General features: G+C 74.5%; 44 protein-coding genes and 2 pseudogenes (2 of these 46 cut by a window edge). 24 read left to right on the top strand and 22 right to left on the bottom strand.

From position 1 onward, the window contains the following. The 4 genes in view from ABEB06_RS09895 to ABEB06_RS09880 are tightly spaced (at most 60 nt apart) and all read left to right on the top strand, a layout consistent with a single transcriptional unit that may run on beyond the window. Positions 1–2,162, top strand: the 3' portion of a protein-coding gene (locus ABEB06_RS09895) for an ATP-binding cassette domain-containing protein (RefSeq protein WP_345696444.1). It extends 67 nt beyond the left edge of the window; only the last 2,162 of its 2,229 coding nucleotides appear in the window; the start codon falls outside the window, past its left edge; the stop codon is at positions 2,160–2,162. A gap of 1 nt (position 2,163) precedes the next feature. Continuing rightward, positions 2,164–5,418, top strand: a complete 3,255-nt coding sequence (locus ABEB06_RS09890) for a DUF4135 domain-containing protein (protein WP_345696443.1) — start codon at positions 2,164–2,166, stop codon at positions 5,416–5,418. Positions 5,419–5,452: 34 nt separating this feature from the next. Then, positions 5,453–7,723, top strand: coding sequence for a TOMM precursor leader peptide-binding protein (locus tag ABEB06_RS09885; protein WP_345696442.1), 2,271 nt, complete (start codon positions 5,453–5,455; stop codon positions 7,721–7,723). Between the two features lie 60 nt (positions 7,724–7,783). Then, a complete protein-coding gene (locus ABEB06_RS09880) occupies positions 7,784–9,277 on the top strand; it encodes a SagB family peptide dehydrogenase (RefSeq protein WP_345696441.1) in 1,494 nt (497 codons plus the stop codon). Positions 9,278–9,337: 60 nt separating this feature from the next. On the opposite strand, the gene ABEB06_RS09875 is transcribed toward ABEB06_RS09880, so the two are convergent. From ABEB06_RS09875 to ABEB06_RS09865, 3 genes are all read right to left on the bottom strand, one after another. Then, positions 9,338–10,033: a response regulator transcription factor gene (locus ABEB06_RS09875; RefSeq protein ID WP_345696440.1), complete on the bottom strand. Its 696-nt coding sequence runs from the start codon at positions 10,031–10,033 to the stop codon at positions 9,338–9,340. Between the two features lie 52 nt (positions 10,034–10,085). Then, positions 10,086–10,340, bottom strand: coding sequence for a hypothetical protein (locus tag ABEB06_RS09870; RefSeq protein WP_345696439.1), 255 nt, complete (start codon positions 10,338–10,340; stop codon positions 10,086–10,088). A gap of 288 nt (positions 10,341–10,628) precedes the next feature. Beyond that, entirely contained in the window at positions 10,629–10,949 is a 321-nt protein-coding gene (locus tag ABEB06_RS09865; RefSeq protein ID WP_345696438.1) for a hypothetical protein, read from the bottom strand. A gap of 272 nt (positions 10,950–11,221) precedes the next feature. On the opposite strand from ABEB06_RS09865, the gene ABEB06_RS09860 reads away from it, so the two are divergent. From ABEB06_RS09860 to ABEB06_RS09850, 3 genes are all read left to right on the top strand, one after another. Beyond that, complete coding sequence (locus ABEB06_RS09860) at positions 11,222–12,232, top strand: LuxR C-terminal-related transcriptional regulator (RefSeq protein ID WP_345696437.1); 1,011 nt, start codon at positions 11,222–11,224, stop codon at positions 12,230–12,232. Positions 12,233–12,547: 315 nt separating this feature from the next. Further along, on the top strand, positions 12,548–14,014 hold the full coding sequence (locus ABEB06_RS09855) for a hypothetical protein (RefSeq protein WP_345696436.1): 1,467 nt from the start codon (positions 12,548–12,550) through the stop codon (positions 14,012–14,014). Continuing rightward, positions 14,011–15,156, top strand: a complete 1,146-nt coding sequence (locus ABEB06_RS09850; RefSeq protein WP_345696435.1) for an ARPP-2 domain-containing protein — start codon at positions 14,011–14,013, stop codon at positions 15,154–15,156. The genes ABEB06_RS09855 and ABEB06_RS09850 overlap by 4 nt, the downstream gene beginning before the upstream one ends. Here the strand turns inward: ABEB06_RS09850 and ABEB06_RS09845 are convergent. The 4 genes from ABEB06_RS09845 to ABEB06_RS09830 form a co-directional block, all read right to left on the bottom strand. After that, the gene (locus ABEB06_RS09845; RefSeq protein ID WP_345696434.1) at positions 15,126–15,374 is read right to left on the bottom strand and encodes a hypothetical protein; all 249 of its coding nucleotides are present in this window, start codon (positions 15,372–15,374) and stop codon (positions 15,126–15,128) included. The two genes, ABEB06_RS09850 and ABEB06_RS09845, sit on opposite strands and share 31 nt — an antisense overlap. Positions 15,375–15,528: 154 nt before the next feature. Next, positions 15,529–16,569 (bottom strand): agmatine deiminase family protein, encoded by a 1,041-nt coding sequence (locus tag ABEB06_RS09840; RefSeq protein ID WP_345696433.1) that lies wholly within the window; start codon positions 16,567–16,569, stop codon positions 15,529–15,531. 33 nt (positions 16,570–16,602) lie between these two features. Beyond that, positions 16,603–18,324, bottom strand: a complete 1,722-nt coding sequence (locus tag ABEB06_RS09835; RefSeq protein WP_425559600.1) for an urease subunit alpha — start codon at positions 18,322–18,324, stop codon at positions 16,603–16,605. Next, the gene (locus ABEB06_RS09830; RefSeq protein ID WP_345696432.1) at positions 18,321–19,031 is read right to left on the bottom strand and encodes an urease subunit gamma; all 711 of its coding nucleotides are present in this window, start codon (positions 19,029–19,031) and stop codon (positions 18,321–18,323) included. The genes ABEB06_RS09835 and ABEB06_RS09830 overlap by 4 nt, the downstream gene beginning before the upstream one ends. Before the next feature lie 165 nt (positions 19,032–19,196). Between ABEB06_RS09830 and ABEB06_RS09825 the strand changes: the two genes are divergently transcribed. Both ABEB06_RS09825 and ABEB06_RS09820 read left to right on the top strand, forming a co-directional pair. Further along, positions 19,197–20,174, top strand: coding sequence for a quinone oxidoreductase family protein (locus ABEB06_RS09825; protein ID WP_345696431.1), 978 nt, complete (start codon positions 19,197–19,199; stop codon positions 20,172–20,174). A 27-nt stretch (positions 20,175–20,201) separates the two neighbouring features. After that, positions 20,202–20,672, top strand: a complete 471-nt coding sequence (locus tag ABEB06_RS09820) for a MarR family winged helix-turn-helix transcriptional regulator (protein ID WP_345696430.1) — start codon at positions 20,202–20,204, stop codon at positions 20,670–20,672. On the opposite strand, the gene ABEB06_RS09815 is transcribed toward ABEB06_RS09820, so the two are convergent. Continuing rightward, positions 20,669–21,247, bottom strand: a complete 579-nt coding sequence (locus ABEB06_RS09815) for a TetR/AcrR family transcriptional regulator (protein ID WP_345696429.1) — start codon at positions 21,245–21,247, stop codon at positions 20,669–20,671. The two genes, ABEB06_RS09820 and ABEB06_RS09815, sit on opposite strands and share 4 nt — an antisense overlap. A 99-nt stretch (positions 21,248–21,346) precedes the next feature. Between ABEB06_RS09815 and ABEB06_RS09810 the strand changes: the two genes are divergently transcribed. The 4 genes from ABEB06_RS09810 (at position 21,347) to ABEB06_RS09795 (ending at position 25,893) form a co-directional block, all read left to right on the top strand. Continuing rightward, positions 21,347–21,727 (top strand): nuclear transport factor 2 family protein, encoded by a 381-nt coding sequence (locus ABEB06_RS09810; RefSeq protein WP_345696428.1) that lies wholly within the window; start codon positions 21,347–21,349, stop codon positions 21,725–21,727. Next, positions 21,724–22,755, top strand: coding sequence for a zinc-dependent alcohol dehydrogenase family protein (locus tag ABEB06_RS09805; RefSeq protein ID WP_345696427.1), 1,032 nt, complete (start codon positions 21,724–21,726; stop codon positions 22,753–22,755). The genes ABEB06_RS09810 and ABEB06_RS09805 overlap by 4 nt, the downstream gene beginning before the upstream one ends. Positions 22,756–22,970: 215 nt before the next feature. Further along, entirely contained in the window at positions 22,971–23,462 is a 492-nt protein-coding gene (locus tag ABEB06_RS09800; protein WP_345696426.1) for an ATP-binding protein, read from the top strand. Positions 23,463–23,700: 238 nt separating this feature from the next. Continuing rightward, positions 23,701–25,893 carry a SpoIIE family protein phosphatase gene (locus ABEB06_RS09795; protein ID WP_345696425.1) on the top strand — a complete coding sequence of 731 codons (2,193 nt, stop codon included), beginning with the start codon at positions 23,701–23,703 and terminating at the stop codon, positions 25,891–25,893. Positions 25,894–25,902: 9 nt separating this feature from the next. Here the strand turns inward: ABEB06_RS09795 and ABEB06_RS09790 are convergent, their stop codons facing one another. The 5 genes from ABEB06_RS09790 to ABEB06_RS09770 form a co-directional block, all read right to left on the bottom strand. Further along, positions 25,903–26,922: a DUF2637 domain-containing protein gene (locus tag ABEB06_RS09790; protein ID WP_345696424.1), complete on the bottom strand. Its 1,020-nt coding sequence runs from the start codon at positions 26,920–26,922 to the stop codon at positions 25,903–25,905. A 159-nt stretch (positions 26,923–27,081) separates the two neighbouring features. Then, positions 27,082–27,885, bottom strand: coding sequence for a (2Fe-2S)-binding protein (locus tag ABEB06_RS09785; protein WP_345696423.1), 804 nt, complete (start codon positions 27,883–27,885; stop codon positions 27,082–27,084). Between the two features lie 98 nt (positions 27,886–27,983). Next, the gene (locus ABEB06_RS09780; protein WP_345696422.1) at positions 27,984–28,763 is read right to left on the bottom strand and encodes a hypothetical protein; all 780 of its coding nucleotides are present in this window, start codon (positions 28,761–28,763) and stop codon (positions 27,984–27,986) included. A gap of 159 nt (positions 28,764–28,922) precedes the next feature. After that, positions 28,923–29,729, bottom strand: a complete 807-nt coding sequence (locus ABEB06_RS09775; protein ID WP_345696421.1) for a hypothetical protein — start codon at positions 29,727–29,729, stop codon at positions 28,923–28,925. Between the two features lie 101 nt (positions 29,730–29,830). Further along, positions 29,831–30,439 carry a nucleotidyltransferase family protein gene (locus ABEB06_RS09770; protein WP_345696420.1) on the bottom strand — a complete coding sequence of 203 codons (609 nt, stop codon included), beginning with the start codon at positions 30,437–30,439 and terminating at the stop codon, positions 29,831–29,833. A 129-nt stretch (positions 30,440–30,568) separates the two neighbouring features. On the opposite strand from ABEB06_RS09770, the gene moaA reads away from it, so the two are divergent. Both moaA and ABEB06_RS09760 read left to right on the top strand, forming a co-directional pair. Continuing rightward, complete coding sequence (moaA, locus tag ABEB06_RS09765) at positions 30,569–31,585, top strand: GTP 3',8-cyclase MoaA (RefSeq protein ID WP_345696419.1); 1,017 nt, start codon at positions 30,569–30,571, stop codon at positions 31,583–31,585. A 90-nt stretch (positions 31,586–31,675) separates the two neighbouring features. Then, a complete protein-coding gene (locus ABEB06_RS09760) occupies positions 31,676–32,419 on the top strand; it encodes an HNH endonuclease family protein (protein WP_345696418.1) in 744 nt (247 codons plus the stop codon). A 9-nt stretch (positions 32,420–32,428) separates the two neighbouring features. Here ABEB06_RS09760 and ABEB06_RS09755 read toward each other — a convergent pair whose 3' ends face one another. Then, on the bottom strand, positions 32,429–33,412 hold the full coding sequence (locus ABEB06_RS09755; protein WP_345696417.1) for a quinone oxidoreductase family protein: 984 nt from the start codon (positions 33,410–33,412) through the stop codon (positions 32,429–32,431). A gap of 87 nt (positions 33,413–33,499) precedes the next feature. On the opposite strand from ABEB06_RS09755, the gene ABEB06_RS09750 reads away from it, so the two are divergent. After that, the gene (locus tag ABEB06_RS09750) at positions 33,500–33,832 is read left to right on the top strand and encodes an ArsR/SmtB family transcription factor (RefSeq protein WP_345696416.1); all 333 of its coding nucleotides are present in this window, start codon (positions 33,500–33,502) and stop codon (positions 33,830–33,832) included. 49 nt (positions 33,833–33,881) lie between these two features. On the opposite strand, the gene ABEB06_RS09745 is transcribed toward ABEB06_RS09750, so the two are convergent. From ABEB06_RS09745 to ABEB06_RS09725, 5 genes are all read right to left on the bottom strand, one after another. Further along, positions 33,882–36,245 carry a glycosyltransferase family 39 protein gene (locus tag ABEB06_RS09745; RefSeq protein WP_345696415.1) on the bottom strand — a complete coding sequence of 788 codons (2,364 nt, stop codon included), beginning with the start codon at positions 36,243–36,245 and terminating at the stop codon, positions 33,882–33,884. Positions 36,246–36,330: 85 nt separating this feature from the next. After that, positions 36,331–37,464, bottom strand: coding sequence for an alpha/beta hydrolase (locus tag ABEB06_RS09740; protein WP_345696414.1), 1,134 nt, complete (start codon positions 37,462–37,464; stop codon positions 36,331–36,333). 81 nt (positions 37,465–37,545) lie between these two features. Next, positions 37,546–38,901 (bottom strand): MFS transporter, encoded by a 1,356-nt coding sequence (locus tag ABEB06_RS09735; RefSeq protein ID WP_345696413.1) that lies wholly within the window; start codon positions 38,899–38,901, stop codon positions 37,546–37,548. After that, entirely contained in the window at positions 38,898–39,479 is a 582-nt protein-coding gene (locus tag ABEB06_RS09730; protein WP_345696412.1) for a TetR/AcrR family transcriptional regulator, read from the bottom strand. Before ABEB06_RS09730 ends, ABEB06_RS09735 begins: the two co-directional genes overlap by 4 nt. A gap of 65 nt (positions 39,480–39,544) precedes the next feature. After that, positions 39,545–39,988: a GNAT family N-acetyltransferase gene (locus ABEB06_RS09725; protein ID WP_345696411.1), complete on the bottom strand. Its 444-nt coding sequence runs from the start codon at positions 39,986–39,988 to the stop codon at positions 39,545–39,547. 376 nt (positions 39,989–40,364) lie between these two features. Here ABEB06_RS09725 and ABEB06_RS09720 point away from each other — a divergent pair, with 376 nt between their 5' ends. From ABEB06_RS09720 to ABEB06_RS09700, 6 genes and pseudogenes are all read left to right on the top strand, one after another. Continuing rightward, on the top strand, positions 40,365–43,820 hold the full coding sequence (locus ABEB06_RS09720; RefSeq protein ID WP_345696410.1) for a discoidin domain-containing protein: 3,456 nt from the start codon (positions 40,365–40,367) through the stop codon (positions 43,818–43,820). 110 nt (positions 43,821–43,930) lie between these two features. Further along, positions 43,931–44,359 (top strand): annotated as a pseudogene (locus ABEB06_RS39325) (discoidin domain-containing protein); the annotation flags it as partial. A gap of 16 nt (positions 44,360–44,375) precedes the next feature. Then, positions 44,376–45,331 (top strand): annotated as a pseudogene (locus tag ABEB06_RS09715) (DUF1996 domain-containing protein); the annotation flags it as partial. A 71-nt stretch (positions 45,332–45,402) separates the two neighbouring features. After that, positions 45,403–45,945 carry a hypothetical protein gene (locus tag ABEB06_RS09710; RefSeq protein ID WP_345696408.1) on the top strand — a complete coding sequence of 181 codons (543 nt, stop codon included), beginning with the start codon at positions 45,403–45,405 and terminating at the stop codon, positions 45,943–45,945. Positions 45,946–46,013: 68 nt separating this feature from the next. Then, on the top strand, positions 46,014–47,084 hold the full coding sequence (locus ABEB06_RS09705) for a LacI family DNA-binding transcriptional regulator (protein ID WP_345696407.1): 1,071 nt from the start codon (positions 46,014–46,016) through the stop codon (positions 47,082–47,084). Between the two features lie 9 nt (positions 47,085–47,093). Next, positions 47,094–47,690 (top strand): HD domain-containing protein, encoded by a 597-nt coding sequence (locus ABEB06_RS09700; RefSeq protein ID WP_345696406.1) that lies wholly within the window; start codon positions 47,094–47,096, stop codon positions 47,688–47,690. Positions 47,691–47,757: 67 nt separating this feature from the next. Here ABEB06_RS09700 and ABEB06_RS09695 read toward each other — a convergent pair whose 3' ends face one another. The 3 genes from ABEB06_RS09695 to ABEB06_RS09685 form a co-directional block, all read right to left on the bottom strand. Beyond that, the gene (locus ABEB06_RS09695; RefSeq protein WP_345696405.1) at positions 47,758–50,067 is read right to left on the bottom strand and encodes a glycosyl hydrolase family 18 protein; all 2,310 of its coding nucleotides are present in this window, start codon (positions 50,065–50,067) and stop codon (positions 47,758–47,760) included. 169 nt (positions 50,068–50,236) lie between these two features. Further along, on the bottom strand, positions 50,237–52,747 hold the full coding sequence (locus tag ABEB06_RS09690; protein WP_345701792.1) for a discoidin domain-containing protein: 2,511 nt from the start codon (positions 52,745–52,747) through the stop codon (positions 50,237–50,239). A gap of 291 nt (positions 52,748–53,038) precedes the next feature. Beyond that, a complete protein-coding gene (locus ABEB06_RS09685) occupies positions 53,039–55,066 on the bottom strand; it encodes a CocE/NonD family hydrolase (protein WP_345696404.1) in 2,028 nt (675 codons plus the stop codon). Positions 55,067–55,261: 195 nt separating this feature from the next. On the opposite strand from ABEB06_RS09685, the gene nicT reads away from it, so the two are divergent. Then, the gene (gene nicT / locus ABEB06_RS09680) at positions 55,262–56,371 is read left to right on the top strand and encodes a Nickel transporter NicT (RefSeq protein WP_345696403.1); all 1,110 of its coding nucleotides are present in this window, start codon (positions 55,262–55,264) and stop codon (positions 56,369–56,371) included. A 201-nt stretch (positions 56,372–56,572) separates the two neighbouring features. Then, positions 56,573–57,122, top strand: the 5' portion of a protein-coding gene (locus ABEB06_RS09675) for an endonuclease/exonuclease/phosphatase family protein (protein ID WP_425559599.1). The gene runs 1,907 nt beyond the window's last position; 550 of the gene's 2,457 nt are visible here — the first part of the coding sequence; the start codon lies at positions 56,573–56,575; the stop codon falls past the right edge of the window.

Here is a 57,122-nt window from a genome sequence, read left to right as displayed (position 1 = left end):
GCACCGCCGCCGCGAACCGGGCCGCGCTGGCCTCGGCGCTGGGGGGTCTGCAGCCCGGCGGTCGTCCGCCGACAGCGCCGCGCGACCGCGCGGACCAGGCGCAGGCCGTCCTGCGGGCGCTCGGCTTCCAGGGCCCGGCGGAACTCCCGGGCGCGATACGGAAGGCGGCCGATCCGCTGGCCGCGCTGCTGCGGCTGCTGGGCGTCCGCTGGCGCCCGGTGACCCTGCCGGCCGGCCCGGACGGGCACGGCGACCCGAGCGGCACGGACGGCCCGATGGTCGGCTTCGCGGCCGACGACGGCCGCCCGGTCGCCCTGGTCCCGCGTCCGAACGGCCGCCACCGCCGGCACGACCCGGCCGCGCCGGCCGGCCGGCGCGGCGGGCCCGCGCTGGTGCGGCAGGCGCTGCTGCTGCACCGGCCGCTGCCGGCCGGGGCGCCGGGGCCGGGCGGGCTGCTGCGGTTCGCCCTGGCGGTGCCCGGGGCCAAGCGCGACCTGGGGGTGCTGTGCGCGGCGGGTCTGGCGTCGGCGCTGCTGGGTCTTCTGGTTCCCCTCAGCACCGGTGTGCTGCTGCCCGGCCTGCTGCTGGCCGAGCGTCATCCGGTGCGGTGGTTGGCGGTGCTGCTGGGTTCGGCGGTGGTGGCCTCGTGGCTGCTGGTGCTGGTCCGCAACACCGCCGCGGTCCGGCTCACCGGCCGGGTGCAGCACGCGCTCGAACCCGCTGTCTGGGACCGGCTGCTGGCCCAGGACGCACGGTTCTTCCGCGACTGGACCACGGGTGACCTGGTGCACCGGGCCAATGCGGTCGCCCAGGCCCGGCAGGCGCTCTCCGAGGTGTTGGTGGGCGCGGTGCTGGGCGCGGTGTTCGCGTGCACGGGGCTTTCGGTACTGCTGCTGATCGACTGGCGGCTCGGCGGGCTGCTGCTGCTCGCCGTGCTGGCGGTGATCGCCGGGCTGCTGCTGCTCGGCCGTCGGCGCCAGCGGTACGAGTCCGAGGTGTACGCGGCGCACGGGCGGCTGCACGGCACCCTGTACGGGCTGCTGCTGGGCATCGACAAGATCCAGACCGCCGGACGGGAGATCCAGGCCTTCGCCCGATGGGCCGTCCCGTTCGCCGCGCAGAAACGCGCGGACGCGGCCGCGATGCACGTCGATGCCGCCGCCGGGGCGCTCACCTCGGCCCTGCAGCCGCTGCTGCTCACGGTGCTGCTCGCCGGGGCGACGTTCGGTTCGGGCGCGGAGACCGCCCATCTGATGGCCGCGGGTGTCGCGGCCGGACAGGTGGCCCTCGCGCTCGGCCAGGTCACCCACGCGGCGGCGAGCGCGTACGGGGTGGCGCCGGTGCTGGACCGGCTCCGGCCGATCCTCGCCGAGCCCGCCACCGCCGTGGCCGGCGCCGGGTCCGGGGCCGCGACGGTGGCCGAGGACCCGGGCCGGCTCGGCGGGGCGGTCGCCCTGGACGGGGTGACCTTCCGCTACCCGGGGACGGCCCTGCCCGCCCTCGACGGGGTGTCGCTGCACGCCGCGCCGGGGGAGTTCGTGGCGGTGGTCGGCCCGTCCGGGGCGGGCAAGTCCACCCTGATCCGGCTGCTGCTGGGCTTCGAGCAGCCGGAGGCGGGCGCCGTCCGCTACGACGGGCGGGACCTCGCCGGGCTGGACGCCCGGCTGGTCCGCCGCCAGGTCGGCTCGGTCCTCCAGCACGGCCGCATGCTCCGCGGCTCCCTGCTGGAGAACCTGGCCGGCGCCGATCCGGACGTCGAGGAGGACCGGATCTGGCGGGCCGCCGAACTGGCCGGCATCGCCGCCGACCTGCGCGCCCTGCCGATGGGCCTGGGCACCAGGGTCGGCGAGGACGCCCAGGGCTTCTCCGGCGGCCAGGTGCAACGCCTGCTGCTGGCCCGGGCGCTGGTGCGGGAGCCGTCCGTCCTGCTGCTGGACGAGGCGACCTCCGCGCTCGACAACGCCACCCAGGCCAGGGTCGCCGAGGCCGTCGCGGGCCTCGACCGCACCCGGATCGTCATCGCCCACCGACTGAGCACCATCCGCACCGCCGACCGCATCTTCGTGCTGGACGGGGGACGGGTGTCCGCCGAGGGCACCTACCGCGAACTGCTCGGCGCCGACCCGCTGTTCACCCGCCTCGCCCGATTCCAGGAGATGTGAGATGTCGCTCGACCTGCAGACCTGGCTCCGCACCACCGGGAGTCCGGCCCCCACCGGCACCGCCGGACCCGTCCTGCTGCCCGACGTGCCAGGCGGCGACGAGCGGCTGCGCGCCGTGGTGTCCGCCGCCGCGTCCTTCGAGGAACGGGCCGCCGCCCGGGCGGACGGCGAGGCGCTGTTCGAACCCGACCCGGGGGAGGACCGGCGCTCCCGGGCCGCCGCCGTGGAGACCTGGCTGAGCCGGGCGGCCGGCGAGCAGCGCGCCGCGGGCGTGCTGCTGGACCACCTGGCCGAGACCGGGCGCCCGCTCGGCGAGGGCCTGCGCCGGGTGCGCCTGGCCGACCCGGCCCGGCTGCCGGCCTGGGCGCACGCCCTGGCCGTCTTCCTGCGCGCCCAGCCGACCGACCGGGCCCCGGGCCCCGGCGCCCTGGTCGAGGGCTTCGTCCGGGCCGCGGCCGCCCTGCTGCCGAGCGCCGCGGGCGGGATCCTGGGCGTCCCGGTCACCGAGGAGGCCCGCGCCGACCTGGCGAAGACCCTGACCGGGCGGCTCACCGAGGCGTGCAACCTGTCCTTCTGCCACGAGTTCCAGCTCTCCACCGGCCGCCCCCGGGCCACCGGGTGGGACGCCGAGGGCGGCCTCGACTCCTCGCAGGACGGCTGGCTGGCCCGGCTGGAGCGGCTGCCCGGCCTGGCGTTCCTGGTGGGCACGGTCTGCCTGCAGTGGCAGCACGTGTACACCGAGATGTTCGCCCGGCTCGCCGCCGACCGGCACCTGCTGGTCGGGCGGATGTGGCAGGGCACCGACCCGGGCGCGCTGCACTCCGTCCGGGGCGACGCGGGCGACCGGCACGCCGGCGGCCGCTCGGTGGCGCTGCTGCGCTTCGCCGACGGGCAGGGCGTGGTCTACAAGCCGAAGGACATGCGGCACGCCACCGCCTTCCTCGCGCTGGCCGCGCGGCTCAACAAGGAGCTGAGCCTCGACCTGCCGCTGCGCACCGTGCTGGTGCGCAGCGACCGGGGCGACGACGGCCACGGCGCCTCGCTGGACACCGGCTGCGAGAGCGACTACGGCTGGGAGGAGCTGGTGCCCAGCCGCCCGTGCGCGGACCGCTCCGGCTTCGCCCGGTTCTACACCCGCCTCGGCATGACGATCCGCCTGGTGCAGCTGCTGGAAGGCCGCGACCTGTGGGCGGACAACCTGCTCGCGGACGGCGAGCACCCGGTGCTGATCGACCTGGAGTGCCTGCTCTACCCCCGGGTCCAGGCCCCGCCGGTGCTCTCCGCCGCCCAGCACGGGCTGCTGGACGAGCTGGAGACCACCGTGGTCCGCACCGCGATGGCCTTCCAGGCGTGGACCCCGGCCGGCCGGACCGACGCCCTGGACATCGGCTGCCTCTCCCGGGTCGGCGGCCTGGAGGTCGCGCCCGGCGTGCCCGCGCTGCCGCTGCCGCCGTACCGGCCGGTGGCCGACGGCGAGCCGGCCGACCCGTGGGAGTACACCGAGCAGGTGGTCGAGGGCTACCGCGAGATGCACCGGACGCTGTACCGGCTGCGCGAGGAACTCGCCGACCCCGAGGGCCCGTTGAGCGGCTTCCGGGGGGTCTGGGTGCGCTACATCTGGCGCCACACCTGGGACGGCTACAAGATCCTGCGGGCCTCCACCAGCCCGCTGGCGCTGGACGACGGCGCCACCCGGGAGACGGTGATCGCCGGCGCGCTGCGCGGCGCCGTGGTCGCCCGGGCGGGCGACCCGGACCGCGGCGACCTGCTGGAGGTGGTCCTCTCCGAGCTGGACTCCTTCCGGATCTTCGACATCCCGTTCTTCCGCTCGCTGACCACCTCGTCCTCGGTGTTCACCGCGGACGGCCGGGAGATCCCCGGCCACTTCCAGTCGACCGGCTGGAAGCGCCTGCAGCAGCGGGTCGCCGAACTGGAGGGCTTCGACCTGGAGGCGCACGTCGGCGTGCTGTCCGGCTGCGTGGACGCCGCCCGCCTGGGCACCGAGCTGTCCCGCCCGGCGCCGTCCCCGGTCCGCCGCCGCGCGGTGCCCGGCCCCGGCGAACTGCTGGAGCGGGCCGCCGCGATCGGCGACCGGATCCTGACCGACCGCCGCCGGACCGGCTGGCTCGGCCAGAGCTGGTACCCGGGCACCGGCCTGCGCCAGGTCGAGGTGCTCGGCCCGGACCTGGTCTCCGGCACCCTGGGCATCGCCCTGCTGTTCGCCGAACTCTGGTCCGCCACCGGCGAACCGCGCTTCCACCGGGCCTCGCACCGGCTGCTCACCGAGGCCGCCTCCCTGGTCGACCCCGACGAGCCGCGCGCCTTCTCCTTCGCCGGCGACTCCCGGCTGGCCTCCGGCGCCCCGGTGCCCGGCGGCTTCGCTGGACCGGGCGCGCTGATCCACGGCCTGGCCCGCGGCGGCCTGCTGCTCGGCGAGCCCGGCTTCCTGAGCGCCGCCCAGGCCCTGGTGCCCGGCGCGCTCACCGTCGCCCGCTCGGCCTCCGACCGGCCCGGCCGCCCGGCCAAGGTGCCGCACGCCGACCTGCCGCTGGGCACCGCCGGCCTGCTGCTCAACCTGCTGCGGCTGCGCCGCGCGTCCGGCGCCGGGCACGCCCCGACGGACGAGGCGATCCGCACCCTGGCCGCCACCGCCGTCGCCGACCTGGGCGATCCCGACGCGCGGATCCCCGAGTTCGACTTCCTCGACCTGGTGCCGGGCGGCGCCGACTCGGTCGCCGCCGCGCTGGCCCGCACGCTGGCCGAGGCGCCCGCCCTGCTGGCCGACCCGGCCGCCGCCCGGGAGCGGCTCGCCGCGCACCGCTTCGCCACCGGCACCCGCAGCGGCCGCCTGGCCTGCCTGGACACCGCGGTCTCGCTCGGCGCGGACGCCGTCGACCAGGCCGACCTGGGCAGCCTCACCCCGCCGGTCACCGGCCCGGCACTGGCCTCGCTGACCGGCCGCGCCCTGGTCGCCACCGCCGGCGAGGCGCTGACCGCCGCCGAGGCGGGCCTGCTGCACACCGTCCCCGAGGGCACCACCGCCCTGGTGCCCGGCCCGTTCTTCGACGGCCGGGAGGCCGCCGGCCTGCTGGTCCGCGAACTGATGGAGCGCCGGCAGGCCTACGGCACCTGGTTCCCGGACCGGGCCGCCGAGGACTCCGTCAACCTCGGCGCACTCGACGGCACGGTCGCCATCGGCCTGCTGCTGCTGCGCCTGTACGACCCGGCCGCCGCCCCGCTGGCCACCCTGCGCTGAGCGCACCCGGACCCGTAAGGAGGAGTGACCCGCCATGTCCGAACTCATCGGCTTCAAACGCCACTACACCCCGTACGTCGTCGACGGCGAAGCCGTCTACCTGGTCTCCGAACGCGGCGTCTCGGTGGTCGACGGCAACCTCGCTCAGGCCCTCGCCCCGCTGCTGGACGGCACCCGCACCGCCGAGCAGATCGGCGCCGCGCTGCACGGCACCGTCCCCGCCGAGCGGGTCGACGGAGCGGTCGGCAAGCTGCGGGCCGGCGGCTTCGTCGCCCCCGCCGACCCGGCCACCGACCGGCCCGGCGCCGCCTTCTTCGAGATGGCCGGGCTGGACGGCGACGCCGCGATGGCCGCGCTGCGCACCGCCCGGGTCCGGGTCGAGGTGTACGGCGACCTCGACGTCGAGCCCTTCCTCGCCGCGCTGGAGGCCGCCGGGGTCGCGGTCGACGAGGACGCGCCGTTCACCGTCGCCCTCACCGCGGACTACCTGCACCCCGGGCTCGCCGAGCGCAACCGCGCCGCGCTGGCCGACGGCCGGCCCTGGCTGATCGTCCGCCCGGTCGGCTCGATCGTCTGGACCGGTCCGGTGTTCGTCCCCGGCGCCGACGGGGAGGAGGGCGCCACCGGCTGCTGGGAGTGCCTGGCGCACCGGCTCTCCGCCAACCGCCAGTCGCTCAGCTACCTGCAGCACCGGCTCGGCCAGGACGAGCCGATCCCGACCGCCGGCGCGCACCTGCCCGCCACCCTGGCCCTCGGCACCCAGCTGGCCGCCCTGGAGACCGCCAAGTGGCTGGCCGGCGCCCGGCCCGCCGAACCCGTGGTGCTCACCCTGGACACCGTCCTGCTGGAGACCGAGCGGCACCGCCTGGTCCGCCGCCCGCAGTGCGAGAGCTGCGGTGACGGCCGGATGGTGACGGAGCGCCAGCTGAAGCCGGTGCGCTTCGAGAGCCGGCCCAAGGCGTTCACCGCCGACGGCGGCCACCGCTCCACCACGCCCGAGGAGATGCTGGACACCTACCGCCCGCAGCTCAGCCCGATCACCGGCGTGGTCACCACCCTGGTCCCGGCCGCCCGGACGCCCACCGGGCTGAAGGTCTACGTCTCCGGGCAGAACCTCTCCCGGCAGAGCGGCGACCTGCGTCAACTGCGCACCGGCCTGCGCTCGGTGAGCTGCGGCAAGGGCCGCACCGACGTCCAGGCCCGGGCCAGCGCGCTCGGTGAGGCGATGGAGCGCTACTCCGGCGTCTTCCAGGGCGACGAGGCCCGCCGGCTCGCCCGCTTCGCCGAACTCGGCGACGCCGCGATCCACCCCTCCCGCACCCTGCTGTACAGCGACCGCCAGTACGCCGAGCGGCAGCGCTGGAACGTCAAGCAGTCGATGTTCAACATCGTCCCCGAGCGCTTCCGCGAGGACGAGGCGATCGAGTGGTCCCCGGCCTGGTCGCTGACCGCGCAGACCACCCGCTGGCTGCCCACCATGTCGATGTACTACGGCTACCGGCACCGCAACGGCTTCTACGCGGCCGGCGACTCCAACGGCTGCGCCGCCGGCACCTCCTTCGAGGACGCCGCCCTGCAGGGCTTCCTGGAGCTGGTGGAGCGCGACTCGGTCGCCCTGTGGTGGTACAACCGGGTCCAGCGCCCCGCGATCGACCTGGACGCCTTCGGCGACCCCTACATCGACACCCTGCGGGACGTGTACCGCGGGCTGCGCCGCGAGATCTGGGCGCTCGACCTGACCTCGGACTTCGGCGTCCCGGTGGTCGGCGCGTTCTCCCGCCGCACCGACAGGGCATCCGGATCGGCCGGGGGCGAGGACGTGCTGATCGCCTTCGGCGCCCACCTGGACCCGCACATCGCGCTCACCCGCGCCCTCACCGAGATGAACCAGTTCCTCGGCCCGGTCGCCGGGGACGCCGAGGGCCGGGTCACCTACGCCGGCGCCGACCACGAGCAGAAGGCCTGGTGGACCACGGCCACCGTGGCCAACCAGCCGTACCTGCTGCCCGACCCGGCCGCCCCCGCCTCCGGCCCCGGCCGCTGGCCCGTGCTGGCCGGCGCCGACCTCGCCGACGACCTGGCGCTCGCCCAGCGGCTGGTCGAGGACCGCGGCATGGAGTTCCTGGTCCTCGACCAGACCCGCCCGGACGTGGGCCTGCCGGTCGCCCGGGTGATCGTCCCCGGCATGCGGCACTTCTGGGCCCGCTACGCCCCCGGCCGCCTCTACGACGTGCCGGTGGAGCTGGGCTGGCTGAAGGAGCCGACCCCGGAGAGCGAGCTCAACCCGATCCCGATCTTCATCTGACGCCGTGCGGAGCCGCCGGGCCGACGGGCCCGGCGCCCGCCCATCTGGGGAGAGGTACCCATGACCGTCATCGAACAGCTGCCCCCGACCCGGACCACCGGGGGCGGACCGCTCCGCCGGCTCCTCCGGCTGCGCCCCGAGGTCGACGTCACCGCCCAGGGCGAGGACGTGGAGCTCGCCCACCCCTGGGGACGCCAGCGGGTCCACGCGCTCGGCGCCGCCACCGTCACCGCGCTCGACGCGCTCACCCGCGAGGACGCCGACCTGGACGAACTCGCCACCCGCCAGGTGCGCCTGCTCAAGCTGCTGGAGCGCTTCCCGTACCTGGTCACCACCACCGTCGCCGACCTGCTCGGCGCACCGCTGGCCACCGCCGTGCCGATCGCCCGGTCGGCCGCGCTGCCCGGCTTCGCCCGGGTCGGCGGGGCCGCGGTGCTCTCCCGCTTCGCCTACCTGCGCCGGCTGCCCGACGGCCACGGCGAGGCGTGCGTGCTGGAGTCGCCGATGGCGCCGTTCCGGCTCACCCTGCACCAGCCCGCCGCCGGCGCGTTCGTCGCCGCACTGACCACCGCCCGGCCGGTGGCCGAGGCGGCGGCGATGGCGGGGCTGTCCGCCGAGGAGGGCGAGGCACTGGCCGGACTGCTGGCCGGCGGCGGCTTCCTGGACGCCGGCAGCGGCTCCGAGGCGCCGCTGTGGGACTTCCACGACCTGCTGTTCCACGCCCGCAGCCGCCCCGGCCGGCACGACTACCCGACCGGTGGCGTCTTCGCCCACCAGGACATCGACCAGCTGCCCGCGGTCTCCGGGGCCGGAGCGCGCGAAGAGGGGCCCGGCATCGATCTGCCGGTCCCCGAGTGGGACACGGTGGTCGCCCGCGACCCCGCGCTCAGCGAGGTGCTGGAGGGCCGCCGCTCGGTGCGCCAGTACGCCGACACCCCGGTCACCCTGGAGCAGCTCGGCGAACTGCTGTACCGGGTGGCCCGGGTGCGCCGGATCATCCCCGGCGACCCGGCCGACCCGCACGGCTACGACGGCGTGGACCGCCCGTACCCGGCCGGCGGCGCCACCGGCGAACTGGAGATCTACCTCTCGGTGGTGAACTGCGTCGGCCTGGAGCCGGGCGTCTACCGGTACGACGCCGCCGCGCACCGGCTGCGCCACCGGGTCTTCCACCACCCGGGCGAGAAGCAGGCGTACCACGAGCTGATGACCGCCGCCTGGCGGGCCACCGCGTGCACCGTCGACCCGCAGGTGCTGCTCACCGTCACCACCCGGTTCGGCCGGCTGTCCTGGAAGTACAGCCAGATCGCGTACGCGCTGACGCTCAAGCACGTCGGCGTGCTCTACCAGACGCTGTACCTGGTGGCGACCGCGATGGGCCTGGCACCGTGCGGCCTCGGCTCGGGCGACACCGACGCGGCGGCCCGGGCGCTCGGCCTGGACTGGACGGCGGAGTCCTCGGTCGGCGAGTTCCTGATCGGCAGCCGTCCGGCCGACGTGCCGCGGACCGCCACCGGCTTCGCCGACATCGTCACCGAGGCCAGGGAGGGGTGAACGCGCCGGTGCCCCGTCGCGCGCCGCAGGCGGACGGGGTACCGGGGGGACGGCCCGGCCTCACAGCCACCCGCACTCGCGGGCGATCCTGATCGCGTCGCAGCGGTTGCGCGCCCGGGTCTTGGCGATCGCCGCGGAGACGTAGTTGCGCACCGTCCCCGGGGAGAGCGACAGCGCGGCCGCCGCCTCGCGGATGGTCGCGCCGTCCGCTATTTCGGAGAGCACCGCCAACTCGCGGCGGCTGAGCGGCGTCTGCCGGTCGGTGCGGACCACGTCCAGCACCAGCCGGGGGTCGTACACCCGGCCGCCGCGGGCCAGTTCCCGGACGGCGGAGATCAGCGCCCCGGCCGGCACGTCCTTCAGCAGGACCCCGGCGACGCCGTCGGCCAGGGCCCGCTGCAGCTCGTCGGTGCGGCGCACGGCGGGCGCCAGCAGGAGCACCGCGGTGGTCGGGGCCGCCGCGCGGATCATCGCGGCGGTGGCCGGCCCGCCCGGCCCGGGGACGTCCAGGTCGAGCACCGCCACGGCGGGCCGGGTCCGGGCGGCCTCGGCGGCGGCGTCCTCGCCGCAGACCGCCTCGGCGACCACGGAGAGGTCGTCCTCCCGGTCGAGCAGGGCGCCCAGCCCGGAGCGGAACAGGTGCTGTCCGTCGGCGAGCAGCACCCCGGTGGTGCCGCGGTCGGCCGCCGCCGGCACGCTGCGGACGGGGTGGAACGGGGCGGCCCGGTCGAGCGGGCGCTCCAGTGCTGTGGTCATCCGGCTACCTCGGGATCTCGGCGGGTCGGGTGCGCTGGCCGGAGAGGTCCGGTCAGCCCCAGCCCCAGGTGTCCTGGTGGCTGACGGAGGGCGAGGGGGAGGCCTCGACGTTGGCCGGGGTGCCGGTGCCGGGCAGCGGGCCGTTGGGCAGGGCCCCGGCCTCGACCGGTCCGCCGGCGGTGGTGCCGTCCGCCGTGACGACGACCGCGGGCCGGTCGGCCCCGTTCAGCTCGGCGGCGGTGGCGACGCCCGCCACGAGCAGCGAACCCAGTGCGGCAATCGCGACAAAACGGATGTTCAGCGTCATGAGGTTGCCCGATCCTCTCGCGTTCGGCTGTGCTCCGGGCTGCTCCGGAGCCAGATGGTGCGGGCAGACGGGCGTTTCAGGAACCTGGTCCGCGTCCCCCGTCGGGGGCTGCTCCCGCGGCTTTCGGTTCCGCCGTTCTGCCGACAACAACGAGAGTGGCCGCTCCAGGGGGTGGCTGTCAGCATCCGGAGCTGGCACCAGAGTGCCGTGACACCCTGAGGCCACCTCGACCCGGCCTCGACCGGAGCTCGACCCGGGCTCCGGCGGGCGCCGCGCGAGCGGGGGGCTTCAGTTCCCGGCGGGCGCCTCGTGCAGGCCCAGGGCGATCCACGGGTCCGCCTCGCACCGCTCCAGCCGCCAGTCGGCCAGCGGGCCGAACGGCACCGTCAGCACCCGGCAGGCGTGCCCCAGCAGGTGCTCCGCCTCCAGCAGCGAACCGGCCGCGAGGAAGCACACCCCCGAGAGCTCCCCGGGCGAGGAGCGGAACCGGGCGTGCTCCAGCCGCGCCCCGGCCATCCGCAGCAGCGCCGACAGCGCCGAACGGACCGCGGGCTCGGCCGGCTCGGCCGTCCCCGCGGGCGCGGACAGCCCCACTCGGATCGCGTACATTCCTCCAGCCTGACTGATCGACAGGAGCGCGGGACGGTACGGTCGGTGTCACATCGACGCCTGGCATCAAGATGACAGTGCGCCGTCGGCCTTCACAGTTCGGCCATGAATCGGCCAGAATTGCCCGCAAGGGTGTTCTACGTTCCCCTCAGTAGCGCTAGTCTGACGCTCTGTCAGAAGATCAGTCCGAGACCCGGAACCGGTCCTCAGGAGGGCGAGATGGCGAGATCCCTGCCGCCGACCGGCCGACGGCCGCGAGCGAAGGACGGCCGTTGACGAGCCCCGGCCCGGTCGGACTCGACCCCTTCGGCGAAGCGGTCTACCGCACCATGCTGCTCCACCCCGAGCTGGACGCCCACGGCCTCGCCGCACGGCTGGAGGCCAGCGAGCAGGAGATCCGCGAGGCCCTCGACCGGCTCGCCGACCTCGCCCTCACCCGGCCCACCGGCAGCGGCGACCACTGGCGCGCGGTCAACCCCGAGCGGGGCCTGGCCACCCTGCTCGCCCACCAGGAGGCCGAAGCCGCCCGGCGCCAGCTGGAGATGGAGCGCAGCCGGGCCGCCATGGCCGGCCTGATCGCCGAGTACGCCAGCGTCCACGCCCCCACCGAGCAGCGCGGCATCGAGGTGATCAGCAGCCTCGACCAGGTCCGCGACCGGCTGATCCAGCTCGCCTCCGACGCCACCGCCGAGGTGCTCTCCTTCGCCCCCGGCGGCCCGCAGCCCGCCCAGGTGATGGAGGCCAGCCGCACCCTCGACCAGGAGACCCTGGAACGCGGCGTCCGGATGCGCACTGTCTACCAGGACAGCGTCCGCAACGACCCGCCCACCGTCCAGTACGCCCGCTGGCTGCACGGCCTCGGCGGCGCGATCCGCACCGCACCCACCCTGCCGCTGCGGATGATCCTGGTCGACAACGCCACCGCGATCGTCCCGATCGACCCCGAGGACCCGCGCAAGGGCGCCGTCGTCCTGCACAGCCCCGGCGTCATCGCCGCCCTGCGCGCCCTGTTCGACCAGGTCTGGGAGCAGGCCCGCCCGCTCGGCGAGACCGCCCAGCGCGACCCGCACGGCCTCACCGGCCAGGAGCGCGAACTGCTGCGCCTGCTCGCCGAAGGCCTCACCGACGAGCGCGCCGGCCAGCGCCTGGGCGTCTCGCTGCGCACCGTCCGGCGGATGATGGCCGACCTGATGGTCCGGATGGACGCCCGCAGCCGCTTCCAGGCCGGCATCCAGGTCGCCGCCCTCGGCTGGCTGGAGGCCCCGGAGGGCGCCGCCACCTGACCCCCGGGCCGGGCGCGGAGTCCGGGCGGCAGCCCGCGGCGGCGGTCTGTTACCGTCGTCGGGCCGGCCGCGGGACTCCGGTGCGACTTCCGGAACGTGCCTCTATCGCGATGATTCGCAGCTCGCGCCCCCACACCCCGGCCGGCACCCCGACGCCGAAATCCCGGCGACAGCCCCCAGGGGCGGTCTGTTACGGTCGACCGGCCGGCCGCGGGTCTCCGGTGCGACTTCCGGAACGTGCCTGTAAAGCGATGATTCGCAGTTCGCGCCCCCACACCCCGGCCGGCACCCAGACCGCCGACCGGAGGAAGCCGCATGGAGGGCTACGCCGACCTGATCGCCGCCGAGGACGTCCTGCTCTTCGTCAACGCCGCGATCACCGCCACCGGCCAGCGCGAGTTCCACTCCTCCGCGGCCGAGCAGCAGCTCTCGCTGGGCTTCCTGCACGATTACGTGCTCGGCAACTACCGCGAGCCGTACGCCGCCGCCCTCGCGCTCGACATCAACCACCACAACGCCGCGCTGATCGTCCGCCGACTGCTGGAGACCGCCGCCGACGCCACTCCCGAACAGCGCCGCACCGAGGGCCGGCTGATCGCCCGCCGACTGCAGCTGCTGCCCCCGCAGCGGGTCTACCGCCTGTTCGGCGAGCTGCGCCGGGCCGGGGTGAACAACCGCCGCACCCGCGCCATCCTGCGCGACTGGCTGGCCGCCCGGCCCGACCCGGTGCTGGACGCCGTCAAGTACCGCGGCGGCCTCAAGGGCGTCCTGCGCCACGCCCACCTGGCACCGGCCGCACCGGAGTTGGGCGAGTTCCTGTTCGGCGCGGGCCCGCGCGGCCGCTACGGGACCCCGCTGCTCGACAGCTGGCAGCGCGCCCACTACACGAAGGCCGCCATCTACGAGCTGCCGTACACCGTCGCCGAGGGCTTCGCCCGCAGCCACCGCGTCCCGCGCGCCGACTTCCTGGAGCGGATCGCCCCCCGGCTCACCCGCCTGGAGCGCCTCCGCCTGCAGGAGAACGCCCGCGAGCACCGCGCCGAAGCCGTCCGCACCGACCGGACCGACCTCGGCCGGATGCCGCTCACCCGGCTCGCCCTCTACGCCCTCTCCCTGCCGCCCGCGCAGCGCATCGAGCGCCGCGGCGAGCTCACCGAAGCCCTGCGCACCGCCGCCCGCCGCACCGCCGGCCCGGAGGCCGGCCGCTGGGGCAAGGTCGCCGCCGTCCTCGACGACAGCTACTCGGCGTCCGGCTCCGGCACCAAGCGCCGCCGGCCGCTGGCCGTCGCCCTGGCCTGCCACTTCCTGCTCGAAGCCCTCGCCGAGCGGTACACCCCGCTGTGGACCTCCGGCCGCACCGACGCCCTGCTCGCCCGTCCCCACGGCGCCACCCCGCTCGGGCACCGCATCATCGACGCCCTCGACACCGCCCCCGACAGGCTGGTGATCGTCTCCGACGGCTGGGACAACGCCCCGCCCGGCCTCGCCGCCGAAGTCCTGCGCATCTGGCGCACCCGCCTCGACCCCGACCGCCGCACCTCCGTCGTCCACCTCAACCCGGTGTACGACGCCGACGGCTTCGACGTCCGCCGCCTCGCGCCGACCGTGCCCACCGCCGGCCTGCGCGACGCCGAGGACCTGCCCGCCCTGGTCGAGTTCGCCCGCTTCGCGGACGGCCGCAGCGACCTCGCCGAGCTCACCGCCCACCTCGCCGCCCGCACCGACCGCTTCCTCACCGCCCCTTCGTCCGAGGCCGCCCCTCCCTCCGAGGTCACCCCGTGAAGACCGTCAGCCACCGACTCGACCTCACCGGCCTGACCACCGGCCCCGCCCAGGTCTGGGGCGGCGTCCGCCTGGTCCCGCTGCTGCGCGCCGAACCCGTGACCGACCTGCGCCTGCACCAGCAGCTGTACGAGGACGGGGACGGCTGGGTCGAGAGCAGCCGCACCACCACCTACACCTCGTACATCCCGCACGGCTTCGTCGCCCACTGGACCGGCGACGGCGGCCCCGCCGCCGCGTACGGCACCCAGCTCGGCGCCGAGGTCCCCGAGCGGATGCGGCTGCCCCGGCACCGGCTCGCCAAGCGCACCGGCTCCGACCGGGCGCGCTTCCTCCCGCTCCACCTCTCCCTGGAGGGCTACCTCTCCCTCCACTTCGGCGGCCCCACCGTCGCCTGGGAGCACTGGTCCGCCCAGGCCCTGCGCCGCGGCCTCTCCCCGCGCGAGGAGGAGGCGTACGCGGGCGCCTCGATCCGCGGACTCGCCGACGCCCTCCGGGTGTTCGAGATCCACCCCGGACAGTGCGGCGTCCTGCTGTACACCGCCGACGCGCTCGCCGCCGCCTTCGCCGTCCCGCACCCCGACGACTACCGGGCCCTGCACCAGAGCGTGCTGCTCGACCTCTACGGCGAACTCGTCCACCACTACGCCCTGCTGTCCGCGCCGGTCGCCGACTTCCGTGCGGACCTGCCGGCCTCGGGCGTGCACACGCTCGCCGACCTGCGCGCCGCCGCCGCCCGGGCCGAGGCCGACTGGGCGGACTTCCACGACACCACGATGGCCCGCGACCTGCTCGAACCCGAGTACCGGCTGCGGACCGTCCGCCGGATGGGCCGCTTCACCCTTGGCCGCTTCCTGCCGGACTTCCGCCCGAAGCAGGAGAACCACATCGGCGAGACCATCACCGACGCCGACGGCCGGGTCCTCTACCTGAAGACCTTCCGCCTCTCCGAGGCCCAGGTGCGCCGCGGCCACCTGCTCGACCGGCTCGCCGCCCACGACTGGCACCTCCCCACCGCCGCCGAAGCCCTCGGCCTCACCGAGGCCGACCTCGGTCTGCGCCTGGAGAACGCCGGCTTCGGCCACCTCCTGCGCCAGGACATCCTGGACCGCTACCGCAGCGCCAGGTCCCGCCGGATCTGATCCGCCGGCGACACCATCGCCGCGAGCCGCTTGCGGAACGGCCACCTGCTGAGCTCCCACCCGCCCTCGGCGCCGGCCGCCATCAGCAGGTACAGCACCGCCTGGCCCACCCACCCGTCACTCAGCCCGACGTGCAGCAGCACCAACCACACCACCGCCGCGACGGCCACCCCGACCACCCCGCCGAGCACCCCCACCGCACCGAACACCGCACGCACTCCGCACCCCCTCGCTCGCTCTGTTCCCACGTTCCCCGGGCGCCGGAGTTCCCGCGGTCGAAGGCCGTGCCGAGGGCCGTCTGCAGGGCGGCGGTGCCGGGGCACAGGCCGGGGCCGCCCCCGGAAGGGGCGGCCCCGGCGTTCTGTCGGTGCGTCAGGGGCGGGGCTGCTGCTGGGTGATGCAGTGAATCCCGCCGCCGTTGGCGAAGATCCCGGTGGCGTCGACCAGTTCGACGGTGCGGCCCGGGTAGGCCTTCTCCAGGACGGCCTTGGCCTCCTCGTCGCGCGGGTCGTCGAAGGCGCAGAGGATCACCGCGCCGTTGGCGACGTAGTGGTTGATGTAGGAGTAGTCGACCGGCTCGCCGTCCTCGTCGAAGAGGACGGTGGGGGCGGCGAGTTCGATGACCTCCAGCTGTCGGCCGGCGGCGTCGGTGGAGGCGCGGAGCAGGTCGACGATCTCCCGGCACACCTCGTGGTCGGGGTGCGCGGGGTCGGGCTGGACGTGGGCGAGGACCGCGCCGGGGCGGACGAAGGAGGCGACGATGTCGATGTGGCCGCGGGTGCCGAACTCGTCGTAGTCGCGGGTGAGTCCGCGCGGGACCCAGATCACCTTCGTGGTGCCGAGGAAGGCGTTGAGCTCGGCCTCGACCTGCTCGCGGGTCCAGTCGGAGTTGCGGCCCTCGCCGAGCTGCACGGTGTCGGTGACCAGGACGGTGCCCTCGCCGTCGACGTGGATGCCGCCGCCCTCGTTGATCAGCTTCGAGGCGAAGCGCTGCACGCCGGTCAGCCCGGTGATGTGCTCGGCGATGTGCTGGTCCTTGTCCCAGCGGGCCCAGGACTGGGCGCCCCAGCCGTTGAAGATCCAGTCGGTGGCGGCCAGCCCGCCCTTGCCGTCGATCAGGAAGCTCGGGCCGATGTCGCGCATCCAGGCGTCGTCCAGCGGCCGTTCGACGATCTCCACCTCGGGGGAGACGTAGCCGCGGGCGACCTCGGTCTCACCGGTGTTGACGACCAGGGTGACCGGCTCGTAGCGGACGATGGTGTCGGCCACCGCGGCCCAGGCCTTGCGGCCGGCGTCCAGGTGCTCCGGGCTGTCGAAGGTGGGGTTCTCGGTGGGGAACGCCATCCAGGTGCGCTCGTGGGGGTGCCATTCGGCGGGCATCCGGAAGCCGGCGGCGGCGGGGGTGGTGGTCATGAGGGTCACAGGTCCTATGCGGGGGGCGGGAGTTCAGAGGAAGTAGAGGCGGCTGAGCGAGACGCTGTCGGCCGGTTCGGACTTCAGCGGCGAGCCGTCGAGCGAGACCAGGCCGGTCTCGGAGACCTCGACGTGGCCGACCCGGGCGTTGCGCACCATCGAGCGCGGCCCGATGCCGCGGGTGCCTCGCACGCCCACCCGGCGCCTGCGGGTGGGGAGTCGGTCGGCGGCGACGTCCAGGTAGGAGGCCTCGGCGGCGGCCTGGGAGACGAAGGCGACCGAGATGTCGGCGGCGGTGGCCCCGTGCGCGCCGAACTGCGGTCCGAGGACCAGCGGTTCGCACCGGTCGGTGGAGGCGTTGGGGTCGCCGGTGACGCCGTACGCCGGGAAGCCGGCCTTGAGCACCAGCTGCGGCTTGGCACCGAAGTGGTCGGGCCGCCACAGCACGATGTCGGCGAGCTTGCCGACCTCGATGGAGCCGATCTCGTGGGCCAGGCCGTGGGCGATGGCGGGGTTGATGGTGAGCTTGGCGATGTAGCGCAGCACGCGCTCGTTGTCGTCGCCGCTCTCCGCCGTCCCGTACGAGCCGGTGCCGTCGAGCGGGCCGAGTTCGGCCTTCATCTTGCCGGCCATGGCGAAGGTGCGGCGGACGGTCTCGCCGGCCCGGCCCATGCCCTGGGCGTCGGAGGAGGTGATGCCGATGACCCCGAGGTCGTGCAGCACGTCCTCGGCGCCCATGGTGCCGGCCCGGATCCGGTCGCGGGCCATCGCCGCGTCGCCGGGCAGGTCGGTCTTGAGGTCGTGGGCGGAGACGATCATGTCGAAGTGCTCGCCGAGCGCGTCCCGGCCGAAGGGCAGCGTCGGGTTGGTGGAGGAGCCGATGACGTTCTCCACGCCGGCCATCTTCAGCACGTTCGGCACGTGGCCGCCGCCGCAGCCCTCGATGTGGAAGGCGTGGATGGTCCGCCCCTCCAGCACCGCGAGGGTGTCCTCCACCGACAGGCACTCGTTGAGGCCGTCGGTGTGCAGGGCGACCTGGACGTCGTACTCCTCGGCGACCCGCAGCGCGGTGTCCAGGGCGCGGGTGTGCGCGCCCATGTCCTCGTGGACCTTGAAGCCGGACGCGCCGCCCTCGGCGAGCGCCTCCACCAGCGGCGCCGGGTCCGAGGACGAGCCGCGGCCGAGGAAGCCGATGTTGACCGGCCAGGCGTCGAAGGCGTTGAACGCGTGTCGCAGCGCCCAGGGCGAGTTGACGCCGACGCCCCAGACCGGGCCGAACTCCTGGCCGATGATCGTGGTGACGCCGGAGGCCAGCGAGGCCTCCATGATCCGCGGCGAGAGCAGGTGGACGTGGGTGTCGACGGCGCCGGCGGTGGCGATCATGCCCTCGCCGGAGACGATCGTGGTGCCGGTGCCGACGACCACGTCGACGCCGTCCATGGTGTCCGGGTTGCCGGCCCGGCCGATCGAGGCGATCCGGCCGTCGATCAGGCCGATGGAGGTCTTGCGGATGCCCTGGACCGCGTCGATCACCACGACGTTGGAGATCACCACGTCGCAGGTGTCGCGGACGGCGGCGGCCTTGAGGTGGAGGCCGTCGCGGGCGGTCTTGCCGAAGCCGGCCAGGAACTCGTCGCCGGGGGCCTGCGAGTCGGACTCGATCCGGATGATCAGGCCGCTGTCGCCGAGCCGGACCCGGTCGCCGGCCCGCGGGCCGTGGACGGAGATGTAGTCGTGCGGGGAGATGCTGGTCACGACTCCACCTCCGGGTCGTCGAAGTCGGTCAGGTAGCCGGTGGCGCGGGCCTTGGCGAGCGCCGCCTCCTTGGCGCCGGGCGCGTCCAGCGGGCCGTCGACCAGGCCGGCGAAGCCGATCGCGACCCGCTCGCCGCCGATCGGGACCAGGCCGACCTCGACCGTCTGCCCGGGGTCGAAGCGCACCGAGGAGCCGGCCGGCACCGCGAGGCGGGTGCCGTACGCGGCCGCCCGGTCGAAGGCCAGGCGCGGGTTGGCCTCGAAGAAGTGGAAGTGCGAGGTCACCGAGATCGGCACGGTCGAGGTGTTGTGGACCGGCAGGAGCACCGACTCCTCCACCGGGTCGTAGCCGGTGCCGGTGCCGGGCAGGGCGACGCCGGGGGCGTTCTCGCCGAGCGAGCCGGCGCCGCGGAACGGGTCGTTGACCACGGCGAGCCGGGTGCCGTCGTCGAACACCGCCTCGACCTGGACCACCGTGACCACGTCGGCCACGCCGGGCAGCACGTCGTCGGCGCCGAGCACGGTCCGGCCGGCCTCGATCGCCTCGGCGAGGCGGCGGCCGTCACGGGCCGCCTCGCAGACGGCGTCCGCGATCAGGGCGGTCGCCTCGGGCACGTTGAGCTTCACGCCGCGGGCGCGGCGCGCGCGGGCCAGCTCGGCCGCTGTGAAGATCAGCAGCCGGTCCCGTTCGGTCGGGGTGAGTCGCACGGTTCCTCGCTTTAGAACGGCGTTCAAACATCCGGGGCCCATTGAACCCGGGGAGGGCCGCCGTGTCCAGCGTTGCTCTCGGCGGGGCGGCCCGCACCCGCGCGGCGTATATCAGGGACCTGATATACATAAGGCACCTTGCATTCATCCCGGAGGGGGAGACCCGTGCGTGCCATCCGCTACACCCGTACCGGCGGACCGGAAGTCCTGGAGACCGCCGAGATCCCCGCGCCCGAACCCGGGCCGGGCGAGGTCGCGATCGACGTCACCCACGCCGGCGTGCACTTCGCCGACGTGATGTTCCGGCGCGGCCAGTTCCCGCTGCCGCTGCCCGCCGTCCCCGGGCTGCAGGTGGCCGGCACCGTCGCCGCCCTCGGCGAGGGCGTCACCGGCCTGCGCAGGGGCCAGGCGGTGGCCGCCGTCCCGATGGGCTTCGGCGGCCACGCCGAGCGGGTGGTCGCCGCCGAGGCCTGCGTCGTCCCGCTGGAGGGCGGGCTGGCCGGCCTCGCCCCGGAGCTGGCCGCCGCCACCGCCGTCAACGCGGCCACCGCCGTCGGCACCCTGCGCGGCGCCGCCCGGATCGCCCCCGGCGACCGGGTGCTGGTGCTCGGCGCGTCCGGCGCGCTCGGCCTGCTGCTCGGCCGGCTCGCCCGCGCGTACGGCGCCGAGCTGGTGGCCGGCGCCGCGAGCACCGCCGAACGGGCCGCCCGGGCCGCCGCCGACGGGTACCACCACGGCCTGACCTACGCCGAACTCGCCGACCGCACGCCCGGGCTGACGGACGGCCGGGGCTTCGACGTGGTGGTCGACTCGGTGGGCGGCGAGCCGCGCGAACAGGTCCGCGGCCTGCTCGCCGTGCTCGGCCGGCACGTGGTGATCGGCAACGCGGCCGACCGCGACCTCGCCCTGGAGGCCAACCAGGTCTGGTACGACAGCTTCACCCTGGCCGGCTACAACATGGGCGGCGTGTACGGGCGGCGCCCGGACCTGTTCCGCGCCCAGCTGGAGGAGGGCCTGCGGCTGGTCGCCGACGGCACCCTCGCGGTCGGGGTCCGGGAGATCGGCTGGGACGAGGTCGCCGCCGCGCACGCCGCGCTGGAGCGCCGGGCCGGGGTCGGCGCCTACGTCCTGAAGGTCGGCTGAGCCCGGGGTGCCGCTACTGTCCTGTCCATGAGTACGGATCCTGCCGCCCTGCTGGCCGGTGCTGCCGGCAGCGGGCTGCGGCTCGGGCTGGCGCTGAAGCTGGCCGAGCAGGCGATGATGGCGGCCAAGGCGGAGGCGCTCCGGGAGCTGGAGCTGACGGTGCCGCAGTACGCGGTGCTGCTCCAGCTCTCGGAGAAGCCCGGCATGTCCGGCGCCCAGCTGGCCCGGGGCGCGGCGGTCACCCCGCAGACCATGGCGGGCGTGCTGGCCAACCTGGAGGCGAAGGGCCTGATCGTCCGGGAGCCGTCCGAGCTGCACGGCAAGGTCCTGGTCACCCGCCTGAGCGAGCCGGGCCGCGCCCGTCTGGCCGAGGCGGACGCCCGCGCGGTCGCCGTGGAGTCCGCGCTCTGGTCGGCCTTCGACGACACCGAGCGCGAGCGGTTCCGCGCCTTCCTGCACCGCGCCGCCGCCGCGCTGAGCGGCCCGGACGCGCCTTAGGGCGCCGCCGGCGCCTGGGCGATGACCTGCTCGGCCAGGGCGCGGGCGGCGGCGGCCGGGTCGGTGGCGGGGCGGGTGGCGCCGGCGGCGAGGGCGCCGTCGATGAGCAGCAGCAGCTGGTCGCCGCCCGGGCCGGGCCGGGGGTGGCCGAGCCGGGCGAGCTCGGCGGCGAGCAGGGCGGAGACGTGCTCGCGGTAGGCGCGGGTGACGGCGTGCCCGGGGTGGTCGGGGTCGGCGAGGGAGAGGTCGGCGGCGAGGTAGCGGCAGCCGCGGAAGTCGCCCTGGGCGATGACCTCGCCGATCCGGTCGAAGACGGCCAGCAGTCTGGCGCGCGGGTCGTCGCCGGCGGCGTCCATGGTCTGCCGGTAGCGGGCCTCGTCCTCGGCGGCGCTGAGCCGAAGCACTTCGGTGATCAGGCCGTCCTTGCCGCCGAAGTGCTCGTACAGCGAGCGGCGGGCGACGTCGGCGCCCTTGAGCAGCGCGTCCACGCCGATGCCCGTGCCGTGCCGGTAGGTCAACTCCTGGGCGGCGTCGAGGAGGCGCTGGCGGGGGCCGGGTTCGGTGCGGGTGCTCATGGGTGCCAGGGTGCCAGGGGTTGACCGGTAGATCAACCGGTCTATATGGTCGTGTCGACGCACTGGTAGACCGACTGTTCTATCTATCGAGGAGTTCCGATGCTGCCTCGCACCACCGCGGACGTGATCGGCCGCTTCAACCTGGCCTTCGTCCGGCACGACCCCGACCTGCTCGACGACCTGGTCGCCGAGGACTGCGTGATGGAGTCCGTCGGCCCCGCCCCCGACGGCAGCCGGACCACCGGCCGCGCCGAGTGCCTGGCCTTCTGGCGGACGCTCGCCGCCGACCGCACCACCCGCTTCGAACCCGGCGAGGTCGTGCTGATGGGGGAGCGGGCCACCATCCGCTGGCGCTACCACTTCGGCGACCGGGAGCACGTCAGCGGCGTCAACCTGATGCGGATCGCCGAGGGCCGGATCGTCGAGGCCCTCGGCTTCACCAAGACCGGCGGACTCCCGCTCGCCACGGACGCCGCGTGAACGCCGTCCCCGCGCGGATGCGCAGCTACCACGTGGACAGCGGCGCCGGCATCGACGGCCTCACCCTGCGCGAGCACCCCGTCCCGGTGCCCGGGCCGGGACAGGTGCTGGTCGCCGTCCGCGCGGTCTCGCCCAGCTACCGCGACCTGCTGGTCCTCGGCGGCAGGTACGTGCTGCCGGTCCGCCCGGACGTCGTGCCGGTCGCGGAGGGCGCGGGCGAGGTCGTCGCGCTGGGGCCAGGCGTCGGAACCGTCCGGCTCGGCGACCGGGTGATGGCGACGCTCTTCCCCAGCTGGCAGGACGGCCCGTTCGGCCCGCAGCACCTGCCCCAGCTCGGCGGCACGCTCGACGGGTTGCTCACCGAGTACGCCCTGCTCGACGAGCACGGGCTGGTCCCCGTCCCCGCCCACCTCTCCTGCGCGGAGGCGGCCACCCTGCCCTGCGTCGCGGTCACCGCGTGGAACGCGCTGACCGGCGACGGCGGGCTGCGCCCCGGGCAGACCGTGGTCACCCAGGGCTCGGGCGGCGTGTCGCTGTTCGCGCTGCAGCTCGCGCGGGCGCTCGGCGCCCGGGTGGTCGCCACCACCGGGGGGCCGGCCAAGGCCGCGCGGCTGACCGCGCTCGGCGCGGACCTGGTGGTCGACCGCCGGGCCGAACCGGACTGGTCCGCCGCCGTCCGCGCGGCCACCGGCGGCACGGGCGCGGACCGGGTGGTCGACGTGGTCGGCCGGCTCGACGAATCGGTCCGGGCCGTCACCCTCGGCGGGCACGTCGCGATGGTCGGCTTCCTCTCGGAGACCGCCCCGCCGATCGACGCCCGGGGGCTCTTCGCCTCCGGCGCGGTGCTGCGGCCGGTCGCGGTCGGCAGCCGGGCCCAGTTCCGCGAGCTCTGCCAGGTCGTCGAGGAACACCGGATCCGGCCGGTGATCGACCGGGTCTTCCCCTTCGAGCGGGCGGCGGACGCCTTCCGGCACCACGCCTCCGGCGCCGCCTTCGGAAAGGTGGTGATCGAACTCGTCCCGGACTGACGGCCCCTGACGTCACGTCCGGATCCGCCGCCGCGTCCGCCCCGCCAAACCTGTCGAACGGATCATTCGCACCCCTCCGAGCCCCGCTTCACCCCAGGTGGCCGGGGATGCACTGTTGCAAAGCGCTCGGAGTGGGCATGAGGATGGTCAGCAAGCGGCCGTCGGCAGTGGGGGACTGGAGGGCGGCCGTCCACAGAAGGGCGGGGGCGTACGTGATGGATGGTCAGGCAAGGTTCCCGCGGCAGCGGTCGGCCTCGCAGTCGGACGCGATCGGGCCGGTGCGGCCGGTGGCCGGCCCGCCCCCGGTGCACGAGCCGGGGTGCGCGCTGCACCACCGGCTGCACGCCTCGGTGGACGCCGCGGACCTGGTCGCGGTCGGTGCCATCCGGCGCCGGCTGCGCGCGGCACTGGACCGCTGGGGCGTCCCGCAGCTCGCCGACACCGCCGAGCTGCTCGCCTCCGAGCTGGTCACCAACGCACTGGTGCACACCGGCCACGGCGCGGTGTTCGACGCGGTGCTCACCCCGGAGCAGAAGCTGCGGATCGAGGTGCAGGACGGCACCACCCGGTTGCCGGGCCGCCGGCAGCCCGGCGAGTCCGCCACCTCGGGGCGCGGCCTGCTGCTGGTCGAGGCGCTCGCCGACGACTGGGGCGTGCAGCTGCGCGGCGACGGAAAGGTCACCTGGTTCGAGCTCGCCGCGGCGTGAGCGGCGGTCCGGCAGCGGCGGTGCGGCGCAGGACGCGGCGTGAGCTGCGGCGCGGGGACGGCGCGCGACGCGCAAGAGCGCCTCGGCCAATATCGTGTGCGATCTTCGCCACTCGGCGCACCGGGATTGCCGCCTTGCCGAACATACGAGAGGCTAGTGAGAATGTGTGCCGGTAGGCACACCCGATCGAGCGCGGTCCTCCACCCGGACCGCCCGGCACGGCAGCGGCAGGAGAAGCATGGCGACAGAGCCCGAAGCGCCTGGGCCCGCCCGCCGCACCCCGCCGGCCCAGGTCTCCAGGAGCATCGCCGCAGCGAACCCGCTGCGCACCGCCCCGGGCCTGGCCGCCGGCCGGATCGTGCCCGCGGTCACCCGGGGCCTGCCCACCCGCAGCGGAGAGTCCACCCCCGACTGGCTCGAGCCGGCGATGGCCGCCAACGGCATCGGCTCCTTCGACTGGGACATCCGCCGCGACGTCCTGGAGGGCGACCAGCGCGCCTGCGCCATCCTCGGCCTGGACGGCTCCGCCTTCGACCGCACCTCCGGCTCCTTCCTGTCGATGCTGCACCCCGAGGACGCCCCCGTGGTGCGCCGCCGGGTCGAGCGCGCCGTCGCCGAGCTCGGCCAGTGCGGCGCCTACTACCGCACGGTCTTCCCCAACGGGGAGCTGCACGCGGTCCGCTTCCGCGGCCGGGTGCTCGCCGACGCCTTCGGCCGCGCCTCCCGGATGGTCGGCTTCGTCTGGGACGCCACCGTCGAGCTGCACAAGCGCGAGCGGGCCGGCGAGCTGGCCGCGCTGCGCGAGGACCGCTCCCGCTTCATCAAGGAGGCCGCCCGCGCGCTCTCCGAGGCGGTCACCGTCCGCGACGTGGCCCGGGTCTTCACCGAGCTCCCGCTGCCCGGCCTGCCGCCGGACGGGCTGGCCCTCGCCTCCCTGGAGGCCGGCCGGATCGCCCTGCTCGGCGCCAGCGGCTACGACGACGGGCTGCGCGAGAGGTTCGACCGGGCCCCGCTGCACCCCAACCACCCGGCCGCCGAGGCGATCCGCGGCCGCGCGCCGGTGTTCGTCTCCAGCCTCGACGAGTACCGGGCCCGCTACCCGGAGGCGGCGCCGTTCGCCAACGACAGCGGCCGCTCCGCCTGGGCCTTCCTGCCGCTGGTCGCCAGCGGCCGGCCGATCGGCGTCTGCGTGATCTCCTTCGACGACGACCGCGAGCTGGACGCCGACGAGCGCACCCTGCTGTCGACCCTGGGCGGCCTGGTCGCCCAGTCGCTGGCCCGCGCCCGGCTGCACGACGCCGAGCACGAGCTGGCGGCCGGCCTGCAGCGGGTGATGCTGCCGCGCACCGTCCCGGCCGTGCCCGGGGTCACCACCGCCGTCCGCTACCTGGCGGCCGGCTCCGGCCTGCAGATCGGCGGCGACTGGTACGACGTCGTCCCGCTGCCCGGCGGCCACGTCGGCCTGGTGATCGGCGACGTCCAGGGCCACGACGTGCACGCCGCCGGCATCATGGGCCAGCTGCGGATCGCGCTGCGCGCGTACGCCGCCGAGGGCCACCCGCCGGCCGCCGTGATGGCCCGCGCCTCCCGCTTCCTCGCCGACCTCGACACCGACCACTTCGCCACCTGCACCTACGCCGAGGTCAACGTCGACTACGGCGTGGTGTACGCGGTCCGGGCCGGCCACCTCGACCCGGTGGTGCGCCGCGGCGACGGCACCGCGCACTCCGTCCCGGTGGCCGGCGGCCTGCCGCTCGGCGTCGCCCCCGACGAGGAGTACCGGGTCACCCGCTTCTCGCTGGACCCGGGCGAGACCGTGGTGCTCTGCACCGACGGCCTGGTCGAGGCCCGCGACATGGACCTGGACACCGGGTACGAGCGGCTCTGCGACGCGGTCGCCGGGTACCTGCCCGCCGTCGGCGAGTCCCCCCGCGAACCGCTGGAGGAGCTGGCCGACCGGATCACCGCCAGGGCCGCCGACTCCAGCGAGCGCGAGGACGACATAGCGCTGCTGCTGCTCCGCTGGGACGGGCCCGCCGGCGGCCTGGCCGCCCAGCAGCTGCGCCGCCGGATCGGCCAGGCCGACCTGGCCCGGATCTCCGAGCTGCGCGGCGAGCTGCGCGACGCGCTGCGCCGCTGGGGCGTCCCCGAGATGATCGACACCGCCGAGCTGCTCGCCTCCGAGCTGGTCACCAACGCCATCCGGCACACCGACCGGGACGCGATGTTCACCGCCCGGCTGTACCAGGACGGCGGGCGCCCGCGCCTGCGGGTCGAGGTCGAGGACGAGTCGGACCTGTGGCCCACCCGGCGCACGCCGGGCGAGCAGGCCTCCTCCGGTCGCGGCCTGATGCTGGTCGAGGCGCTCGCCGACGGGTGGGGCGTCGAGCCCCGCGGCACCGGCAAGCGCATGTGGTTCGAACTCAGCTGAGTCCGGCTCTCAGCCGAACTGCTGCTCCAGGTCCTTCAGCTTCTGCTCCAGGGAGTCCAGCCGGGGCAGCGTGATGGTGTCCTCCTCCGGAGTCAGGTCGACGCTGCGGCGGGCCGGCAGCCCGGTCGGGGCGACGGCCGGCCCGCCGCCGACGGGCCCGGTCGGATCGGCTATGGCGGGCTCCGAACCGGTCGCCACCGGCTGCGGGGCCTCCAGCTGGCGGGCCGCCGAGCGGTGCCGCCACCCGCCGGGCTGGCGGCCGATCGCCCGGATCTCGGCCCGCTCCCGGCGGCTGGCCATCCGCCGCCGCTCGCGGTTCTCGGCGGCGGTCCGCTTGTCGTCGCGGACCTCCTCCACCGCCTCGTCCAGCGTGCGCACGCCCTCCAGCAGCATCAGCGACCAGGCCGCGTACGTCTCCAGCGGGGCGCGCAGCCAGCGGACGATCCGGATCTGCGGCAGCGGGCGCGGCACCAGCCCCTGCTCGCGCAGCGCGGCCCGGCGGGTCTGCTTGAGCGCCCGGTCGAACAGCACGGCCGCGGAGAGCGACATCCCGGCGAAGAACTGCGGGGCGCCGGCGTGGCCCAGGCCGCGCGGGGCGTGCACCCAGTTGAACCAGGCGGAGGCGCCGGCGAACAGCCACACCAGCAGGCGGGAGCCGAGCGCCGCGTCGCCGTGGCTGGCCTCGCGGACCGCGAGCACCGAGCAGAACATCGCGGCGCCGTCGAGGCCGAACGGGACCAGGTACTCCCAGCCGCCGGAGAGATTCAGGTTCTGCACGCCGAAACCGACCAGGCCGTGGAAGGAGAGCGCGGCCGCGACCGCGGCGCAGCAGAACAGCAGAATGTACGACGCGGCGCCGTAGAGGGATTCCTTGCGCCGGCGGCGTTCCTCGGAGCGTTCCCAGGAATCCGGCCCGCCGGCGGCGGCGACCTGGGCCCGGGTGCGGGCGACGGCGACCACGACGGCGGCGGTCATCAGGACGGCCAGCCCCAGTCCGGCCCAGCCCAGCGGTATGTCCGACAGTCTCATAACCTGAACCAGCCTCGCTTTCCACCCGGTGGCGGCCGCCTCCCTGACAGCGCCCACCATCATCTCGGAGAATTCCCGCGGCGATGACCGGTTCGGGACCAATACGTCATTCGGGGGGAATTCCCGAACTCGTGGTCGAGGATCGATGAAATGTCGGTGCTATTTCTCGCGGGGGCAGCTCAGACAGGCTTCCTCGGGGCGGACGGTGTAGTAGAGGCAGCAGCTCACCCGGTCCCGCAGCCACCGGCCGTCCGCCCGCCGGAAACCCGCCGCGCCGACGAACGGCCGGTGGCCGGGGCCGGCCGGCAGCAGGGCGTCGAGCTCGGCCGTCGCCCGGTCCTCCTCGCCGAGCAGGCCGCCCACGTACCAGAGGCCCTCGACGACGTCGTCCGTGGTCATGGCCCACAGGGTGTGCGGCCCGCGCCGGACCCGGGGGCGGAAGGCGGCCAGCACCGGCGTGAGGTGCTCGGCGACCGCGGCCAGCAGCTCGGCCCGCAGCGCCGCCTCGTCAGGCACCACCCGGGCGCCCGGCGCCGCGGCCGCCGGATCGTCCGGCAGGCAGGCGAACTCCACCGGCTGGGCGGTGAGTTCACCGGTCGAGCGGTTGACCGACACCCGCTCGACGGGCAGCCGGGGCACCCGGCGCTCCAGGAACCACGGCACGGTGAAGGCCAGCGCCAGCGGCCAGGTGTACCGGTGCAGGCAGAACCCGGCGGTGACGTCGGGGCGGGCGGCCCGGCCGTACAGCTCCAGGCCGAGCTCGGCGTCGAAGGCGATCATCGCGTCCAGCGCGGCGCCGCCGCCGGCCAGGTCGGCGGCGGCCGTCCAGCCCCCGCCGGACCGCGGCGGCGCACCGTGGATCCGCAGGCCCGGAAGGGCCGCGGACAGCCGGGCCCAGCTACCGGCCAGGGGTGCGGCCCGGCCGGGGGCGGCGGGGCGCGGCTCGACGCTGCTCGCGGTCATGCGGGGCCCCCTGGAAAAGGCCGACCGGAGCTCGGCGGAGCCCGGACGGCATGCGGTGAGGACCCGCCCGGGGGCTCCCCGGACAGGTTAGGCTCACCTTAGCTGATGCCGTCCCGCACGTCCTGCACGATGCGGCCGTCCGGGGGACCGGCGGGCGCGGGCACGATGCCCAGGCGGCCCACCAGCCACACCGGCACGCCCCCGAGCGCCTGCACCAGCCGGGCCGCCTCGGCGCGCAGCCGGGTCGCCTCGGGTGGCTCGCACACCTCGGCGAGCGAGGCGAGCGCCGGGGCGACGCCCACCGTGAAGCCCAGGTCCTCGCGCAGCCGCAGCGAGGCCCGGAAACCCTCCCGGGCCCGTTCCAGGTCGCCCGCGCGCTGGGCGAGCGCGGCCAGGTGGCGCCAGGTCGAGGAGCGCAGCAGCCGGTCCCCGCGCTGCTCCGCCGCGTCGTGCGCCCGCCGGTACGCGGACTGCGCCGCGTCCGGGTCGTGCAGCAGGTTCTCGGCGACCAGGCCGCGCCGGAAGTCCAGCAGCGGCCGGCCCGGCGCGTCCGGCGGCAGCAGCGCGGAGGTCCGCCCGAGCGCGGCCTGCGCCTCGTCGAGGCGGTCCCGGCGGCCCATCACGCTCGCCGTGTACGCCAGGAACCCGCGGGCGCAGGAGGCGGCCGCCCGGTGCTCGGCACCGGCCACCCCGGCCTCGGCCTGCCGCAGCGCGTCCTCCGCCCGCTCCCAGTGCTCGGCGGTGAACAGGCACTGCTCGATGAGGAGTTCGGCCCGCAGCAGCGCTGCGGAGGGATCCCGGCCGGCCTGCGGCCGCAGCAGATCCGCGGCCTCCTGCCAACACCCGCGCGATCTCAGCCGCCACACGACGTCCGCCATGCCCCCCGGGGCCGTACCGTGCACCGACAACGCCACCTCCTTGTGTGCGCCATCCAGTAAACGGAGTGCTGTGTGGCGGCAATTCAACACGGGGGCGAGCTTGTGCACCAGATCACGAACGCGACAGATTCCGGAACCGGGAGCTCCGTCCGGGACCGGTCAGGACGTCCAGCCGGTCGCCATCAGGGCCTCCGCCGCGCCGTTGGCGGGCTGCGGGATCCCCGCCTCGTCCAGCGTGAACAGGGCCACCAGCAGCTGTTCTCCGCGCACCACGGCCTGCCGCGAGAAGCCGGCCAGGGCGAACATCGCCGCCGCGACCTGCTCGCTGTGCAGCGTCTCCAGCCAGAGGCACTCGACCTCCCGGACGTCCGTCGGCTCCTCCCAGGTGTCCACCCGGGCCACCATCCGACCACCCAACAGGGTGACGGAACCGCCGTCCTGACCCTCCGTCACCTCCAGGTCGTCGAAGCCCAGCCACTGCAGGTAGCGCGCCGCGGTCAGCACCGCGTCCTGTGCGCCGCGCACCGGCTGCGGGCGGAACGGCGGCCGCAGCACCCGGGCCGGGCCGGAGGCGCCGGGCAGCGGGTCCGCGGAGGCCGAGGGCACGATCGCGGTGGTGTGCGGGCGCACGCCCGCCCGGCCCGGGTACGGCGTGCCGGCCGGCCCGGTGCCCGCCGGCCGCGGGGCCCGGTCGACCGGGAGCCGCACCGTGGCGCCGCAGTTGCAGGTGAACTCCGGCTGCGGCCACTGGTCGCTGCGGCCGCAGTGCGGGCAGCGCATCGACAGCCAGGAGTCCTCCCAGGAGCGGAACCGCACCTGCACCGGCACGCCGCCGCGCAGCAGCGGCACCCGCAGCTGCGCGCCGCACGGGCACGGCAGGCTCGGCGGCTCGTAGAGGTGCTCGATGCGGCAGGCGGGGCAGCGGATCGGTCCCGGGGCGGGGGATGCGCGGTACTCGTCGGTCATGGATGACACCGTCCGTTCCGGGTCTGCTGGGCAGGTCCGGCTCCCATCCTCGCTGATCGGAGGCGTGCTGGGCGCGGAATGAGGTATTCCTCAGGGAGAGTTCAGGGACGCTTCGGGTCGGTGGCCGTCCAGCGGGCGAGGTCCGCCGGGGTGTCGAGATCGTCCGGGTCGGCGACGTCCCCGCACTCGACCAGGACCAGCTCGCCGGGGTGGGCGGCGAGCAGCGCACGGGCGCCCGCGTCGCCGCTCGCCCCGGCGGCCGCTTCGGCGAGGAAGCGCCGGCCGATCAGCACCGGGTGGCCGCGCCGGCCGCCGTACGCCGCGGCCGCGAGCCCGGCGCCGGCCCGGTGCGCGGCCAGCAGCCGGGCGGCGGCGGCCGGGGTGACGCCCGGGGTGTCGACCAGCAGGACGAGCACGGCCGGCGCGTCCGCCGGGAGGGCGGCCAGCCCGGCCCGCAGCGAGGAGCCCATGCCGGTCGCCCAGTCCGGATTGTCGACGAGTCGACAGTCGCCGGTGTCCACCCGCTCGCGGACCTCCTCGGCGGCGGCGCCGAGAACGGCGAGCAGCGGGGCGCAGCCGGCGTCCCGGGCGACCGCGAGGGCGTGCTCCAGCAGCGGCCGGCCGCGGTACGGCAGCAGCGCCTTCGGCCGCCCGCCGAGGCGCCGTCCGCCGCCCGCCGCCAGGACCAGCGCGGGGATGCGGTCTTCCATGGCGCCAGTCTCCCGGTCGGTCCGCTCCGTCACAGTTGGATGATCACACAACGAGAAGGCGCGGGTCGGGCGGCCACCCCGGCCGTTCGCCCGCTTCACCTTCCGGCGCCGGGCGCCTGTACTGGGCGGATGGCACGCAGGACAGAGCACGCGCACGACGGCATCGAGCCGCTGGCCGACCGGTTCGGCCGGATCCACACCGACCTGAGGGTCTCCCTCACCGACCGGTGCAACCTCCGCTGCACGTACTGCATGCCGGCCGAGGGCCTGGACTGGCTGCCCCGGGCCGAGGTCCTCACCGACGACGAGATCGTCCGGCTGATCACCGTCGCCGTCCGGCGGCTCGGCATCCGCACCGTCCGGCTGACCGGCGGCGAACCGCTGCTGCGGCGCGGCCTGCCGGGGCTGGTCGCCCGGATCGCCGAGCTCGGACCCGAGCTGTCGCTGACCACCAACGGCATCGGACTGGCCCGGACGGCGGGCGAGCTGAAGGCCGCCGGGCTGCGCCGGGTCAACGTCAGCCTGGACACCCTGCGGCCCGAACGGTACGCCGGGATCACCCGGCGGGACCGGATCGCCGACGTCCTCGCCGGCCTGGCGGCGGCCCGGGACGCCGGGCTGGACCCGGTGAAGATCAACGCGGTGCCGGTGCGCGGCGTGAACGACGACGAGCTCCTCGACCTGGTGGAGTTCGCCGGCGCGCACGGGTACCGGATGCGCTTCATCGAGTCGATGCCGCTGGACGCGCAGGGCGCCTGGGACCGGCAGCGGATGGTCACCGCCGACGAGATGCTGGAGGTCCTCGGCGCCCGGTGGGAGCTGGTGCCCGTCGGGCGGCACGGCAACGCGCCGGCCGAGGAGTGGCGCCTGGCCGGGACGGACACCGTGGTCGGGGTGATCGCCTCGGTGACCCGGCCGTTCTGCGGCGGCTGCGACCGCGTCCGGCTGACCGCCGACGGGCAGCTGCGCAACTGCCTGTTCGCGACCGAGGAGTCCGACCTGCGGGCGCTGCTGCGCGGCGGCGCGGACGACGCGCGGCTCGAGGCGGCCTGGCGCAACACCATCGCCCGCAAGGGCCCGGGCCACGACATCTCCTCGGCGGACTTCGTGCAGCCGGCCCGCCCGATGTCGGCCATCGGCGGCTGACCGGCCGTTCCTTCGTGCCGGACTTGACCCGGTGTGGGCGGACTGGTCTCCTGGTGCGCCGTCAGTCCTCACCACTTCCGGGGGAGCCCCGTGCGCGCGCGCCGTACCGCCGTCCTGTCCGTCCTGCTGCCGGTGCTCGCGCTGGCGGGCTGCACCTCCGGCGGGAAGACCTCCCACGAGTCCGTCCCGCCCGGCCAGGCGCAGGGCGCCAACCCGCTGCAGAACCCCGACGGCACCGGGCCCGGCCTCGCCCCGATCACCTCCGCGGCCGACCGCGCGGCCGGGATCGCGCTGATCGCCAAGGTGAAGACCGCCGCCCCCGGCCCGAAGACCGGGTACGACCGCGACCAGTTCGGCCCCGCCTGGACGGACAACGTGGACGGCGTCCCGCTCGGCCACAACGACTGCGGCACCCGCGACGACGTCCTGGCCCGGGACGGGCGGGCCGTGGAGCACAAGGACGGCTCGGCGTGCGTGGTCACCGGGATGACCATCTGGGACCCGTACACCGGCAAGAACGTCCAGTGGACGAAGGCGCAGGCGTCGAAGATCCAGATCGACCACGTGATGCCGCTCTCCTACGACTGGCAGCAGGGCGCCGCCCAGTGGGACAAGGCGAAGCGGGTCCAGATCGCCAACGACCCGCTCAACCTGATCCCCGCCGACGGCTCGCAGAACGCGTCCAAGGGCGACTCCGGCCCGGCCTCCTGGCTCCCCGCCAACCAGGCGGTCCGCTGCTCGTACGCGGTGCGCTGGGCGCAGGTCTCGCTCAAGTACCAGCTGCCGGTGACCCCGGCGGACAAGCAGGCGATGCTCCAGCAGTGCGGCGGCTGACCGCCCGGTTCAGCCGACCCTGACCACGTACTTGCCCTCGCCGCGCCCCGCGGCGAGCAGGTCGTGGACGGCGGGGACGGCGTCCAGGCCGGGCAGTTCCACCACCGGGACGGCCAGGCCGTGCCCGGCGACCAGGTCGAACGCGCGGCGCTGGGCGCGGGCGACCCGCGCGGGGTCGGCGGCGAGCAGGACGCGGTGGCTGAAGCCGGTGACGGTGAGGTTGGCGCCGAGCAGCCGGCCCGCGGGGGGCAGCGGGTCGAGGGTGCCGCCGCCCGCGTTGCCGAACAGCACCACCCGGCCGCCGGTCACCGCGAGGTCCAGGTCCAGGCCGAGCGCCTCGGTGCCGAGCGGGTCGAGGACCAGGTCGACGCCGCGCCCGCCGGTCGCCGCGCGGACCTGCTCGGCGAGTTCGGGCCCGCGGGCGAAGGCGTGGTGGTAGCCGAGGCCGCGCGCGGCGGCCGCCTTCTCCGGCCGGCCGACGGTGCCGATCAGGGTGCCGCCGCCGAGCAGCGGGACCAGCCGGGCGATCGCGCCGCCGATCCCGCCGCCCGCCGAGTGCACCAGCACGGTGTCACCGGGCTCGAACCGGCCCGCGTCGGTGAGCAGCAGCAGCGCGGTCGCCAGGCCGAGCGGGACGGCGGCGGCCGTCGCGGTGTCCACGCCGTCGGGCAGCGCCACGGTCGCCGCGGCGCTCGCCAGCGCCACCTCGGCGAAGCCGCCGCCGGTGGTGGCGGCCGCCACCCGGTCGCCGACCGCGAACCCGCTCACTCCTTCGCCGAGCTCCCGGACGGTGCCCGCGACCTCCTTGCCCGCCCGGTACGGCCACGCCGGCACGTAGGCCGCGTCACCGCGCCGGGACATCACGTCGACGAAGTTCACCCCGGCGTGGGCGACGTCGATCGCCAGCTCGCCGGGGCCGGGCCGCGGCACCTCGACGTCCTGGACCAGGCTGTGCTCGGCCCCGCCGGGCCGGGTCATCTCGAGAGCGCGCATGTCCGTCTCCCCTCACGGAAGCTACGATGTTCTACGAACATCGAAATTACACCCATCTTCGATGGTTGTCGAACATGGAGGTGCCGGATGCCCCGCTCCCGACCGGGCCGCGCCCCGCTCGCCCACCCCGCGACCGAGGAGATCGACCTCCTCGACGTCCTGCACGCGCTCGCCGACCCCACCCGGATGACCATCGTGCGCACCCTGCGCGCCGAACCCGAGCGCGCCTGCGGCTCCTTCCCGGTCGACGTCGCGCCGTCCACGCTCAGCCACCACTTCAAGGTGCTCCGCGAGGCCGGCGTGGTCCGCCAGCGCGAGGAGGCCAACCGCCGCCTCACCGCGCTGCGCGCCGCCGACCTGGACGCCCGCTTCCCCGGCGTGCTCGACGCCGTGGTCACCGCGTACGAGAGCACCATGTGACCGGGCCCCCGGAGCGGGTGCTCCGGGGGCCCGGTGGGACGGCCGGCCGTCAGCCCGTGGCGGCCGTCGAGGAGGTGCCACCGCCGGGGGCCGCGGTCAGGTCGTAGAGGGTGGCGCCGTCCACCGTCTTCGCCGTGTAGGTGGCCGCCACCCAGGAGGCGATCTGCGAGGAGAGCGACTGGCTGCCGCCGCCCATGCCACCGCCCATGCCGCCACCGCCGATGAAGTAGTGGACCTTCCCCTCCTTCACGTACTGCTGGAACTGCTCCAGCGTCAGCGACGGGTCGGTGCCGTTGAAGCCGCCGAGCGCCATCACCGGCTCCCCGGTGGCGAGCTGGTAGCTGGCCTGGTTCTGGGAACCGACCGCGGCCGCCACCCAGGTGTAGGAGCCCGCGTCCTGCTTCAGCAGGGCCGCCAGCTCGCTGCTCACCCGGGAGCCGTTCAGCAGGCCGCCCATCCCGCCGGCGCCGCCCGTGCCGCCGCGGCCGTCCCGGCCCTCGCCGCCGCCGGGGAACTGTCCCGTGCCGTTCTGCGTGCCGCCGCCCGGGAACCGGCCGGTGCCGTTCTGTCCCGTGCCGTTCTGCGTGCCGCCTGGCAACTGGCCGCCGCCCGGGAACTGCCCGGTGCCGCCGTTCTGCGTGCCGCCCGGGAACTGCCCGCCGCCGGGGAACTGGCCGCCGCCGGGGAACTGGCCCCGGCCGCCGTCGCCCGTGCCGCCGGGCATCATGCCCCGCCCGCCGCCGCCCGGGCCGAAGCCGCCGCCCTGCACCTGCGGACCGGCCGTCACGATCGAGCCGGAGTGGCCGACCGACACGGTCTGCACCGCGTACGCCGCCGGCCCGCCGAGGCCCGCCGCCAGCGCGGTGAGTCCGGCCACCGCCGCGATCCGCGCGCCGAGCGCCCGGCCCGCCCGCGCGGCCGCCACCAGCGCGACCGCCGCCGCGATGCCGCCCGGCAGCACCGCCCAGCGCAGCCACGGCAGGAAGTCCGTGCTGCGCCCGAGCAGCACGAACGACCAGACCGCGGTCACCGCGACCACCGCGCCGAGCACCGCCGCGTACGGCAGCCGGTGCCGGGCCCGCCAGAGGCCGTCGACGCCCATGCCGACCACCGCGGCGACCGCCGGGGCGAGCGCCACCGTGTAGTACTGGTGGAAGATGCCGGACATGAAGCTGAAGGTCAGCGCGGTGAGGACCAGCCAGCTGCCCCAGACCAGGAAGGCCGTCCGGGCGCTGTCGGTGCGGCCGTGGCGGCGGGTCGCCCACAGGCCGAACACCAGCAGGACCAGCGCGGCCGGCATCAGCCAGGCGATCTGCCCGCCGATGTCGCCGTCGAAGAGCCGGGTGATGCCGGTGGTGCCCCACATGCCGCCGCCGGCGCCGCCCCGGCCGCCACCGCCGCCGCCGACGCTGCCGGTCTCGTCACCGGTGAGCCGGCCGAAGCCGTTGTAGCCGAAGGTGACGGAGAGGAAGGAGTCGTCCTGCGAGCCGCCGATGTAGGGCCGGGCGGACGCCGGGACCAGCTCGACGATCGCCACCCACCAGCCGCCCGCCAGGACCACGGCGAGTCCGGCCAGCAGCACCTGCTTCACCCGGCGGCCGAACGCGGTCGGCGCGACCACCAGGTAGATCACCGCGAAGCCGGGCAGCACCAGGAAGGCCTGCAGGGTCTTGGTCAGGAAGCCGAAGCCGAACATCACGCCGGTGAACAGCAGCCAGCGGGTGGAGGCGGTCTCGGTCGCCCGGACCAGGCCGTACGCGGCCAGCGTCAGCAGCAGCACCAGCAGCGCGTCCGGATTGTTGAACCGGAACATCAGCGCGGCCACCGGGGTCAGCGCCAGCGCCGCGCCGGCCACCAGGCCGCCGAGCGCCGAGAAGCGCCGGCGCACCGTCGCGTACACCGTGGCGACCGTCGCCACGCCCATCACGACCTGCGGGGCCAGCACGCTCCACGAGCTCAGCCCGAAGATCCGGGCGGAGAGCGCCATCGGCCACAGCGACATCGGCGGCTTGTCGACCGTGATGAAGCTCGCCGCGTCCGAGGAGCCGTAGAAGAAGGCCTTCCAGCTCTGGCTGCCGGCCTGCACCGCCGCCGAGTAGAAGGCGTTGGCCCAGCCCGAGGCGGTCAGGTTCCAGAAGTAGAGCACCGCCGTGGCGGCGAGCAGGCCGAGCAGCGCCGGCCGGGCCCAGGCCGGGTCGTCGGGGCGTCCGCGCCAGGCGCGGACGGGGAGGGTGCGGAGCCGGCCGGCCCAGGAGGCAGGCCCCTTCGGGCCCGGCCCGGGGAGGCCGACCGGCGGGAAGAGCGGTTCGACCGCGGCCTGCGGAGCCTGCCGCTCGGACGGCTCCGGGGGCGGGAAGTTCGCAGCCTCGGGCCACGGAACACTGGACGGAGGTGGGGAACTCGACGTGGTCATGGAGGCTACGCTCCGGGGTCACGCTGAGATTCTCATGAGGCCCGGCTATGAGCAGGGTGTGATCCTTGATCACTCCCGGCCGGGGTCAGCTGAGAGCCTGCGGCCGCGGCTGGTCCAGGCGCTTGCCGAGCCACTCCAGGGCGGGCGGGATCTCCCGCGTCCAGGTGTGGAAGTTGTGCCCGCCGGTGTCCAGGGTGATGGTCGACACCTGGGTGGGGGCCCGGAAGGCGGCCACCATCTGCTGGGTGGCCGGGTAGTTCTCCTCGTTGTGGCTGGTGGCCAGGAGCAGCGAGACCGGCGGCGGGGGCAGGTGGCGGATCCGCCACAGCAGGTCGTTCTCCCGCTTCACCTCGGGCCGGCCGCCGAAGAGGTCGCCGGTGGTCGGGTCGTTGCCGGTCTCGTAGTAGCCCGAGAGCGAGACGGCCGAGCGGTAGGCGTCCGGCTTGCGCATCGCGAACTTCAGCGCGCAGTAGCCGCCGGTCGAGTCGCCGATCGCGGCCCTGGCCTCCGGGCGGTCGGTGACCCGGTACGCGGCGGACATCGCCCGCGGCAGGTCCTCGGTGAAGAAGGTCTCCACCTGCGGTCCGCCCGGGACGTCCATGCACTCGGTGTCGCGGTTGCCCACCAGGGTCGGCTTCATCATCACCAGGACGGTCGGCGGCAGCTGCTTGGCCTCGATCGCCTTCAGCGTGGACGCCGGGTACTCCAGCAGCGAGATCAGCTTCTCCGCCGACCCCGGGTAGCCGGAGAGCACCAGCGCCATCGGGAAGCGGGTGTTCGCGTACCCGGGCTGGAAGTACTGCGGCGGCAGGTACACGTAGGCCGGGGTGCCGACCAGGCCGGAGGAGGCGCCGCGGATCTCCACCTTCTGGATCATGCCGGAACGTTCCTGCACCGATCCCTGGGAGGAGTACATCTTCTGTTCGCCCGTCACCGAGATCGCCTTGGCGCCCGGCTGATGGTCCACCACCGTGCCCGGGCTCCCGTCCAGCCCGAGCAGGTCGCTCCAGGTGGTGTAGAAGCCGAAGTACGAGTTGGCCACCAGGCCCATCGCCGCCAGCACCGCCAGCTGCGTCCCGAGGAACGCACCCAGCCGGCCGAGCACCGGCCGCCACCCGCGGCCGCCCAGCCGGGGCCACAGCCACATGGTCGCGGCGAACGCGGCCACCGCGACGACGACGGCGATGATCTGCAGGGGGAGTCCGGTGAGACTGGGCACACGATGATCGTAAAGGGACCTGACAGCTGACTCCCAGTCGGCTCCCAGCAAACGGCCGCAGGGCGCCCTCCCCCTGGGTGATCAGTGAACGGCCGAAGCCGCGGGGCGGCCTGACGGCCCGGGCAGGGCGCGCAGGGCGAGCGGCACCGCCGCCGCCGGGAGCAGGGCGAGGACCAGGGCCGGACCGGGCGGCGGCGAGGTCGCGAGCAGCAGCGTGGCGACCGCCGTCCCGAGCGTCGGCCCGACGTTCAGCGCGGTCTGCTGCAACCCGCCCGCGACCCCCGCCGCGGCCGCCTCCACGTGACGCACTACCACGGCCGTCGCCGTCACCATCACCGCCCCGAAGCCCGCCCCCATCAGCAGGAAGCACCCACCGGTCGCCGGCGCCGAGGCGGCGGCGTCCAGCCGGGAGAGCAGGGCCGCCCCGAGCGCCAGCAGCACCAGCCCGCCCGCCACCGTCCGGCGCGGGCCGTACCGGCGGGCGGCGACCGCCGACACCGGCGCGCCGATCACCATCAGCAGCGGCAGCGGCAGGGCCCGCAGACCCGCCGTCAGCGGATCCAGCCCCTGCACGTCCTGGAGGAACCAGTTGCCGACGAAGAGCGTGCCGAACAGCGCCGCCGACGCCGCCACCAGCACCCCGAGCGAACCCGCCACCGGCGCGGCGCCCAGCAGCCGCGGCGCGAACAGCGGGTGCGCCGCCGTCCGCAGCCGGCGCGCGAAGGCCGCCGCGGCGCCGCCGCCCACCAGCAGCGCGAGCGCCGGCCACCGCGCCCCGTCCTGCCACGCCGTCAGGGCGTACACCGGCGCGGCGAGGGAGAGCGCGAGCAGCGCGGCGCCGGGCAGGTCCAGCGGCGTCCGCTCGCGGCGCGCCGGCACCGGCAGCCGCAGGGCGAACGCCGCCGCGCCGACCAGCAGGGTCGGCCCGACGTTCAGCAGGAACACCGGCCGCCACCCCAGCCAGGCCGTCAGCGCCCCGCCCAGCAGCGGCCCGGCGGCCGCCGCCAGCCCGATCGCCCCGGTCCGCAGCGCGATCGGCATCCCCAGCCGGTCCGGCGGGTACGCGGCCCGCAGCATGCCCAGCGTGGCCGGCTGCAGCAGCGCCCCGAACACCCCCTGGGCGACACGCAGCGCCACCACCCAGCCGATCGACGGCGCCAGCCCGATGCCCGCCGAGGCCGCGCCGAACCCCAGCACCCCGACCGCGAACAGCCGGCCGTGCCCGTACAGGTCGCCCAGCCGCCCCGCCACCACCAGCAGCGCGGCCACCGCGATCAGGTAGCCGGTGCCGGTCCACTGCACCTGGGCGACCGTGGCGCCCAACTCCCGCTGCAGGGTGGGCTGGACGACCGTCAGGACGGTCCCGTCCAGGGCCACCAGGGCCGCGCCGGCGATCGAGCAGGTCAGCGCCAGGCGTCGGCGCGGGCCCGCGCTCACCGGCCCGCCGGGCCGAGGTGCGCCTCCAGCAGCCGGGCCAGGACGCCGTCGAAGTCCTCGCTTCCGGACGCCAGCTGCAGGCTCCGCCAGCTCCACAGCTGGGCCACCCCGTGCAGGTTCGCCCACAGCGCGGCGGCCGCCACCTGCGGCTCCGCCGCCCCCGGGCGCGCCTGCGCGACCAGCCCGGCCAGCCGGTGGAACAGTGGCAGGCTGGTATCGCGCAGCCCGGACGTCCCGCTCTCCAGCAGGTCGTGGCGGAACATCAGCTCGTACATCCCCGGGTTCGCCAGCGCGAACTCCAGGTAGCCGCGGGCCAGGGCGGCCAGCTGCTCCCGCGGCCCGGCGCCGGTGGCTGCGGCGACCTGGGCGGCCAGCGCCGTGAAGCCCTCCCGGGCGATCGCCGACAGCAGCTCCCGGTGGGTGGGGAACCAGCGGCGCGGCGCCCCGTGGGACACCCCGGCCCGCCGGGCGATCTCCCGCAGCGACAGCGCCGCCGTGCCCTCGGCCGCCACCAGCTCCACCCCGACCGCGACCAGCCGCTGCCGCAGCCCGTGCTCCTGCTCCTCCGAAACACTCATAGACACTGTCTACCAGTGCGGCGTAGACAGTGTCTATTCGGTGGCTGGGCGGCTCGGCGGCGGGGTCAGACGCTCAGGGTCAGTGCGACGTAGGGGACGGTGTCGCCGGGGAGGAGGTAGCGCTCGGTCTCGACGAAGCCGTGCCGCAGGGCGAAGCGCAGTCCGCTCCCGTTGCTCGCCAGCACGACCGTCTCGACGCCCTCACCGCCGAACTCCCGGGCGCGGGCGAGGCCGCGCAGGTAGAGCTCGGTGCCGAAGCCCCGGCCCCGGTGCTCGGGCAGCACGCGGGCGATGACGGTGGCGGCCGGAGTCTCCTCGCAGGGTGGCCGCACGGTGCTGCAGCCGACCGGGGTGTCGCCGAGGTAGGCGACCTCCAGGTGGTAGCGGCCGGCCCGGTCGCGGACGTCGTCCGGGCCGAGCGGGTCGGTCGGGATGATCACGTTGTGGATGTGCCGCCAGTCGGCGAGTTCGGCCTCGTCGGCGGGCTGGATCACGCGGAGGTTCGACATCGCAGCAGCAAAGCCGCGCGGGACGCGGTGCGTCAACGCAATTCGCGGCTCGACAGGTGGAGCGGGAGTGCGCTCTCGCCCTGCCAGGTGGGAGAGCGCTCTCCCGCTGTGCTCCCCAGCCTGCCCCGGCGGGCGGGATGCGTCAAGGGTGATCGGCCGTACCGTTTCCACCTGCGGAGTTGGGCCGTCGAGTTCCGGAACCGGAGTTCTCGTCCGAAGTCTTGACGTGGACCGGCTGGCGGGCAACCATCTCCTCACTGAGAGAGCGCTCTCCCATGTGGACCGCGTCCGTCGTGCCACCGTCCGGCCACCCCTCGGACCCGGCGCGCCCCGGCGTGCAGCCGCGCCCCCACCGCCCACTCAGGAGAGTCCCCCGATGCTCGCTCCACCCACCGCTCAGCCGGTGCCCCGCCGCCGCCCGACCCCATCGCGCCGGCGGTGGCTCGCCGCGCCGCTCGCCGCCTCGATGGTGTCCGGACTGCTGCTGTTGTGGCCCGGAACGGCCGCGCACGCTGCCGACGCCGTGATCTCGCAGGGCAAGACCGTCACCGCCTCCTCGATCGAGGGCGGCGGCACCCCGGCGGCCGCCGCGGTCGACGGCAACACCGGCACCCGCTGGTCCAGCACCGCCACCGACCAGCAGTGGCTGCAGGTCGACCTCGGCGCGACCGCGTCGATCAGCAAGGTCGTCCTGCAGTGGGAGGCCGCCTACGGCAAGGCGTACCAGATCCAGACCTCCGCCGACGGTGCGAGCTGGACCACCGTCTACTCCACCACCACCGGCACCGGCGGCACCGAGACCCTGAACGTCACCGGCTCCGGGCGCTACGTGCGGATGAACGGCATCACCCGCGGCACCGGATACGGCTACTCCCTCTGGGAGTTCCAGGTCTTCGGCTCCTTCACCGGGAGCGGCGGCGGCAGCTGCGACAGCGCCAACGCCGCCCAGGGGAAGACCGCCACCTCCTCCTCCACGGAGAACTACGGCACCCCGGCCGCGAACGCCGTCGACGGCAACACCGGCACCCGCTGGTCGAGCGCCAACACCGACCCGCAGTGGCTGCAGGTCGACCTCGGCAGCGTCCAGCAGATCTGCCGTGTGGTCCTCAACTGGGAGTCGGCGTACGGCAAGGCGTACCAGATCCAGACCTCCGCCGACGGTGCGAGCTGGACCACGGTCTACTCCACCACCACCGGTGCCGGCGGCACCGAGTCGCTGGACGTCTCCGGGTCCGGCCGGTACGTGCGGATGAACGGCACCCAGCGCGGCACCGGATACGGCTACTCGCTCTGGGAGTTCCAGGTCAACACCGGCGGCGGCGCCACCACCCCGCCGACCACCCCGCCCACCACGCCGCCCGGCAACTGGAGCACCGTCCTCGACGAGGACTTCTCCGGGGCCGCCGGCTCCGCGCCGAACGCCGCCAACTGGACGGTGCAGACCGGCACCGGCTACCAGGGCGGCCCCGCCAACTGGGGCAGCGGCGAGGTGCAGACCGACACCGACTCCCCGGCCAACGTGGGCCTGGACGGCAACGGCGCGCTCAACCTGACCGCGGTGAAGAACGGCACGGCCTGGACCTCGGGCCGGGTCGAGTCCAAGCGCTCCGACTTCGCCGTACCGGCCGGCGGCCGGCTGCAGATCTCGGCGACCGTCCGCCAGCCCGACCCGGCCAACGGCGTGGGCTACTGGCCGTCGTTCCGGGCGATGGGCGCGGGCAACCGCGGCAACTTCACCGCCTGGCCGGGCGCCGGCGAGAGCGACATCCTGGAGAGCGTCAACGGGCGCAGCCAGCTGTCCGCCACCCTCCACTGCGGGACCGCCCCGGGCGGCAACTGCAAGGAGTACGACGGCATGACCAGCGGCCTGGCGAGCTGCACCGGCTGCCAGACCGGCTTCCACACCTACTCGATGATCCTCGACCGGACCGTCTCCGACGAGCAGATCCGCTGGTACCTGGACGGCAAGCAGGTCTGGCAGGTCAACGAGTCCCAGGTCGGCGTCACCACCTGGGACAACGCGGTCCACCACGGCTTCTACCTGGTGTTCAACCTGGGCATCGGCGGCGGCTACCCCAACGCGGTCTGCAACTGCACCTCGCCGACCGACGCCACCTCCTCCGGCGGCACCATGGCGATCGACCGGGTGACCGTCTCCACCACCAGCGGCACCGCGCCCGCCGCGCTCACCGACCCGGCGGTGCCCACCGGCGCCTCCACCGTCAAGGTGACCGGCTCGCAGGGCAACTGGCAGCTCACCGTGAACGGCCAGCCCTACCAGCTCAAGGGCATCACCTGGGGCCCGGCCATGTCCACCGCCGAGGCGCACATGCGCGAGCTCAAGGCGATGGGCGTCAACACCCTGCGCACCTGGGGCACCGACGCCGCCTCCAAGCCGCTGCTGGACACCGCCGCCGCGCACGGCATCAAGGTGGTCAACGGCTTCTGGCTGAACCAGGGCGCCGACTACGTGGGCGACACCGCGTACATGGACTCCACCCTGGAATCCATCAAGCAGTGGGTGAGCACCTACAAGGACCACCCGGGCGTGCTGCTCTGGGACGTCGGCAACGAGGTGCTGCTCACCACCCAGGACCACACCTACCCGAACGGGCTGACCGTCGAGCAGGAGCGCGTCGCGTACGCCAAGTACGTGGAGCGGATCACCCAGGCGATCCACGCGATCGACCCCAACCACCCGGTGACCTCCACCGACGCCTGGACCGGCTCCTGGGTCTACTACAAGAACCACACCCCCAGCCTCGACCTGCTGGCCGTCAACTCCTACGGCTCGGTCTGCAACGTCAAGAACGACTGGATCAGCGGCGGCTACACCAAGCCGTACATCATCACCGAGTCCGGCGAGGACGGCGAGTGGGAGGTCCCGAACGACGCCAACGGCGTGCCGACCGAGCCCTCCGACACCGCCAAGCGCGACGCCTACCTGAACAACTGGACCTGCATCACCGGGCACCGGGGCGTGGCGCTGGGCGCGACCGTCTTCCACTACGGCACCGAGAACGACTTCGGCGGCGTCTGGTACAACACCACCCCGGCCGGCTGGCGGCGCCTGGCCTTCCACTCGGTGGTCAAGGACTACGCCGGCGACGTCGGCTCCAACACCCCGCCGGTGATCTCCTCGATGACGCTGAGCAACACGGCCACCGTGCCGGCCGGCGGCACCTTCGACATCACCGCCGACACCACCGACCCGGACGGCGACCTGATCCGGTACACGCTCTACTACTGCGACAAGTACGCGGGCGGCGGCACCGGCCTCTCCCAGGTGGTCTTCAAGGAGACCTCGCCCGGCCGCTTCACCGCGACCGCGCCCAAGCAGCTCGGCGTGTACAAGGTGTACGTCTACGCCTTCGACGGCCACGGCAACGTCGGCATCGAGACCAAGTCCTTCCGGGTGGTCGCGCCGACCCCGCAGGGCACCAACGTGGCCAAGGGGAAGACCACCACCGCCTCCACCTACCAGGCCGCGGGCAACGGCGCGCCGTACCCGGCGTCCAACGCCACCGACGGCAACTGGAGCACCCGGTGGGCCAGCGAGTGGGCCGACCCGCAGTGGATCCAGGTCGACCTCGGCCAGCCGACCGCGGTCAAGCACGTCCAGCTCGGCTGGGAGTCCGCCTACGGCAAGGCGTTCCAGATCCAGGTCTCCAACGACGGGACCAACTGGACCACCGCGTACTCCACCACCGGCGGCACCGGCGGCGTGGACGACCTCGACGTGACCGCCAACGGGCGCTACGTGCGGGTGAACATCACCCAGCGCGGCACCGCCTACGGCGACTCGCTGTACGAGTTCGGCGTCTACGCCTGACCCGCGGCGCCGCCCGATCCGGACTCCCGCCGGATCCAGACTCCCGGGGCGGGCCGGGCCCGAGTGCCCGCCCCGGGGCAACCCCCACCCATCCACCACCTGGAGGTCCGATGCGACCCCGTTTCCTGTCCCGAGGCAGGCCACGGCCCCGGTGGGCGGCACTGACCGCCTCCCTGGCCGCGGTGCTCGCCCTCGCGGGCGTGGGCACCACCGGCCAGCAGGCCGCCGCCGCCGACGGGCTGATCTCGAAGTCCCGGCCGGTGGTCGCGTCCTCGGTCGAGAACGCCGGCTTCCCGGCCGCCGCGGCCGTCGACGGCGACCCCAACACCCGTTGGGCCAGCGCCTGGAGCGATCCGTCCTGGCTGCAGATCGACCTGGGCGCGGGCGCCACGATCAGCTCCGTCGAGCTGGACTGGGAGGCGGCGTACGCGTCCGCCTACCAGCTCCAGGTCTCCAACGACGCGACCGCCTGGTCGACCGTCTACTCCACCACCGCCTCGACCGGCGGCGTGCAGAAGCTCAACGTCCCGGCCTCCGGCCGGTACCTGCGGCTGTACGCCACCGCGCGCGGCACCGGCTACGGCTACTCGCTGTACGAGTTCAAGGTGTTCGGCCAGGTCGCCCAGCCGTCCACCGGGTACGTGCTCGCCAACCCGCAGGTGACCGGCGTGACGCCGTCCACCAAGGTGCCGCCGCACGCGTACTTCCACGAGTTCCAGGCCAACTGCTCGGCCAACCACGACGCGCCGGACGACCCGATCGTCTTCCCCGGCCAGGCCGGCGCCTCGCACATGCACACCTTCATGGGCAACACCACCACCAACGCGGCCTCCACCGTGGCCTCGCTGCAGGCGGGTTCGACCACCTGCACGGCGCCGGGGGACAAGTCCGCGTACTGGATGCCCACGCTGTACAACGGCTCCACCCCGATCGACCCGGTCGGCCCGCAGGTCATCTACTACAAGACCAACGTGGTCGACTACACCTCGGTCCGGCCGTTCCCGACCGGGCTGCGCTTCGTGGTCGGCAGCCCGACGGCGACGTCCACCCAGTTCGCCACCGACCCCGGGTACGTGGCCGGCTGGGAGTGCGGGGAGAGCTACCACAACATCGACCTGCCGATCAGCTGCCCGGCCAACTCCCAGCTCAACATCCGTTACCAGGCCCCCAGTTGCTGGAACGGACTGTACCTGGACACGCCGGACCACAAGAGCCACATGGCGTACCCGATCGACGGCGTCTGCCCGGCCGACCACCCGGTGGCGCTGCCGATGATCGAGTTCAAGATGGCGTTCCCGGTGCCCGCCGGTGACCTGCCGCAGCTCCACCTGTCGAGCGGACGGGGCTTCTCCTTCCACTACGACTTCTTCAACGCCTGGGACGCCCCGACCCTGGCCGCCCTGGTGAACCACTGCATCGTCGGTGGCCTCCAGTGCAACGCGCGCGGCTACGACGAGGCGCACCCCGAGCGGGGCGCGGCGCTCGACGAGAACTACCGCCTGCCCGCCTGATCCACCCGGAAAATCGCCGGACCCGGGGCGCGAGCCGCCCCGGGTCCGGCCCGTACCCGCGAGGGAGCGCCATGCGCCGAGCAGTCGCAGCAGCCGCAGGAGTCCTGGTGTCACTGGCGCTGGCCGCGGCGGCGGCCGGCTGCGGCGCCGCACCGCCGGCGCCGGGCCCCCCGCCCGCCGCCGCCCGGCAGCCCTCCCGGGCGGCGCTGATGGTCTGCGGCGGCGACGTGGAGCGGGAGGTGACCGGTGCGCTGGGCACCGCCCTGATCACGCCGCTGACCGGCAGCTGGGTGGATCCGCGGTACACCTGCCCGTACGTCTTCCCGGGCGCCACGCTGGCCCTGGTGGTCGACCAGACCGCCGACCGGCCGGCCGCCGAGGCGCTGTTCGAGCGGCGCCGGGCCGAGGCGGCCGGCGCGACGGCGGTGGACGGCCTGGGGGAGGCGGCGTTCGCCAGGGCGGACGGCTCGGTGGTCGTCCGCAAGGACTCGATGCTGCTGCTGGTGGACGTGGCCGGGCTGCCGGCCGGTTTCGGCACGCCCGTCCGCAGCCGGGCGAACATCGCGCTGACCGTGGCCACGGCCGTGATGACCTGCTGGCGGGAGCATGCCTGATCAGGCCGGTTCCGCAACTCTCCGGCCAACTCTGGGAGAGCGCTCTCCCGACGTGCTATAAAGGGCCCATGAGCGAAGCCACTCCCGCGGTCGGACGCCGCTCGGCCACCCTCGAGGACGTCGCCCGGGAAGCCGGTGTCTCCCGGGCCACGGTGTCCCGGGTCGTGAACGGCGTGCGCAATGTGGACCCGGCCATCCAGGAGGCGGTCCGCCGCGCGGTGGCCAGCACCGGGTACACCCCCAACAGCGCGGCCCGCTCGCTGGTCACCCGCCGCCCCGACCCCGTCCGGCGGGCCGCCACGGTCGCCCTGGTGGTCACCGGGGCCGGCGAGGACAGCCCCGAGGGCCCGGGCGCCGCGGTCTTCACCGACCCGTTCTTCGGCCGGGTGGTCAGCGGGGTCTTCGCGGCCCTGCGGCCGCACGGCATGCACCCGGTGCTGATGCTGGCCGACACCCCGGCCTCCCGCGAGCAGGTGGTGTCCTACCTGCACGGGGGCGGCGCGGACGGCGCGCTGGTGGTCACCACCCACGCCGAGGACGCGCTGCCCGCCGCGCTGCTGGCCTCCGGCCGGCCGGCGGTCCTGTTCGGCGCGCCGGACGCGGCGCTGCCGCTCAGCTACGTCGACCTGGCCAACCGGGACGGTGCCCGGCTGGCCGCCGACCACCTGGCCGCCCGCGGCTGCCGACGGGTGGTGACCATCGCCGGCCCGTCCGGCGTCCAGGCCGGCCGGGACCGGCTGGCCGGCTTCCGCGACGCGATGGCCCGGCACGGCCACCCGTTCACCCCCGCCGTGGAGGCGGACTTCACGCACGCCGGGGGCGAGCGGGCGATGGCCCGGCTGCTGGCCGAGGAACCGGAGCTGGACGGCGTGTTCGCCGCCAACGACCTGATGGCCCGCGGCGCGCTCGCGGTGCTCGCCGAGCACGGCCGCCGGGTGCCCGAGGACGTCGCCGTGGTCGGCTTCGACGACAGCAGCGCCGCGCTCTCCGGCCGCCCGTTGCTGACCACCGTGCGACAGCCGGTGGAACGGATGGCCGAGGAGATGACCCGGATCCTGCTGACCCGGCTCGCCGACCCGGCCGCCCGCCCCACCTGCGTGATCTTCGAGCCCGAACTGGTGGTCCGGCAGTCGGCCTAGGGTGTGCGGGTGAACCTTCCCGACATCCGCGGCGTCCGCGCCCTGCACGAGCGCTACGCGCCCACCCCCGAGGCCCTCGACCTGGTCCTCACGCACTGCGAGATCGTGGCCCGGATCGCGGTCTCCCTCGCCGAACGCGCGGGGCTGGAGGTGGACGCGGAGCTCGTCGAGGTCGGCGCCCTGCTCCACGACATCGGCGTCTACCGCGTCGGGGACGGCCACTACATCCGGCACGGGGTGCTGGGGCACGGGATCCTGCGGGCGGAGGGGCTGCCCGAGTCGCTCTGCCGGTTCGCCTCCTGCCACACCGGCGTGGGGCTGACCCGGCGGGACGTGACCGAGCAGGGGCTTCCGATCCCGGTCGCCGACTACCTGGCGGAGAGCGCCGAGGAGCGGCTGGTGATGTACGCCGACAAGTTCCACTCCAAGAGCAGCCCGCCGAGGTTCCTCGACGGGGCCGCGTACGCCGCGCGGGTCGCGCGGTTCGGGGCGGACAAGGTGGCGGCGTTCCGTTCGCTGGCCGCCGAGTTCGGCGAGCCGGACCTGGGCGGGCTGGTGGCCGAGTACGGCCACGGCTTCGAGGAGGGGGCGGTCCTGCTCCGCTGAACCGGCCGCGGCCGGGCCCGGCAGGGGCTCGCGACGGTCCGTCACGAGCCCCTGCCGGGCCGGTGGGTCAGCCCAGGCTGGTGGACATCGCGTTCAGCAGGGTGGACGAGGTGTCGTCGTTCTCCAGGGCGAAGGCGAACATGCCGCCGAGGCCCTTGGCCTTGGCGTAGGCGCCGCGGGCCTGGATGGCCTGCGGGTTGTCGCCGGTCCAGAAGTTGGTGCCGTCGTAGATCCAGGCGCTCTCGGTGACCGGGTCCCAGTGGGTGTTCGCGGCGGTCGGGGTGAGCTCCCGCCAGCCGGCGAGGCCGGCCTCCTGGCTGCCGGGCTTGGCCGCGGTCGGGCCGGTCGCGCTCTGGTACAGGCCGGAGTCGGAGCCGGCCTGCACGCCGGTCCAGCCGCGCCAGTAGAACGGGACGCCGAGGATGATCTTGTTGGCCGGGAAGCCGCCCGCGATGCCGTACTCCGGCAGGCCGGTGGTGTACGCGGCCAGCGTGGTGTCCACGTTGTACTTGCGGGTGCCGGGCGCGATCGGGGTGGTGGGGTCGGCCGGGCTGTCGTGCAGCGGGTCCTGGTGGTTGGTCGGGCCCTTGGCGTCCCACGCGCCGTGCATGTCGTAGGTCATGACGTCGGCGTAGTCCAGGTACGCGCCGATCCGGTCGGTCTCGATGTACTGGATCTTGTCCTGGCCGGAGGGCAGCGCCGCGGTGAGCAGGAAGCGCTTGCCGGTGCTCGCGCCGTAGGAGTCCAGCTGGCTGCGGAACTCGGCGAGCAGGGCGGTGAAGTTCGCCTTGTCGGCGGCCGAGTAGTGGTTGCCGGTGTGGCCGCCGGCCGAGCCCGGGTACTCCCAGTCGATGTCGATGCCGTCGAAGACGCCCGCGGCGCTGGCGGCGCCGCCGGAGGCGTCGCCGGCCACCCCGGTCGGCAGGTTGCCCTTGAGGAACATGTCGATGCAGGAGGAGACCAGCTTCTTGCGCGAGGCGTCGGTGGCGGCCGCGTCGGAGAAGTACTTGGAGTAGGTCCAGCCGCCCAGCGAGAGGGTGATCCGCAGGTTGGGGTTCTTCGCCTTGAGCTGGCGCAGCTGGTTGAAGTTGCCCTTCAGCGGCTGCTGCCAGTCGTCGGCGGAGCCGTCGACCGAGATGGCGCCCGAGAAGTCCATCTGGTAGTCCGCGTACGCGTCGGCGGCGCCGTCGCCCGCGTTCGGGTTGTCCTCGTGGGTGGCGTCGGAGGCCTTGACCGCCTCGAAGCAGTTGAGGTTGGTCGGGTGGATGTTCTCGAACGCGTAGCTGATCACGTCGAGCTTGGCGGCGGCGCCCGAGGTGTCGACGTTCTTCGGGTAGTAGGCGGCGTCGTAGACCGACCACTGGTCGAAGTAGGCGGACCTGAGCGGGGTCGCGGCGCCGGCGGCGGCCGTGGTGGCGGTCACCGCGGCGGACTGCTGGGAGGCGTGCCCGGCCTTGTCGTACGCCTGCACGGTGAAGGTGTACGCGGTGCCCGGCAGGAGCGAGGAGACCGCGATCGAGGTGCCCATCGAGGTGCCGACCAGCTGCCCCTTCGACCAGACCTTGTAGCCGACGTAGTTGTCGGTGGAGTCGGTGGAGGCGTTCCACTTCAGGACGACGGCGTTGGCGGTGGTGCGGGTGACGGCCACCCCGCCGGGGACGGTGATCTTTCCGTCGCCGCCGGGGCCGTTGCCGGTGCCGGAGGTGGGGCCGGCGCTGCCGGACGGGCTCGCCGAGGCGGAGGTCGAGGCGGAGGTCGAGGCGCTGGCGCTGGCACTCGCGCTGGCGCTGGCGCTCACGGACGGGCTGGTCGAGGCGCTCGGGCTGGTGGAGCCGTCGGCCGGGCCGGTCAGGGTGAGGTCGTCGGCCCGGTAGGTGCCCTGGCCGTACCAGCCGTGGGTGAAGACGGTGACCGAGGTGGTCGAGGCGCCGGTCTTGAAGGTGGTGCTCAGCTGGGTCCAGCCGGTCGCCGAGGGCGCCCAGGTGGAGGCGTTGACGCCGGTGCCGGTGGCGCCGAGGTACACGTAGCTGCCCTGCACCCAGCCCGCGAGGGTGTAAGTGGTGTTGGGCTGGACGGTGACGGTCTGGCTGCACTGGGCGGTGTCGGAGGCCGAGGCCGCGCCGGAGAGGGCGTAACCGCCGCTGTGCACGGGGGTGGTGACGACGGATCCGGCGGCGCAGGTCCAGCCCTGCAGGGTGCCGGTCTCGAAGCCGGCGTTGGCCAGCAGGTTCACGGCGGCCGCCGAGGCGGTGCCGAGCGAGGCGGCGAGCGCCGCGCTGCCGCCGGTGAGCACGGCCGCCAGGGCGAGCGCGCCGGCCCGGCGACGGGGAGCGGCCCGGAGCGCCTGGGGGCGCACGGGCGTTGCTCGGTCGAGCATGAGGTTTACCTCCGGATGAGTGGGGTTGTCCGGTAGGTGTGGGAGCCTCGGTGGGGATGCCGGGGTCAAGATTGGACTGGACCATTGATCGCCGTCAAGGGGTCGTGGACGCACGGGAGCGCCCCGCCCGGGCACGACTGCCCGGACGGAGCGCTCCGCTGTCGGTGTGTCAGGGGAAGGAGACCACGTTGGACGGGGTGGTCGAGGTCCCCGAGGTCGGGGCGCCGGTGTTGTTCACCACGTGGGCGAACTGGCCGTTGCCGCCGAGCGAGTTGACCAGGATGTCGTGCAGCTTCACGCCCGCCTTGACCGGGACCTCGAAGCCGTGGTCCATGATGATCGTCGGGTCGACGTTGAAGTAGCAGTAGCTGCCCAGGCCCCAGCCCTCGTGGGTGTTGACGGCGTCGTCGACCTTGTAGGCCGCGTAGCCGCGGGTGCTGCCGTTCTGGATCGCGGCCTGGTTGGGCGCGTCGTACGCCTTCTCGTTCTGGAAGAAGATCGTCCGGCCGCCGTTGCCCTTCCACCAGACGTCGTACTTGTTGAAGTGCTCGACGAACAGGCCGGTCGCCAGGACGTCGTTGCCGCCGACCACGAAGCCGTAGTCGGAGCGGTTGGTCTCCCAGCCGACGCCCGCGCCGTGGTCCGCGCGCCAGATCCAGGTGTGGTCGACGACGGTGTTGTTGGCGTTGATCACCATGCCGTTGGTGGCCTTGCCCGCGCCGGCGCCGCCGACCCGGACGAAGACGTCCTGGATGACGATCGGGTCGGCCGCGTGGCTCGCGCCCGGGCCGGCCTCGCCGACCTGCAGCAGGGCGGGGGAGTTGACGGTGCCGGCGTCCAGCAGCAGGCCGGAGACCTTGACGCCGTCCACGTCGGCGACCTTCAGCGCGGTGACGCCGTTGTCCGGGACGACGGTGGCGAGGCCGAGGCCGAGCACGACCGTGCCGGGGCGGGTCACGTTGAGGGTCTGGTCGACGTGGTAGACGCCGGGGGTGAAGAGCAGGTTGAGGCCCTGTGCCAGCGCCTGGTTGATGGTCGCGGCGGTGGCGCCCGGCTTGACCACGTAGAACTGGTTCAGCGGCAGCGAGGCGCCCTGCGGCGCGCCGTTGCCCCAGGAGGTGCCGCGGGCGTTGGTGCGCTTGGCCGGCACGAAGACCTTGTAGTCGCTGCCGTCCAGGTAGAGGAACGGCTTCTCCTGCGAGACCGGGGTGGTGTCCAGCGTGGTGTACGGCGGGTTGGGGAAGCCCTGCGCGGGCGCGCCCTGGACGCCGGAGAAGGTCTGGTTCCAGACGCCGTTGGAGAAGCCGCCGATCGAGCTGTCGCGGGTGTACCACTGCTGCTGCGAGTAGTTGCCGACCTGGCCGTCGATCTTCGAGTCGGCGATGTAGCCGCCGGAGGCCCAGCCGTAGCCGTTGGGGGCGAGGTTGAGGCCGCCCTCGACGTGCATCCGGCGGAACGGCGCGGCCTGCGAGACGGCCCAGCGGTCGGTGCCGCTGACCGGCTTGAGGTGCAGGTTCTCGGCGGAGCGCCAGAAGTTCTGGGTGGCGTTGCCGTTGAACCAGCCGGCGTCGACGGTGACGTCGCCGTTGAAGGTGGTGTCGTCCGGGTTCAGGCCCAGGCCCGCGATCGAGGTGTAGAAGCCGATCTGGGCGTTGATGTTGCTGTAGGTGCCGGGCTTGAACAGCAGCGCGTAGCGCTCGTTGCCGAACTGGTTCGACTCCTGCTTGGTGAAGACCTCGTCGACCTTGGCCTGGATGTTCGGCGTGGACGGGTCGAAGACCAGCACGTTCGGGCCGAGGTCGCCGCCGCCCTGCACCGGCGGCACCGAGGTGCCCCCGGTGTGCACCGCGAACTCCCAGAGGGAGTAGCCGTATCCGGTGCCGCGCTGGGTGCCGTACATCCGGACGTAGCGGCCGGAGCCGTTGACGTTGAGGGTCTCGTTGCCGCCGGCGCCGGTGGTGGTCGAGTAGACGGTCGACCAGTTGGTGCCGTCGTTGGAGGTCTGGATCTGGTAGGCCTTGCCGTAGGCGGCCTCCCAGTTCAACTGGACCTGGCAGAGCTGCTGTTCGCTGCCGAGGTCGACCTGCAGCCACTGCGGGTCGGCGGCGGCGGAGGCCCAGCGGGTGCCGGTGTTGCCGTCCACCGCGTTGGCGGCGGCGGTGCCGCCGTTCTCGGTGGAGGACGAGGTCGCGGCCTTGCCCTGGGCGGCGTTGGCCGTCCCGCAGGTGGTGCCGCCGCCGGTCAGCGAGCCGAAGACCTGGAACTCCCAGAGGGAGTAGCCGTATCCGGTGCCGCGGGTGATGCCGTTCATCCGCACGTAGCGCCCGGAGCCGGTGACGTTCAGGGTCTCGGTGCCGCCGGTGCCGGTGGTGGTGGAGTAGACGGTGGTCCAGCTCGCGCCGTCGGCGGAGGTCTGGATCTGGTACGCCTTGCCGTAGGCGGCCTCCCACTGCAGGACGACCTTGCTGATCGACGCCGACGCACCGAGGTCGACCTGCAGCCACTGCTGGTCACTGGCGGCGCTCGACCAGCGGGTGCCGGTGTTGCCGTCGACCGCGGCGGCCGCGGGGGTGCCGCCGTTCTCGACCGAGGACGAGGTGACGGTCCGGCCCTGGGAGATCAGGGTGTCCGCGGCGTGGGCGGCGGAGCCGGGCAGGGCCAGGACGGTCCCGGCGAGCATGGCGAGTCCGACGACGCCGGCCGAACCGCTGCGCGAGCGTGCTGAGGTGAGCCTCACGGGCTACTCCTCCGGTGGGGGTGGGGTGGGAGTCTGGGTGGGGTGGGGCGCCCCGCCACCGGAGTCTCCGGGAGCGCTCTCAAAGGTGTCAAGGTTCCGGCGAAGTTCCGGAACCAGCAGCTCACGGCTTTACTCGATCCTTGGATCAGATTGTGAACTAAGTGCCCAGCTCCCAGGCCCGGACCGCGTCGAAACCACCGTGAAACGGCGCTGAAACGAAAATCCGGCGCCGTCTCAGGACGCGGTACGCGGAACCCGCCGCTCCCACTCCCGTTCGAAGACCACGTCGGCGCCCTCCAGCGCCCGCAGGTGGTCGCGGGTGGTGAAGTGCGTGGCGTCGCAGGAGATCTCGGACCGGGTCTGCACGGTGACGTCCCATCCGATGTCCGGCCGCTCCATCCGGATCGTCCGGTCCGAGCGGGTCCGTGCGCTCAGCGGATCGTCGGACCGGATCCGGTACGCCTCCAACGCGTGCTCCTCGTGCACCAGTCCGTCCGGATGGGTGTGCGGGCCGCTCGGGTCGGGGTCGAGCTCCAGCCGCCACTCGCCCTGCGCGACGTCGTGCACCACCAGGCGCTCGGGCCGGGCGGTGAGCGGCTCGGTGGACCGGACGCCGAGCGGCGCGGACTGCTCGGGCGCCTCGAAGGTGATCGGCGCACTGCCCGCGTCGGCCGCCAGGTGGCGGACCGGCAGGGTCAACACGCTGTGCCCGGGGTCGAGTTCGAAGCCGGTCGGATCGGGCTGCGGCCACACCCAGGGCCAGTACGCGGAGGACAGCGCCAGCCGGATCCGGTGCCCGGCGGGGAAGTCGTGGGCGATGCCGGCGAGTTCGAGCCCGACGTCCTCGACGGCGCCCGGCTCCCACTCGACCACCAGGTCCCGACCGGCCCGCGCCGCGAGGTTGAGCACCCCGCGGGTGACCAGGGTCGACGACCCGTCAGGGGCGACGTCGCACAGCCGGGCGACCACCTGCCCGCGCCGGGCCCGGCTGCGCACCCGCAGCCGGAGCGACGCCCGGCCGAGGACCTCCACCGGCTCGGGCAGCGGCGCGGAGTCGAAGCAGACCGACCGGCCGTCCTCCTCGCGCTGGTCGGGCGGCAGGTCGGCGGCGTTCCCGGCCGGCACGAAGCGGCCGGCGTCGATGCCGGTGTGCTGCGGGGAGCGGACCGGTACGAAGCGGTCGTCGGAGGGGGTGCCGGCGGTGCGCAGCGCGTCGTCCAGGCTGTAGTGGACCTCGCGCACGTCGGGCGAGGGCCAGCTCTCGTCGCCGACCCAGCGGCCCGGCCGGTTGGCGTAGCCGGTGGCGGGCGGGACGGACTCGTTCATCCAGGTCCGCAGGGCGGCCTCGGCCATGACGCCGGTGTCCTCGTCCTTCAGCCAGTGGTCCCACCAGCGCAGGGTCTCCTGGAGGAAGCCGATCGCCGGGCCGGGCGGCAGGCCCTGGTCGGGGTACTGGTGCGGCCAGGGGCCGATCAGTCCGCGGACGGGGGCCCGGAGGTGCTCGACCAGCCGCAGCACGGTGTCCCGGTGCGGGTCGGCCCAGCCGCCGACGGCGAGGACGGCGGCGCGGATCGCCGGGTGGTCCTCGCGGACGCCGCCGCGGCGCCAGTACGCGTCCCGGGTCTGGTGGGCGAGCCAGGCGTGGACGGGCGGCTCGACGGCCTCCAGGCGCTCGCGCCACAGCGGCTTCCAGGCATCGCCGACGTACCGCGGGTCCGGCGGGAGGGCGGTCAGGGCGAGCCGGGCGGCCGACCGGGCGTGCGTGCCGACCGCGAGCAGCGAGCCGCCGCAGTGGTGCGCGTCGTCGTAGGGGTCGTCGGTGGAGCAGACGGCGACCACGGCCCGCAGGGCGGGCGGGGCGAGGGCGGCGAGCCGGAGGGCGGCGGCACCGCCCCGGGCGATCCCGAACGCGCCGACCCGCCCGCTGCACCAGGGCCGGGCGGCCAGCCACTCGATCACCGCGACGCCGTCGGCCGGCTCCTGCTCGCCGTACTCGTCGCCGGGCAGCCCGCCGGAGTTGCCGTGGCCGCGGGCGTCGACCCGGACGGAGGCGTAGCCGTGCCCGGCGTACCAGGGGTGCCGCTCGGCGTCGCGCGGCGCCGTGCGGTCGCCCAGCCGGTCCGGCAGGTACTCCAGCAGGGCGGGCACCGGGTGGTCGGTCACCGGCCGCCAGACCCGGGCGGCCAGCTCGGTGCCGTCCGGCAGCGGGATGCGCAGGTCCTCGCGGGTGACGGAGTGGGGGTACGCCTCGGGGTGCCGCATGGCCGAAGAACCTCTCCACTCCGCCGGGTGAGCACTTGATTCCGACGATAAGGGATGTTTCCGGCCATTTCCCGGCTCGCCGTGCACTCCGGCGTGCGCCTGGGGCTCTCAGTTGCGAATGACTTGCAATTGCTAGCTGATCGACGAAAGGATGTCCGGGCCCACTCGCCCGTGCCACCCGGAAGGACACCCCAGATGCCAGCCCCCAGCCGTCTCCGCGACCGGCTCACCCGCGAGGAGTGGATCCGTCTGGCCGGCATGGGCGGCTTCGTGCTCCTGCTGCACGTGGTCGGCTGGTTCACCCTGCTGGCCGTCATCGCGCCCAAGCACTACGACGTCGGCGGCCAGGTCTTCGGCGCCGGCATGGGCCTGACCGCGTACACCCTCGGCATGCGGCACGCCTTCGACGCCGACCACATCGCCGCGATCGACAACACCACCCGCAAGCTGATGGGCCAGGGCAAGCGGCCGCTGTCGGTCGGCTTCTGGTTCTCGCTCGGCCACTCCTCGATCGTCTTCGCGCTCTGCGCCCTGCTGGCCTTCGGCATCCGCTCGCTGGCCGGACAGGTGGAGTCCGACGGGTCGGCGCTGCACCAGGCGACCGGGCTGATCGGCGTCACCGTCTCCGGCACCTTCCTGCTGCTGATCGGCCTGATCAACCTGGGCGCCTTCAACGGCATCCTCAAGGTGTTCCGCAAGATGCGCCGGGGCGAGTTCGACGAGGCCGAACTGGAGCGCCAGCTCGACAGGCGGGGCTTCCTCAACCGGATCCTCGGCCGGGTCACCCGCGCGGTCACCAAGCCCTGGCACATGTACCCGGTCGGCCTGCTCTTCGGCCTCGGCTTCGACACCGCCACCGAGGTCTCGCTGCTGGTGCTCGCCGGCGGCGCGGCGGCCTTCTCGCTGCCCTGGTACGCGCTGCTGGTGCTGCCGATCCTGTTCGCGGCCGGCATGAGCCTGCTGGACACCATCGACGGCTCGTTCATGAACTTCGCCTACGAGTGGGCCTTCTCCAAGCCGATCCGGAAGATCTACTACAACCTGACCGTCACCGGCCTGTCGGTGCTGGTCGCCCTGGTGATCGGCGTGATCGAGCTGGTCGGCCTGCTCGCCGAGAAGCTGGACATCACCTCCGGCCCGGTCGGCTGGATCGCCGAGCTGGACCTGAACCTGGTCGGGTACGCGATCGTCGGCCTGTTCGTGGTCACCTGGGCCGGGGCGATGGCGTTCTGGAAGTTCGGCAAGGTCGAGCAGAAGTGGTCGGCCGCGCTGCCCGCCGAGCGGAGCGTCGTCGAGGTGGACTGACGCTCCGTCACCGAGGCCGTCGAGCCGGGTCGCCCGCGGGCGACCCGGCTCTCCTCTTCGGTGCCAAGAGTTAACGTCGGGCATCTTGTCGTGTCATCTTCTACGCGCGTATCTTCAGGCTCCGGATCTACGCGAGTAGTCCGCTGACCGACCCTCAGCCGACCCGGCCGCCCCCACGGCGTCCGGGCGTCCGGGCTGCCCATGAAGGAGTCCTGCACGGTGACCAAGTCCACCGCCCACCGCCCCCGTTCGCGCAGGAAGCTGCTGCGCGCGACCGTTCCCGCGGCCGTCGCGGCCTCCCTGGTCCTGGTGCCGCTGCCCGGCGCGATCGCCGCCCCCTCCACCGGCGCGGTGATCGCCGAGGTGTACGGCGGCGGCGGCAACTCCGGCGCCACCCTGAAGAACGACTTCATCGAGCTGGGCAACCCGAGCGGCGCCGCCTTCGGCCTGAGCGGCTACAGCGTCCAGTACCTGACCGGCACCCCGGGCGCGAGCAGCCAGTGGGGCGTCACCCAGCTGACCGGCTCGATCGCCCCCGGCGGCCGCTACCTGGTCGCCGAGGCGGCCGGCGCGGGCGGCACCGTCGACCTGCCCGCCGCGGACGCCTCCGGCAACCTGGCGCTCTCCGGCACCAGCGGCACCGTCGCGCTGGTCTCCGGCACCACTCCGCTCACCTGCAAGACCGCCGCCGACTGCGCGGCCGACCCGCGCGTGGTCGACCTGGTCGGCTTCGGCACCGCCGTGGTCCGCG

The sequence above is a fragment of the Kitasatospora terrestris genome, assembly GCF_039542905.1.
Taxonomy (GTDB): domain Bacteria; phylum Actinomycetota; class Actinomycetes; order Streptomycetales; family Streptomycetaceae; genus Kitasatospora; species Kitasatospora terrestris.
The sequence above is the reverse complement of the archived record's forward strand: the minus strand, read 5'-3'. Positions and strand labels throughout refer to the sequence as shown.

What these genes read in the sequence shown, in the direction of transcription:
- ABEB06_RS09890 (WP_345696443.1), top strand. Translation starts at nt 2,164, where the DNA reads ATGTCGCTCGACCTGCAGACCTGGCTCCGCACCACCGGGAGTCCGGCC.
- ABEB06_RS09885 (WP_345696442.1), top strand. Translation starts at nt 5,453, where the DNA reads ATGTCCGAACTCATCGGCTTCAAACGCCACTACACCCCGTACGTCGTC.
- ABEB06_RS09880 (WP_345696441.1), top strand. Translation starts at nt 7,784, where the DNA reads ATGACCGTCATCGAACAGCTGCCCCCGACCCGGACCACCGGGGGCGGA.
- ABEB06_RS09875 (WP_345696440.1), bottom strand. Translation starts at nt 10,033, where the DNA reads ATGACCACAGCACTGGAGCGCCCGCTCGACCGGGCCGCCCCGTTCCAC.
- ABEB06_RS09870 (WP_345696439.1), bottom strand. Translation starts at nt 10,340, where the DNA reads ATGACGCTGAACATCCGTTTTGTCGCGATTGCCGCACTGGGTTCGCTG.
- ABEB06_RS09865 (WP_345696438.1), bottom strand. Translation starts at nt 10,949, where the DNA reads ATGTACGCGATCCGAGTGGGGCTGTCCGCGCCCGCGGGGACGGCCGAG.
- ABEB06_RS09855 (WP_345696436.1), top strand. Translation starts at nt 12,548, where the DNA reads ATGGAGGGCTACGCCGACCTGATCGCCGCCGAGGACGTCCTGCTCTTC.
- ABEB06_RS09840 (WP_345696433.1), bottom strand. Translation starts at nt 16,569, where the DNA reads ATGACCACCACCCCCGCCGCCGCCGGCTTCCGGATGCCCGCCGAATGG.
- ABEB06_RS09820 (WP_345696430.1), top strand. Translation starts at nt 20,202, where the DNA reads ATGAGTACGGATCCTGCCGCCCTGCTGGCCGGTGCTGCCGGCAGCGGG.
- ABEB06_RS09815 (WP_345696429.1), bottom strand. Translation starts at nt 21,247, where the DNA reads ATGAGCACCCGCACCGAACCCGGCCCCCGCCAGCGCCTCCTCGACGCC.
- ABEB06_RS09810 (WP_345696428.1), top strand. Translation starts at nt 21,347, where the DNA reads ATGCTGCCTCGCACCACCGCGGACGTGATCGGCCGCTTCAACCTGGCC.
- ABEB06_RS09800 (WP_345696426.1), top strand. Translation starts at nt 22,971, where the DNA reads ATGGATGGTCAGGCAAGGTTCCCGCGGCAGCGGTCGGCCTCGCAGTCG.
- ABEB06_RS09795 (WP_345696425.1), top strand. Translation starts at nt 23,701, where the DNA reads ATGGCGACAGAGCCCGAAGCGCCTGGGCCCGCCCGCCGCACCCCGCCG.
- ABEB06_RS09790 (WP_345696424.1), bottom strand. Translation starts at nt 26,922, where the DNA reads ATGAGACTGTCGGACATACCGCTGGGCTGGGCCGGACTGGGGCTGGCC.
- ABEB06_RS09785 (WP_345696423.1), bottom strand. Translation starts at nt 27,885, where the DNA reads ATGACCGCGAGCAGCGTCGAGCCGCGCCCCGCCGCCCCCGGCCGGGCC.
- ABEB06_RS09780 (WP_345696422.1), bottom strand. Translation starts at nt 28,763, where the DNA reads ATGGCGGACGTCGTGTGGCGGCTGAGATCGCGCGGGTGTTGGCAGGAG.
- ABEB06_RS09775 (WP_345696421.1), bottom strand. Translation starts at nt 29,729, where the DNA reads ATGACCGACGAGTACCGCGCATCCCCCGCCCCGGGACCGATCCGCTGC.
- ABEB06_RS09770 (WP_345696420.1), bottom strand. Translation starts at nt 30,439, where the DNA reads ATGGAAGACCGCATCCCCGCGCTGGTCCTGGCGGCGGGCGGCGGACGG.
- moaA (WP_345696419.1), top strand. Translation starts at nt 30,569, where the DNA reads ATGGCACGCAGGACAGAGCACGCGCACGACGGCATCGAGCCGCTGGCC.
- ABEB06_RS09755 (WP_345696417.1), bottom strand. Translation starts at nt 33,412, where the DNA reads ATGCGCGCTCTCGAGATGACCCGGCCCGGCGGGGCCGAGCACAGCCTG.
- ABEB06_RS09750 (WP_345696416.1), top strand. Translation starts at nt 33,500, where the DNA reads ATGCCCCGCTCCCGACCGGGCCGCGCCCCGCTCGCCCACCCCGCGACC.
- ABEB06_RS09745 (WP_345696415.1), bottom strand. Translation starts at nt 36,245, where the DNA reads ATGACCACGTCGAGTTCCCCACCTCCGTCCAGTGTTCCGTGGCCCGAG.
- ABEB06_RS09730 (WP_345696412.1), bottom strand. Translation starts at nt 39,479, where the DNA reads ATGAGTGTTTCGGAGGAGCAGGAGCACGGGCTGCGGCAGCGGCTGGTC.
- ABEB06_RS09725 (WP_345696411.1), bottom strand. Translation starts at nt 39,988, where the DNA reads ATGTCGAACCTCCGCGTGATCCAGCCCGCCGACGAGGCCGAACTCGCC.
- ABEB06_RS09720 (WP_345696410.1), top strand. Translation starts at nt 40,365, where the DNA reads ATGCTCGCTCCACCCACCGCTCAGCCGGTGCCCCGCCGCCGCCCGACC.
- ABEB06_RS09710 (WP_345696408.1), top strand. Translation starts at nt 45,403, where the DNA reads ATGCGCCGAGCAGTCGCAGCAGCCGCAGGAGTCCTGGTGTCACTGGCG.
- ABEB06_RS09705 (WP_345696407.1), top strand. Translation starts at nt 46,014, where the DNA reads ATGAGCGAAGCCACTCCCGCGGTCGGACGCCGCTCGGCCACCCTCGAG.
- ABEB06_RS09695 (WP_345696405.1), bottom strand. Translation starts at nt 50,067, where the DNA reads ATGCTCGACCGAGCAACGCCCGTGCGCCCCCAGGCGCTCCGGGCCGCT.
- ABEB06_RS09690 (WP_345701792.1), bottom strand. Translation starts at nt 52,747, where the DNA reads ATGCTCGCCGGGACCGTCCTGGCCCTGCCCGGCTCCGCCGCCCACGCC.
- ABEB06_RS09685 (WP_345696404.1), bottom strand. Translation starts at nt 55,066, where the DNA reads ATGCGGCACCCCGAGGCGTACCCCCACTCCGTCACCCGCGAGGACCTG.
- nicT (WP_345696403.1), top strand. Translation starts at nt 55,262, where the DNA reads ATGCCAGCCCCCAGCCGTCTCCGCGACCGGCTCACCCGCGAGGAGTGG.